General features: G+C 72.7%; 52 protein-coding genes (1 of these 52 cut by a window edge). 25 read left to right on the top strand and 27 right to left on the bottom strand.

Going from position 1 to position 55,690, the window contains the following annotated elements:
• Nucleotides 1-784, top strand: the 3' portion of a protein-coding gene (locus AB0N81_RS03870) for a zf-HC2 domain-containing protein (RefSeq protein ID WP_365355369.1). It extends 530 nt beyond the left edge of the window; the window shows 784 of its 1,314 coding nt (coding positions 531-1,314); its start codon lies off the left edge, out of view; its stop codon occupies nt 782-784.
• A 34-nt stretch (nt 785-818) separates the two neighbouring features.
• Here AB0N81_RS03870 and purU read toward each other — a convergent pair whose 3' ends face one another.
• Together purU and AB0N81_RS03860 are read right to left on the bottom strand one after the other, a co-directional pair.
• Complete coding sequence (gene purU / locus AB0N81_RS03865) at nt 819-1,700, bottom strand: formyltetrahydrofolate deformylase (protein WP_365355367.1); 882 nt, start codon at nt 1,698-1,700, stop codon at nt 819-821.
• A gap of 46 nt (nt 1,701-1,746) precedes the next feature.
• Nucleotides 1,747-2,247, bottom strand: a complete 501-nt coding sequence (locus AB0N81_RS03860) for a hypothetical protein (RefSeq protein ID WP_365355366.1) — start codon at nt 2,245-2,247, stop codon at nt 1,747-1,749.
• Nucleotides 2,248-2,365: 118 nt separating this feature from the next.
• Here AB0N81_RS03860 and AB0N81_RS03855 point away from each other — a divergent pair, with 118 nt between their 5' ends.
• Nucleotides 2,366-3,640, top strand: a complete 1,275-nt coding sequence (locus AB0N81_RS03855) for an ABC transporter substrate-binding protein (protein ID WP_365355365.1) — start codon at nt 2,366-2,368, stop codon at nt 3,638-3,640.
• Nucleotides 3,641-3,668: 28 nt separating this feature from the next.
• Here the strand turns inward: AB0N81_RS03855 and AB0N81_RS03850 are convergent, their stop codons facing one another.
• Both AB0N81_RS03850 and AB0N81_RS03845 read right to left on the bottom strand, forming a co-directional pair.
• A complete protein-coding gene (locus AB0N81_RS03850) occupies nt 3,669-6,338 on the bottom strand; it encodes a hypothetical protein (RefSeq protein WP_365355364.1) in 2,670 nt (889 codons plus the stop codon).
• A gap of 158 nt (nt 6,339-6,496) precedes the next feature.
• Nucleotides 6,497-7,885, bottom strand: coding sequence for a transcriptional regulator (locus AB0N81_RS03845; protein WP_365355363.1), 1,389 nt, complete (start codon nt 7,883-7,885; stop codon nt 6,497-6,499).
• A 368-nt stretch (nt 7,886-8,253) separates the two neighbouring features.
• Between AB0N81_RS03845 and AB0N81_RS03840 the strand changes: the two genes are divergently transcribed.
• The 4 genes from AB0N81_RS03840 to AB0N81_RS03825 all read left to right on the top strand — a co-directional run bounded on the left by AB0N81_RS03840 (nt 8,254) and on the right by AB0N81_RS03825 (nt 13,137).
• Complete coding sequence (locus AB0N81_RS03840; protein ID WP_365355361.1) at nt 8,254-8,913, top strand: bifunctional DNA primase/polymerase; 660 nt, start codon at nt 8,254-8,256, stop codon at nt 8,911-8,913.
• 72 nt (nt 8,914-8,985) lie between these two features.
• Nucleotides 8,986-9,762: an ABC transporter ATP-binding protein gene (locus AB0N81_RS03835; RefSeq protein WP_365355360.1), complete on the top strand. Its 777-nt coding sequence runs from the start codon at nt 8,986-8,988 to the stop codon at nt 9,760-9,762.
• Nucleotides 9,759-11,369 (top strand): transporter, encoded by a 1,611-nt coding sequence (locus AB0N81_RS03830; RefSeq protein ID WP_365355359.1) that lies wholly within the window; start codon nt 9,759-9,761, stop codon nt 11,367-11,369. The genes AB0N81_RS03835 and AB0N81_RS03830 overlap by 4 nt, the downstream gene beginning before the upstream one ends.
• A 391-nt stretch (nt 11,370-11,760) precedes the next feature.
• Complete coding sequence (locus AB0N81_RS03825) at nt 11,761-13,137, top strand: PAS domain-containing protein (RefSeq protein ID WP_365355357.1); 1,377 nt, start codon at nt 11,761-11,763, stop codon at nt 13,135-13,137.
• Between the two features lie 32 nt (nt 13,138-13,169).
• On the opposite strand, the gene AB0N81_RS03820 is transcribed toward AB0N81_RS03825, so the two are convergent.
• The 4 genes from AB0N81_RS03820 to AB0N81_RS03805 are packed head-to-tail and all read right to left on the bottom strand — an operon-like array spanning nt 13,170 to nt 16,724.
• A complete protein-coding gene (locus AB0N81_RS03820) occupies nt 13,170-14,396 on the bottom strand; it encodes an ABC transporter permease (RefSeq protein WP_365355355.1) in 1,227 nt (408 codons plus the stop codon).
• The gene (locus AB0N81_RS03815) at nt 14,393-15,148 is read right to left on the bottom strand and encodes an ABC transporter ATP-binding protein (RefSeq protein ID WP_365355353.1); all 756 of its coding nucleotides are present in this window, start codon (nt 15,146-15,148) and stop codon (nt 14,393-14,395) included. Before AB0N81_RS03815 ends, AB0N81_RS03820 begins: the two co-directional genes overlap by 4 nt.
• Nucleotides 15,145-16,215, bottom strand: coding sequence for a peptidoglycan-binding protein (locus AB0N81_RS03810; protein ID WP_365355351.1), 1,071 nt, complete (start codon nt 16,213-16,215; stop codon nt 15,145-15,147). The genes AB0N81_RS03815 and AB0N81_RS03810 overlap by 4 nt, the downstream gene beginning before the upstream one ends.
• Nucleotides 16,212-16,724, bottom strand: a complete 513-nt coding sequence (locus tag AB0N81_RS03805; protein WP_365355350.1) for a hypothetical protein — start codon at nt 16,722-16,724, stop codon at nt 16,212-16,214. Before AB0N81_RS03805 ends, AB0N81_RS03810 begins: the two co-directional genes overlap by 4 nt.
• A gap of 121 nt (nt 16,725-16,845) precedes the next feature.
• Between AB0N81_RS03805 and AB0N81_RS03800 the strand changes: the two genes are divergently transcribed.
• Both AB0N81_RS03800 and AB0N81_RS03795 read left to right on the top strand, forming a co-directional pair.
• Entirely contained in the window at nt 16,846-17,514 is a 669-nt protein-coding gene (locus AB0N81_RS03800) for a response regulator transcription factor (RefSeq protein WP_365355348.1), read from the top strand.
• On the top strand, nt 17,511-18,737 hold the full coding sequence (locus AB0N81_RS03795) for an ATP-binding protein (RefSeq protein ID WP_365355347.1): 1,227 nt from the start codon (nt 17,511-17,513) through the stop codon (nt 18,735-18,737). Before AB0N81_RS03800 ends, AB0N81_RS03795 begins: the two co-directional genes overlap by 4 nt.
• On the opposite strand, the gene AB0N81_RS03790 is transcribed toward AB0N81_RS03795, so the two are convergent.
• On the bottom strand, nt 18,725-19,489 hold the full coding sequence (locus AB0N81_RS03790) for an SIS domain-containing protein (RefSeq protein WP_365355346.1): 765 nt from the start codon (nt 19,487-19,489) through the stop codon (nt 18,725-18,727). The two genes, AB0N81_RS03795 and AB0N81_RS03790, sit on opposite strands and share 13 nt — an antisense overlap.
• Nucleotides 19,490-19,639: 150 nt before the next feature.
• On the opposite strand from AB0N81_RS03790, the gene AB0N81_RS03785 reads away from it, so the two are divergent.
• The gene (locus AB0N81_RS03785) at nt 19,640-20,332 is read left to right on the top strand and encodes a metal-dependent transcriptional regulator (RefSeq protein ID WP_365355345.1); all 693 of its coding nucleotides are present in this window, start codon (nt 19,640-19,642) and stop codon (nt 20,330-20,332) included.
• Nucleotides 20,333-20,854: 522 nt separating this feature from the next.
• Nucleotides 20,855-21,718, top strand: coding sequence for an alpha/beta hydrolase (locus tag AB0N81_RS03780; RefSeq protein WP_365355343.1), 864 nt, complete (start codon nt 20,855-20,857; stop codon nt 21,716-21,718).
• A gap of 106 nt (nt 21,719-21,824) precedes the next feature.
• On the opposite strand, the gene pdxH is transcribed toward AB0N81_RS03780, so the two are convergent.
• Complete coding sequence (gene pdxH, locus AB0N81_RS03775) at nt 21,825-22,460, bottom strand: pyridoxamine 5'-phosphate oxidase (protein ID WP_365355670.1); 636 nt, start codon at nt 22,458-22,460, stop codon at nt 21,825-21,827.
• Between the two features lie 350 nt (nt 22,461-22,810).
• Here pdxH and AB0N81_RS03770 point away from each other — a divergent pair, with 350 nt between their 5' ends.
• Nucleotides 22,811-23,911 carry a citrate synthase 2 gene (locus tag AB0N81_RS03770; protein WP_365355342.1) on the top strand — a complete coding sequence of 367 codons (1,101 nt, stop codon included), beginning with the start codon at nt 22,811-22,813 and terminating at the stop codon, nt 23,909-23,911.
• Between the two features lie 52 nt (nt 23,912-23,963).
• Here AB0N81_RS03770 and AB0N81_RS03765 read toward each other — a convergent pair whose 3' ends face one another.
• From AB0N81_RS03765 to AB0N81_RS03725, 9 genes are all read right to left on the bottom strand, one after another.
• Nucleotides 23,964-24,557, bottom strand: a complete 594-nt coding sequence (locus AB0N81_RS03765; protein ID WP_365355341.1) for a TetR/AcrR family transcriptional regulator — start codon at nt 24,555-24,557, stop codon at nt 23,964-23,966.
• Nucleotides 24,545-25,279 carry an enoyl-CoA hydratase family protein gene (locus AB0N81_RS03760; protein WP_365355340.1) on the bottom strand — a complete coding sequence of 245 codons (735 nt, stop codon included), beginning with the start codon at nt 25,277-25,279 and terminating at the stop codon, nt 24,545-24,547. Before AB0N81_RS03760 ends, AB0N81_RS03765 begins: the two co-directional genes overlap by 13 nt.
• Before the next feature lie 12 nt (nt 25,280-25,291).
• Nucleotides 25,292-26,482: an acyl-CoA dehydrogenase family protein gene (locus tag AB0N81_RS03755; protein ID WP_365355338.1), complete on the bottom strand. Its 1,191-nt coding sequence runs from the start codon at nt 26,480-26,482 to the stop codon at nt 25,292-25,294.
• Entirely contained in the window at nt 26,479-28,359 is a 1,881-nt protein-coding gene (locus AB0N81_RS03750) for a biotin carboxylase N-terminal domain-containing protein (protein WP_365355336.1), read from the bottom strand. The genes AB0N81_RS03755 and AB0N81_RS03750 overlap by 4 nt, the downstream gene beginning before the upstream one ends.
• A gap of 32 nt (nt 28,360-28,391) precedes the next feature.
• Nucleotides 28,392-29,996, bottom strand: coding sequence for a carboxyl transferase domain-containing protein (locus AB0N81_RS03745; protein ID WP_365355334.1), 1,605 nt, complete (start codon nt 29,994-29,996; stop codon nt 28,392-28,394).
• A complete protein-coding gene (locus AB0N81_RS03740) occupies nt 29,993-31,702 on the bottom strand; it encodes an acyclic terpene utilization AtuA family protein (protein ID WP_365355333.1) in 1,710 nt (569 codons plus the stop codon). Before AB0N81_RS03740 ends, AB0N81_RS03745 begins: the two co-directional genes overlap by 4 nt.
• Nucleotides 31,699-31,821, bottom strand: a complete 123-nt coding sequence (locus AB0N81_RS03735; RefSeq protein WP_365355331.1) for a hypothetical protein — start codon at nt 31,819-31,821, stop codon at nt 31,699-31,701. The genes AB0N81_RS03740 and AB0N81_RS03735 overlap by 4 nt, the downstream gene beginning before the upstream one ends.
• Nucleotides 31,818-32,615 (bottom strand): TIGR03084 family metal-binding protein, encoded by a 798-nt coding sequence (locus AB0N81_RS03730; RefSeq protein ID WP_365355330.1) that lies wholly within the window; start codon nt 32,613-32,615, stop codon nt 31,818-31,820. Before AB0N81_RS03730 ends, AB0N81_RS03735 begins: the two co-directional genes overlap by 4 nt.
• A gap of 124 nt (nt 32,616-32,739) precedes the next feature.
• Nucleotides 32,740-33,888, bottom strand: coding sequence for an EamA family transporter (locus AB0N81_RS03725; RefSeq protein ID WP_365355328.1), 1,149 nt, complete (start codon nt 33,886-33,888; stop codon nt 32,740-32,742).
• Between the two features lie 154 nt (nt 33,889-34,042).
• On the opposite strand from AB0N81_RS03725, the gene AB0N81_RS03720 reads away from it, so the two are divergent.
• On the top strand, nt 34,043-34,969 hold the full coding sequence (locus AB0N81_RS03720; protein WP_365355327.1) for a LysR family transcriptional regulator: 927 nt from the start codon (nt 34,043-34,045) through the stop codon (nt 34,967-34,969).
• On the opposite strand, the gene AB0N81_RS03715 is transcribed toward AB0N81_RS03720, so the two are convergent.
• Nucleotides 34,948-37,929, bottom strand: a complete 2,982-nt coding sequence (locus AB0N81_RS03715) for an FAD-binding and (Fe-S)-binding domain-containing protein (RefSeq protein WP_365355325.1) — start codon at nt 37,927-37,929, stop codon at nt 34,948-34,950. The genes AB0N81_RS03720 and AB0N81_RS03715 overlap by 22 nt on opposite strands.
• 157 nt (nt 37,930-38,086) lie before the next feature.
• On the opposite strand from AB0N81_RS03715, the gene AB0N81_RS03710 reads away from it, so the two are divergent.
• The 7 genes from AB0N81_RS03710 to serC all read left to right on the top strand — a co-directional run bounded on the left by AB0N81_RS03710 (nt 38,087) and on the right by serC (nt 44,953).
• The gene (locus tag AB0N81_RS03710; RefSeq protein WP_365355324.1) at nt 38,087-39,721 is read left to right on the top strand and encodes an ATP-binding protein; all 1,635 of its coding nucleotides are present in this window, start codon (nt 38,087-38,089) and stop codon (nt 39,719-39,721) included.
• Nucleotides 39,718-40,176, top strand: a complete 459-nt coding sequence (locus tag AB0N81_RS03705; protein WP_365355323.1) for a roadblock/LC7 domain-containing protein — start codon at nt 39,718-39,720, stop codon at nt 40,174-40,176. Before AB0N81_RS03710 ends, AB0N81_RS03705 begins: the two co-directional genes overlap by 4 nt.
• Nucleotides 40,173-40,529: a DUF742 domain-containing protein gene (locus AB0N81_RS03700; protein WP_365355321.1), complete on the top strand. Its 357-nt coding sequence runs from the start codon at nt 40,173-40,175 to the stop codon at nt 40,527-40,529. Before AB0N81_RS03705 ends, AB0N81_RS03700 begins: the two co-directional genes overlap by 4 nt.
• On the top strand, nt 40,510-41,166 hold the full coding sequence (locus tag AB0N81_RS03695; RefSeq protein ID WP_365355319.1) for an ATP/GTP-binding protein: 657 nt from the start codon (nt 40,510-40,512) through the stop codon (nt 41,164-41,166). The genes AB0N81_RS03700 and AB0N81_RS03695 overlap by 20 nt, the downstream gene beginning before the upstream one ends.
• Nucleotides 41,163-42,425, top strand: a complete 1,263-nt coding sequence (locus AB0N81_RS03690; RefSeq protein ID WP_365355317.1) for a cytochrome P450 — start codon at nt 41,163-41,165, stop codon at nt 42,423-42,425. Before AB0N81_RS03695 ends, AB0N81_RS03690 begins: the two co-directional genes overlap by 4 nt.
• Nucleotides 42,422-43,642, top strand: coding sequence for a cytochrome P450 (locus AB0N81_RS03685; protein ID WP_365355316.1), 1,221 nt, complete (start codon nt 42,422-42,424; stop codon nt 43,640-43,642). The genes AB0N81_RS03690 and AB0N81_RS03685 overlap by 4 nt, the downstream gene beginning before the upstream one ends.
• Before the next feature lie 192 nt (nt 43,643-43,834).
• Nucleotides 43,835-44,953 carry a phosphoserine transaminase gene (gene serC, locus AB0N81_RS03680; RefSeq protein ID WP_365355314.1) on the top strand — a complete coding sequence of 373 codons (1,119 nt, stop codon included), beginning with the start codon at nt 43,835-43,837 and terminating at the stop codon, nt 44,951-44,953.
• 59 nt (nt 44,954-45,012) lie between these two features.
• Here serC and AB0N81_RS03675 read toward each other — a convergent pair whose 3' ends face one another.
• Entirely contained in the window at nt 45,013-45,852 is an 840-nt protein-coding gene (locus tag AB0N81_RS03675) for an ABC transporter permease (RefSeq protein ID WP_365355312.1), read from the bottom strand.
• Nucleotides 45,849-46,814: an ATP-binding cassette domain-containing protein gene (locus AB0N81_RS03670; RefSeq protein ID WP_365355310.1), complete on the bottom strand. Its 966-nt coding sequence runs from the start codon at nt 46,812-46,814 to the stop codon at nt 45,849-45,851. The genes AB0N81_RS03675 and AB0N81_RS03670 overlap by 4 nt, the downstream gene beginning before the upstream one ends.
• 173 nt (nt 46,815-46,987) lie before the next feature.
• Between AB0N81_RS03670 and AB0N81_RS03665 the strand changes: the two genes are divergently transcribed.
• Nucleotides 46,988-47,752, top strand: coding sequence for a TetR/AcrR family transcriptional regulator (locus AB0N81_RS03665; RefSeq protein WP_365355308.1), 765 nt, complete (start codon nt 46,988-46,990; stop codon nt 47,750-47,752).
• A 32-nt stretch (nt 47,753-47,784) separates the two neighbouring features.
• Here AB0N81_RS03665 and AB0N81_RS03660 read toward each other — a convergent pair whose 3' ends face one another.
• The gene (locus AB0N81_RS03660; RefSeq protein WP_365355306.1) at nt 47,785-48,795 is read right to left on the bottom strand and encodes a WD40 repeat domain-containing protein; all 1,011 of its coding nucleotides are present in this window, start codon (nt 48,793-48,795) and stop codon (nt 47,785-47,787) included.
• An 85-nt stretch (nt 48,796-48,880) separates the two neighbouring features.
• Between AB0N81_RS03660 and AB0N81_RS03655 the strand changes: the two genes are divergently transcribed.
• Together AB0N81_RS03655 and AB0N81_RS03650 are read left to right on the top strand one after the other, a co-directional pair.
• The gene (locus tag AB0N81_RS03655) at nt 48,881-49,612 is read left to right on the top strand and encodes a GDSL-type esterase/lipase family protein (protein WP_365355304.1); all 732 of its coding nucleotides are present in this window, start codon (nt 48,881-48,883) and stop codon (nt 49,610-49,612) included.
• Nucleotides 49,609-49,866 carry a hypothetical protein gene (locus AB0N81_RS03650; protein WP_365355303.1) on the top strand — a complete coding sequence of 86 codons (258 nt, stop codon included), beginning with the start codon at nt 49,609-49,611 and terminating at the stop codon, nt 49,864-49,866. Before AB0N81_RS03655 ends, AB0N81_RS03650 begins: the two co-directional genes overlap by 4 nt.
• 19 nt (nt 49,867-49,885) lie before the next feature.
• Here the strand turns inward: AB0N81_RS03650 and AB0N81_RS03645 are convergent, their stop codons facing one another.
• Complete coding sequence (locus tag AB0N81_RS03645; RefSeq protein ID WP_365355301.1) at nt 49,886-50,800, bottom strand: hypothetical protein; 915 nt, start codon at nt 50,798-50,800, stop codon at nt 49,886-49,888.
• 106 nt (nt 50,801-50,906) lie between these two features.
• Nucleotides 50,907-51,317 carry a hypothetical protein gene (locus AB0N81_RS03640; protein ID WP_365355299.1) on the bottom strand — a complete coding sequence of 137 codons (411 nt, stop codon included), beginning with the start codon at nt 51,315-51,317 and terminating at the stop codon, nt 50,907-50,909.
• Between the two features lie 119 nt (nt 51,318-51,436).
• On the opposite strand from AB0N81_RS03640, the gene AB0N81_RS03635 reads away from it, so the two are divergent.
• Together AB0N81_RS03635 and AB0N81_RS03630 are read left to right on the top strand one after the other, a co-directional pair.
• Entirely contained in the window at nt 51,437-52,213 is a 777-nt protein-coding gene (locus AB0N81_RS03635) for a helix-turn-helix transcriptional regulator (protein ID WP_365355298.1), read from the top strand.
• Complete coding sequence (locus AB0N81_RS03630; protein WP_365355296.1) at nt 52,210-52,470, top strand: DUF397 domain-containing protein; 261 nt, start codon at nt 52,210-52,212, stop codon at nt 52,468-52,470. The genes AB0N81_RS03635 and AB0N81_RS03630 overlap by 4 nt, the downstream gene beginning before the upstream one ends.
• On the opposite strand, the gene AB0N81_RS03625 is transcribed toward AB0N81_RS03630, so the two are convergent.
• Complete coding sequence (locus AB0N81_RS03625; RefSeq protein WP_365355294.1) at nt 52,433-53,608, bottom strand: hypothetical protein; 1,176 nt, start codon at nt 53,606-53,608, stop codon at nt 52,433-52,435. The two genes, AB0N81_RS03630 and AB0N81_RS03625, sit on opposite strands and share 38 nt — an antisense overlap.
• A 204-nt stretch (nt 53,609-53,812) precedes the next feature.
• Here AB0N81_RS03625 and AB0N81_RS03620 point away from each other — a divergent pair, with 204 nt between their 5' ends.
• Nucleotides 53,813-55,123 carry a DUF418 domain-containing protein gene (locus AB0N81_RS03620; RefSeq protein ID WP_365355293.1) on the top strand — a complete coding sequence of 437 codons (1,311 nt, stop codon included), beginning with the start codon at nt 53,813-53,815 and terminating at the stop codon, nt 55,121-55,123.
• Nucleotides 55,124-55,145: 22 nt separating this feature from the next.
• Here AB0N81_RS03620 and AB0N81_RS03615 read toward each other — a convergent pair whose 3' ends face one another.
• A complete protein-coding gene (locus AB0N81_RS03615) occupies nt 55,146-55,655 on the bottom strand; it encodes a carboxymuconolactone decarboxylase family protein (protein WP_365355291.1) in 510 nt (169 codons plus the stop codon).
• Nucleotides 55,656-55,690: the final 35 nt, after the last annotated feature.

Below are 55,690 nucleotides of genomic sequence, written 5' to 3'. Positions count from 1 at the left end.
CAGGAAGACCACCGTGGCCGGGGTCATCGCGCATCTCCTCGCGGTCGACGGCATGGTCGGGCTCGCCCTCGGCCTCGACGACCCGCTCGGCCCCGGTGCCGGTGCACCGCCGGACCCGACCCACCGCACCGAGGCGTACTGGCGCGCCTCGTACTTCCCGCCCACACGCGCGGTCCGCGCCCCCTGGCGCGACCAGACGCACGAGCTGATCCGGACGGTGTCGTTCGCGGGCGGCGGCTCGGGCCGGCTCCCGGTGCCGTACGGCACGGTGGCTGCCCCTGCGGGAGGCGGCGGCGGTCCCGGGGCCGGGCAGACGGTCGAGCTGCCGCTGCGGGACTCGATGCTGGACCGCGCCTTCGAGTGCTGGATCCACGCGGGAGACATCGCCGACGCCGTCGACTATCCGTACGCGCCGCCCGCGCCCCGGCACCTCCACCGCATGATCGACCTCGCCGCCCGGCTCCTCCCCGGCACGCTCGCCGAGCGCCGCCGCTCCGGGCTCGCGACCCCGCCCCGCGCTCTGGTCGCGGCCGGGTCGCCGGGCCGCAGCCTGCGCCTGGAGATCGAGGGGCTCGGCGGCGGCGAGTGGCTCATCCCGCTCGACTCCCCCGCGGCGGCCGCGTCACGGGAGCACGAGGTGGCCCATGTGGCGCTGGACGGCGTCGAGTTCTGCCGGCTGGCCGCAGGGCACGTCTCACCGGAGGAGGCGGCCGCGGGCCAGGACGGCGACCGCGAGGCGATCCGCGACGTACTGTTCGCGGCCGCCTCGCTGAGCCGGATGTAGCGGGAAAACCGGATGTAGCGGGAAAAGAGGAAAGCTAGGCGAAGACGACCGTGCGGCGGCCGTTCAGCAGAATCCTGCGCTCGGCGTGCCACTTCACGGCCCGCGCCAGCGCCTGGCACTCCACGTCGCGGCCGACGGCGACGAGCTGGTCCGGGGTGACGTCGTGGCCGACGCGCTCGACCTCCTGCTCGATGATCGGCCCCTCGTCGAGGTCGGCCGTCACGTAGTGCGCGGTCGCGCCGATCAGCTTCACGCCGCGGGCGTGCGCCTGGTGGTACGGCTTCGCGCCCTTGAAGCTCGGCAGGAAGGAGTGGTGGATGTTGATGATCCGCCCGCTGAGCTCCTTGCACAGGTCGTCCGAGAGCACCTGCATGTAGCGGGCGAGGACGACCAGCTCCACGTTCTCCGCGCGCACGATCTCGAGGAGCCGCGCCTCGGCCTGCGGCTTGGTGTCCCTGGTCACCGGGATGTGGTGGAAGGGGATGCCGTACGAGGCGACGAGCTCGGCGAAGTCCGTGTGGTTGGAGACGACCGCGGCGATGTCCACGGGCAGCGCGCCGATCCGGGAGCGGAACAGCAGGTCGTTGAGGCAGTGGCCGAACTTCGACACGAGCAGGACGACCCGCATCCTGTCCTCGGCGCGGTGGATCTGCCAGTCCATGTGGAAGGAGTCGCCGATCGCGGCGAAGCTCGCCCGCAGCTTGTCGACGGTCACCGGGGCCTCCGCCGAGAAGTGCACGCGCATGAAGAACAGTCCGGTGTCGTGGTCGCCGAACTGCTGGCTGTCCTCGATGTTGCAGCCGGTCATGAAGAGGTAGCTCGACACGGCGTGCACGATGCCCTGCTTGTCGGGGCAGGAGAGGGTCAGGACGTACTGCTCAGCGGGGGCGGCGGGGGCGGTGGACTGCTCGTTCATGCGGCCAAGGTTCCCACAGCGGAGACCGCCGACGGCAATCGTCCCGTCAGGCGGACCGTGTCAGGATTCGCAGCACCTCGAGTGTCTGCGGCGGTTCGTCCGGGTCCTCGCCGTCTCCGGCGGCCAGCCGCACGTGCGCGTCGCGCGCGGCGCGGACCGCCTCGGGCCACCCGGGGTGTTCCAGGTAGACGGAGACCATCGCGTCGGGCCCGACCTCGTGCATGATCCGCAGGACCCGCAGTACGGCCGTGTCGACGAGGGCCGCCTCCTGCGGGTCGCGGAAGATCGTGCCCACGTACTTCTCCGCGGACCAGTTGTCCAGCCACGTGTCCTCGACGAGCCGGTAGACGGCGTCGGTCACGTCCCCGTACTCGTCACGCCCCGCGAGCCAGCACTCCCGCTGGAAGTCCGGGTCGGAGAGCATGTGCAGCGCCGAGCGCACGTTGCTGCGCCAGCGCCACCACGGCATGTCGTTGGTCGGCATGCCACCCATGGTGCTGGAGCGACGGCCGCGACGGGAAGACTTCTCCGAACCTTGCACGGTCATGGATCGTACGTTCCCACGCTGTGCACGCGAACCGGACCCCGCCCGTTCACCTTCATGTCACTGTCCGTTGAGAACGAGTCACTCCCAGGTTGGCCGCGTAGCGGAATCGTGCAGGGACATGACCGGCTGGCGACGCACCTTCCTCCCCCGCCCCTCCCGAACCGCAGCACTCTCGGCGGCCGCCGTGGCGGCGTGTACGTCGCTGATAGCCGGTTGCGGGGTCATCCCTGGAACCACGGGGGGTTCCGGGGACGACCCCGTCACCGTCATGACGTGGGCCCCCGAGAAGACGAAGGCCACCAACAAACCCGGCGTGCCCGCCATGGCGCAGGCCTACGCTCGCTGGGTCAACGCCCACGGCGGCCTCGGCGGCCGCGAGCTGAAGGTCCTCACCTGCAACGACCACAACGACTCGGTGGGCGCCGCCGAGTGCGCGCGTGAGGCGGTCGACAACGACGTGGTCGCGGTCGTCGGCGCGTACAGCCAGCACGGCCGCTCCTTCCTCGGCCCGCTCGAAGTCGCCGGCATCCCCTACATCGGCGGCTACGGCATCACCGACGACGAGTTCAGCAGCCCGCTCTCCTATCCCGTGAACGGCGGCGAACCGGCACTCCTCGCGGGCAACGGCCGGCAGCTCGCCGCCCGCTGCGAACGCGTCTCCCTCGTCCGCCCCGACACCCTCGCCGGCGACGAGCTGCCCAAGCTCCTCAACCAGGGCCTCGCCGACGGCCACCACAAGCCCGTCTCGGACATCCGCGCCCCCGAGGACGGCACCGACCTCACTCCGCAGGCCGAGCGCGCCCTGAAGGACGCGGGCGCCTCCGACGGCTGTGTGACCGCCGCGCTCGGCGCGCGCACGGACACCTTCTACGACTCGTTCCGGCGCACCAAGGACGACTATCCGCCCGTACGGATCTCCTCGGTGCTCGGCAGCGTCGACCAGTCCCTCATCGACCGCACCGGCGGCGCGAACGGCCCCTACGAAGGGGCGTACGTCACCGGCTGGTACCCGGCGGCGGGCGACGCCCGGTGGGACCCGATGCGGGACGTCATCCGCGAGCAGGCGTTCGGCGACAACCGGGTGGACCCGGCGGACGCGGGCGTCCAGACGACGTGGATCGCGTACACCGTCCTGAAGCAGGCCGTCGAGTCGCTCGACGGCGGCGAGGTGTCGTCCCGCACGCTGCGCCGCGCCCTCGACGGCGGTCTGCGGGTCGGGACGGGCGGCCTCACGCCGCCGCTGAGCTGGCGCTTCGAGGACCTGCTCGCGGCGAGTGAGTTCCCGCGCCTGATCAACTCGGACGTCACGTTCCAGGTGGTGCGGGACGGACGGCTCGTCCCGGCGCGCGAGGGCTTCGTGAACGTCGAGAAGACGCTGGAGCAGACGGCGTAGTACGTACTGCTCCGCGGGCCCCGGCCCGTCAGAGCTGGGTCTTGACGCGCTCGGTCAGGCCGTACTTGCGGGCGATCGCGTTCCAGTGGTTGGCGGCCTGCTCCTTGGCGGTCGTCGCCGCGCCGCTCTGCTTGTTGCCCGCCGCGGTCTGCGAGGTGTTGCGGGCGTGGCCCTTCCTGCACCCCTTCTTGCCCGCGACCTGGTCCGCCCACGCGGCGTAGTGGTTGTCCGCCGCGGCGGACGCCTTCCACGCCTTGTTGAGGGAGGCCGTCAGCTGGTCGTTGGCCGGGAGCTTGTCGACCTTCAGGGCGGCGAGCCGGGTGACGAGTCCGTTGCGCTGTTTGGCCGCGCCGCGCAGGTCCTTCGCCGACTGGCTGAGGTTCTGGCACTTCCCCACGTTGCGTACGGCGGCGATGACCGTGTCACGGCTGTTGTTGCTGTCGGCGAGCAGCTTGTCCAGGGCGACGGCCTGGTCCTTGGCGGGGTCGGCGGTCGGTGAGGGCCGCTCGTCGGGTTCGGCGGAGGCGGAGACGGGCTTGCCGTCGTCGCTCTTCTCGTCGTCCCCGCCACCGGAGCTGAGCAGTGCGCCCGCGCCGACGCCGAGCAGGGCGATGCCGACTCCGACGGCGGCGATCAGCGGCACCTTCGATCCGGTGCGGTTGCGACGACCGCCGCCACCGCCGCCGTGACCGCTGCCCGCGGGCTCGGGGACGGGCGCGGGGCCCGGCGTCTCGACGCGGGGCATCTGCTGCGTGGAAGCGGGGCCCTCGGATTCCGGCTCGGTGCGGAAGAGGCTGTCGAACTCGGCGGGCGGCTGCCGGTCTCCGGGGGCGCCGGGCCGGATGCCGTAGGGGGCGGCGGACGGCTCGGGCGGTGCGCTCTGCCCTGCGGGGGCGGGGCCGTCTGCCGGAACCGGCGCGATGAACTGGGTGGGGGCGTTGTCGGACGCGGGCGCGTTCGCGCGGCCCAGGAACTGCGTGGCGTCGGCGGCGGGAGCCTCGGGCGGCAGGGCACCGGGTCCCACCGGGGGTATGTACTGCGTGGCCCCCTCGTCCGCCACGGGGGCGATGTACTGCGTCGCCTCACTGTCGGAGGGCGCACCCGGCGCGGCGACGGGCGGCAGCGGCATGCTCTGCGGGGCCGGGGCCGGGGCCGGGGCGGCGGGAGGCAGCGGCTGAGCGGTCTGCGGCGCGGCGTGCGCGCCGCGTCTCGGCTGGGCGGACGCCTGCGACTGCGGGCCGGCGTGGCCGCCGTGGGCCGACTGGCCAGAGCCGTGCGGCTGCGGGGCGGCGTGGGCGCCGTGGGCCGGCTGTGAGGCGGAGGGCATCGGCTGCGCGGGCTGCCCGCCCTGAGAGGGCTGTCCCGGCTGCGACGGCGCGGCGTGGGCGCCGTGCGCCTGCTGCGCCCCGTGCGCGCCCTGCCCCGGCGCGCCACCGTACGAGGGCCCACCCTGAGGCTGCCCGCCCTGCCCTTGCTGGGCGGCGTACCCGGACTGGGGGGAGCCTTGCCCATGCTGGGGGTAGCCGTAGCCGGGCTGCTGGGGGTCCTGGTCCTGCTGGGGGTTGCCGTGGCCGGGCTGCGGGGCGCCCGGGCCCTGCTGCGGGTAGCCATATCCGGGCTGCTGGGGGCCTTGGTCCTGCTGGGGGTCGCCGTGGCCGGGCTGCGGGGCGCCCGGGCCCTGCTGCGGGTAGCCGTAACCGGGTGCCTGGGGACCCTGACCCTGCTGGGGGTAGCCGTGGCCGGGCTGCTGGGGACCATGCCCCTGCTGGGGGTTGCCATACCCGGGCTGCGGAGAGCTTTGCCCCTGCTGCGAGGCACCCTGGCCCTGCTCCGGGTTGCCGTACCCAGGCTGCTGAGCCCCCTGCCCCTGCTGCGAGGCACCCTGGCCCTGCTGCGGGTTGCCGTACCCGGGCTGCTGAGCCCCCTGCCCCTGCTGGGGGGCGCCGTGCCCGAGCTGCTGGGAACCCTGCCCCTGCTGGGCGGCGTACCCGGGCTGCGGGGCGCCTTGCCCCTGCTGCGGGTTGCCGTAGCCGGGCTGCGGGGCGCCCTGGCCCTGCTGGGGGTTGCCGTAGCCGGGCTGCGGGGCGCCCTGCCCCTGCTGGGGGTTGCCATACCCGGGCTGCGGGGAGCTTTGCCCCTGCTGGGAGGCGCCCTGGCCCTGCTGCGGGTTGCCGTACTCGGACTGCGGAGCGCCCTGGCCCTGCTGCGGGTACCCGTAGCCCGGCTGCGGGGCACCCTGACCCGGCTGGGGATAGCCGTACCCAGGCTGCGGGGCACCCTGACCCTGCTGCGGGTACCCGTACCCGGGCTGCGGGGACGAGCCGTAGCCCGGCTGATGCTGAGCGTCATAGCCCGGCTGCTGCTGAGCGTCGTAGCCCGGCTGCGGGGAGCCGGGGCCCTGCTGGCGGCCCCCGTACGAGGCGTCGGGGTGGCCGGTGGGGTGGGTGTGGGCGTTGCCCTCCGGGGGGAGGGGCTGGGCGGGCGGGGGCCACTCCTGGTCCTGGGCGGGGGGTGGCGGGCCCGCGGCGTCGGGGCCCCAGGGCTGGTCCCAGGGGCTGCCGCCCGCCGGGGCGCTGTGCCGGCCCGCGGTACCGGGGAACAGCGGCTCGCTGCCGTCCGCGGGCAGCACTACGCCCTCGTGGGCGGGCCGCTGCTGCGGATCGGAAGAAGCAGCGCCCTGACCGCTCTGCTGCGTCACCGGTACTCCTACACCTGGGGGGACCTACGGAACCGTCGGGTCACGCTACCGGGTCGCCACATCCCTCTGCCACGCAGCTCAGAACGCCGCCCTCCGCCGGGCGTCGGCAGTAACAAAACCTCCCTCGCAGACGCTGTTCAGGGGCGCATCGCGCGTTCTCACGCCGCCTGGATGTCGACGCGCGCCCCGAACTCCCGTACCACCGGCTCCTCACGATAGGGCTCGAGCCGGTCCTGGAAGTCCTCCAGGTACTCCGCGCCGCGGTTCGACCGCAGCGTGCCGAGGAGTTCGACGGCCTTCAGGCCCGTGTGGCAGGCCTGTTCCACCTCGCGCCGCTGCACCTGCGCCGTGGCCAGCAGTACGAGGCCGATCGCGCGCCGCCGGGCCCGCGTCTCCGGGTGCCCGTCCAGGGACTCCTGGGCGCTGCGCGCCGCCGCGTCGGCCTGGCCCAAGTCCCGGTGACAATGCGCCATTTCATCGGCCAGATACGCATGGTCGAAGTGTCGGATCCAGACCGGATCGTCGCCGGAGTCGGCCGTGCCGGACGCGCGGTCCATCGCCTCGACCGCCCGCCCCGCCACGACCTGCGTGGCCCGCGCGTCACCGAGGAGCGCGTGCCCGCGCGCCTCGGCCGCGTAGAACATCGCCTCCGCGCGGGGTGTGACCCTTCCGCGCGTCCCCTCCTGTGCGGCCCGCGCCAACTGTGCGATCTCGCGCGGGTTTCCGAGCTGGGCGGCGAGGTGACTCATCGACGCCGCCAGCACGTACCCTCCGTACCCCCGGTCGCCCGCCGCCTGGGCCAGGCGGAGCGCCTGGATGTAGTAGCGCTGGGCGAGACCCGGCTGGCCCGTGTCGACGGCCATGTACCCGGCGAGTTCGGTCAACCGGGCGACCGCGGCGAACAGTTCGCGTCCGACCGCCTCCCGGTAGGAACCCGCGAGCAGTCCGGAGACCACGGAGTTGAGGTAGTGCACGACGACCGGCCGCACGTGACCGCTGCCGAACTGGTGGTCCAGCTGGGTCAGCGCCTCCGTCATCGCCTTGACGGCCGCCACGTCCGCCATGCCGACGCGCGGCCCGGCGGCCCGTCCGACCTGCGAGTCGGGCGACGAGATCAGCCAGTCGCGGCTGGGTTCGACGAGCGCGGACGCGGCCACGGACGACCCGGAGAGGAAGTCCCTGCGGCCCACGTCGCTGCGCCACAGCTCGCAGACCTGCTCGATGGCGCCGAGGACGGTCGGCGAGAACTGCAGTCCCACGCCCGAGGCGAGGTTCTTGCCGTTCGCCATGCCGATCTCGTCGATGGTGACGGTGCGGCCCAGCTTGCGGCCGAGTGCCTCCGCGATGATGCCGGGTGCCCGGCCGCGCGGCTGCTGTCCGCGCAGCCAGCGGGCCACCGACGTCTTGTCGTAGCGGAGGTCGAGACCGTGTTCCGCACCGCACATGTTGACCCTGCGGGCCAGTCCGGCGTTGGAGCAGCCGGCTTCCTGGATGAGCGCCTGCAGCCTTTCATTGGGCTGTCGCGCGACGAGCGGCCTGGCGGCCATGGCGTACCCCCTGTGTGCACCGTGGACCATCGGAACGGACGGCCGTCGTGGGCCGCCTCGGGATGATCAATGCCCTTGAGGCAGGGCTAAGATGCGCCACAAAAGAAGCAATAGAAGCCATTAAGAACTATAAATGCCTATCTGTAAGGCTGTATGGCTTCCGCACGGGCCCTTGTACGGACCTGTCGGTCCCGGGCTTCCTCCGAGGCGTTCTCTGACTGCCCGTGACGTGGCTACCCGCACCCGGGAGCCAATCCCCATGCGCGCCCCCACCCATGCACCCATGCGCCCCACTCGCAGGATCGATGCTCCTCCCCCGCCCTCGCGTGCGCCCGTAACCCCGGGTGGCACCGGGAGTTGAGAACTGCGTGGAAGAGACCATCGGAGTCACGTCAGCCGCGCAGATCCCGAAGCAGCGCGGAGAAGCCTTGCTGGACACGGCCGTGCGGTACGCGGAGGAGCGTCACTGGGACGTGTTCCCCGGGACCTGGCTCGAGTCCGTCGAAGGGGTCGAGCAGTGCTCGTGCGGGGACTCCCCGTGCGACGCGCCCGGCGCACACCCCGCCCGGGAGGACTGGGCGACCCAGGCCACCGGCAGCGCGACGGCCGCCCGACGGCTCTGGCAGAAGCAGCCCAAGGCGTCGATCCTGCTCCCCACGGGGCGCACGTTCGACGCGATCGACGTGCCCGAGACCGCCGGCTTCCTCGCCCTCGCCCGCATGGAGCGCATGGAGCTCACCCTCGGCCCCGTGACCTGCACGCCGGACCGCCGCATGCAGTTCTTCGTGCTGCCCGGCGCCACGGCCAAGGTCCCCGACCTCGTCCGCAAGCTGGGCTGGCCGCCGGCCGCCATCGACCTCGTCCCGCTCGGCGAGGGCACCTACGTCGCCGCTCCCCCGACCCGCTTCGGCTCCTCCGGCGCGGTCCAGTGGGCGTGCCGCCCCACCGCCGCCAACCGCTGGCTGCCGGACGCCGAGGAGATCATCTCCCCGCTGGCGTACGCGTGCGGCAGGGAAGCGCGCCGCTGAGCGGCTGATCAACCCGGGGGGCCGCCGCCGTCGTATCGTGCGGGCACGGCGGAAGCGGCGAAGGGCGGCACGGTGACCGATGCGGCGGCGGTACGGATCCAGGGGCTCTGGAAGCGGTTCGGCGAACAGGTCGCGGTGGCCGGGATCGATCTGAACCTCCCCGCGGGCAAGTTCATCGGTCTGGTCGGCCCCAACGGCGCGGGGAAGACCACCACCCTCTCCATGGCCACCGGCCTCCTCAGGCCGGACCACGGCACCGTCGAGGTCGTCGGGCACGACGTGTGGCGCGACCCCGTCGAGGTCAAGGCCCGCATCGGCGTGCTCCCCGAGGGGCTGCGCCTCTTCGAGCGGCTCTCGGGGCGCGAACTCCTCGCGTACACCGGAAGGCTGCGCGGCCTGCCCGGGGCCGAGGTCGACAAGCGGGCCACCCAGCTCCTCGACGTGCTCGACCTCGCGGGCGCCCAGCACAAACTGGTCGTCGACTACTCGACCGGCATGCGCAAGAAGATCGCCCTCGCCGCGGCGCTCCTCCACAACCCCGAAGTCCTCTTCCTCGACGAGCCGTTCGAGGGAGTCGACCCCGTCTCCGCCCAGACCATCCGGGGCGTCCTGGAGCGCTACACCGCCTCCGGCGCCACCGTCGTCTTCTCCTCGCACGTCATGGAACTCGTCGAGTCGCTCTGCGACTGGGTCGCCGTCATGGCCGCGGGCCGCATCCGCGCACACGGCACCCTCGCGGAGGTGCGGGGCGCGGCGCCGTCGCTGCAGCAGGCGTTCCTCGAACTCGTCGGCGCGAACGGCCGCGACGCGGGCTCAGACCTGGACTGGCTGGGCGGCGGTCTCCGATGAGCGCGGCGGACACCACCGCGCCCCCGGCGATCACCCCCGTCTTCGTACGGCTCAAGCTGTCCCTCCTGCGCAACGGCCTGCGCCAGTCGGCGGGCCGCCGCGCCGCCTACATCGCGTCCGTCGCCGTCTCGCTCCTCTTCGCCGCGCTCCAGCTCCTCGGCCTCGTCGCGCTGCGCGGCAACACGCACGCCGCCACCGTCTGCGTCCTGCTCGTCGGCGTGCTCGCCCTCGGCTGGGCCGTCATGCCGCTCTTCTTCCCCAGCGGCGACGAGACGCTCGACCCGACGCGCCTGGTGATGCTGCCGTTGCGGCCCCGCCCGCTCGTGCGGGCGCTGCTCGTCGCCTCTCTCGTCGGCATCGGGCCGCTGTTCACGCTCTGCCTCGCGGCCGGTGCGGCGGTCGCGCTCGCCCACGGCGCGGCGGCGGCCGTCACCGGTGTCCTCGCGGTCGCCCTCACCCTCCTCGTCTGCGTGGCGCTGGCCCGCGCGGTCGCCGCCGCCAACATCCGCCTTCTCACCAGCCGCAAGGGACGCGACCTCGCGGTCCTCAGCGGCCTCGTCATCGCGGTCGGCGCGCAGGTCGTCAACTTCGGCGCGCAGAAGCTCGGTTCGTCCGGCCTCGGCACGCTCGACCCGGCGGCCGACGTCGTGCGCTGGATTCCGCCGGCCGCGGCGCTCGGCGCGGTCGACTCGGTGAGCGGGGGCGCGTACGCGACGGCGGCGGCCCAACTGGCCCTGACCACCGGCGCGCTGCTGGCCCTGCTCGCCCTCTGGGAGCGCAGCCTCACCCGCCTGATGACGGCGCCGGACGGCTCCACGCTCGCCGCGGCGGAGCCGGACAAGGGCACATCCCGTGCCTCGGGCGTCCTCGGCGGGCTCCTCCCCGCGGGCCGCACCGGCACCGTCATGGAACGCAGCCTGCGCTACGTGTGGCGTGACCCGAAGACCAAGGCGGCCTGGGTGACGTCCCTCGCCATCGGTCTGATCGTGCCGCTCTTCAACGCTCTGCAGGGCACCGGCTCCGTCTACTTCGCGTGCTTCGCGGCGGGGATGCTCGGCATCCTCATGTACAACCAGTTCGGCCAGGACACGTCGGCGTTCTGGATGGTGGCGATGACGATCTCCTCGACGCGCGACGCGTACGTGGAACTGCGCGGCCGGGCCCTCGCGCTGCTGCTCATCACCCTGCCGTACGCCGCGCTTGTCACCGTCCTCACCACCGCGATGCTCGGCGACTGGCCGGCCCTGCCCGAGGTCCTCGGCCTCTCCTGCGCCCTGCTCGGCGCGATGCTGGCCACGGGCGCGTGGTCCTCGGCCCGCTTCCCGTACTCGATCCCGCAGGAGGGGTACAAGAACGTCGCCCCCGGCCAGGCGGGACTCGCGTGGATCTCCATCTTCGGCGGCATGGTCGCGGCGGCCCTGCTGTGCGCCCCCGTCCTGGCCCTCACGATCTGGCTGCACGCCTCGGGCGCGTCCTCCTGGACGTGGGTCCTGCTGCCCCTGGGCGCGGCCTACGGCGCGGTGGTCACGGAGCTGGGCACGCGGCTGGCCGCCCCGCGTCTCGCGCGGCGCCTGCCGGAGATCCTCACGGCGGTCAGCAAGGGCTGAACACCCGTGCGGACGCAGACGACCCGCGAGCCGTGGTTCCTGCCGCCTGGGCGGAGGAAGCCGGCCGGACGTACCGGCGGCTCGCGGGTCGGGTGACTGCTTGGGAATAGGGCCGGCTGCGCACATCGCATGCGCTGGTCCGGCGCCGAATTCGAGTTGCGACGTCGGGCCGCTAGCCCGCAGTCACCTCACGCGTCCGGTTTCGATACATCTGCCGAACCACCTCCCTTCTCGTGTGCACGCCACCCTAGAAACCGTCCCGTGCGCCGCACAACCGAATTTCCGCGCACGATTTTCTGTCCGACTTCCGGGAACTTCCTGTGGGGTGCGTCACGTTCCAGTTGAATGATCTGACATGCGGTACAGGCAGACGGCCTGTAGGGGGTGCCACGTGAGTGCTTCGCGGCAGAGCGGAACCACTGACGAACTGGGTCCTGAAGAGCCCGAGCCCGGCGGAGCCGAGTTGCTCGCGGCACTGCTCGACGGGATGGACGCGGCGCTGTGCGCGTTCGACGCCGACGGTGTGGTGACGCACTGGAACCGCGAGGCCGAGCGCATCCTCGGCTGGACGGCGGCGGAGGCCGTCGGGCGGCGCGGGTTCGCGGGGTGGGCCGTGCGGGCCGCCGACGCCGGGGCCGTCGAGGAGCGGCTGCTGTCCGCGATGGACGCGCCGGGCCGGCAGGTGCACGAGTTCGCGCTGGTGACCAAGGACGGCGGTCGGGTGCTGGTGCGGATGCAGTCCGCGTCCGTGCGGGCCGGGAGCGGGAAGCCCTCCGGGGTGTACTGCGCCTTCAGCGAGGTGCACGCGCAGATCGACCTGGAGCGGTCCATCGCCCTCAGCGAGGCCCTCTTCGAGAGCGCCTCGTGGGGCGTGGTGCTTGTCGACGCGGACCTGCGGCCCGCCGTCGTGAACGAACACGCGGCCCGCGCCTTCGGGGTGGGCCCCGCCGCCGTGCTCGGGCGGCCGCTCGCCGATCTGCTCGGGCAGGGCGTCGAGGAGCTGGAGAGCGCGCTGACCCATGTGCTGGCCGAGGGGACGCCGCCCGCCCCCGCCGAGCTGTGGGTGTCGGTGCGGTCCGGGGCCGGGCGGGAGGACGGGGGTGAGCGGCGGTGCTGGCGCAGCGGCTTCCTGCGGCTGGCCTCGCCGCTCGCGGAGGAGCCCGTGCCGCTCGGTGTCGGCTGGCTCTTCATGGACGTCACGGAGGCCAGGCAGGCCGAGCAGGAGGCCGCGCAGCTGCGGTTCCGCTCGCAGCAGCTGCACCGGGCGGCGCGGGCCACCGCGGAGTGCGAGGACCCGACGGAGGCGGCCACGGTCCAGTTGGACTTCGCCCTCGCCGGGTTCGCCGACCACGCCCTGGTGGACCTGACGGCCGGCGAGGACCCGGTGCGGCTGGTGCGGGTCGCGGCGACGCCCGCGGGGCCGCCGGGCCCCTGTCTGCCGGTCGCCACCGCGGGCATCCCCGTCCGCTACCCCGAGGGGCACCCCGCTCCCCAGTGCGTGGAGCGCACCGGGTCGGTGCGGGCCGACGCGGGCGCGGCGGCCTCTCCGGAACAGGCGCGCGAGTGGGCGTCGACCCGCCAGTGGCCCGAGGACACGGTGCACGCCCTGTGCGCGGTGCTCCGCAGCCGGGGCCGCACGCTGGGCGTGTTGACGTTCCTCCGGGGCCCTGGCCGAGGCCAGTTCGACCGCGGCGACGCGACGTACGCGGAGAGCGTCGCGTCACGGGTGGCGGCCTCCCTGGACCTGGCCCGGTCCCTGGACCCCTGAGAGCCTGTGCCATGACCCCGGCCGGGCGCTCGTCACGCCGCGTGCAGCGCCAGGGTCGGGGAGAGGCGGGCCGCCCGGACCGCCGGGTACAGGCCCGCCACCGTGCCGATGGCCAGGGTCGCCAGGAAGCCGCCCGCCATCGCCCAGGGCGGGACCACCCACGGCAGGCCGCCGGAGACCGCGTACGCCGCCGTCGCCGCGGCGCCGAGCGCGACCCCCGCCGCCCCGCCGAGGCCCGACAGCATCAGGGACTCCGTCACGAACTGGACGCGGATCTGGCCGCGGGTCGCGCCCAGGGAGCGGCGCAGGCCGATCTCGTAGCGCCGCTCCAGGACCGAGATGATCATGGTGTTGGCGACGCCGACCCCGCCCACGAGCAGAGCGATCCCGCCGAGGCCGAGCAGCAGCGTGGAGAACGCGCCCTCCGTCGCCGCCTTCGCCCTGAGCGCCGACGACGGGTCGGTGACCTGGACGTTGCGCGGGTTCTCCGGGTCGATGGACGGGGCGAGCAGCTTGCGGACGGTGGAGACGGAGGCGTCGGTGGAGCGTTCGTACACCGATGTCGGATGCCCGTCGAAGCCGAGGAGCTTCCTCGACGCGTCCCAGCCGGTCAGCGCCGACCGCTCGACGTCGGGTGCGAGCGGCAGGGCGTCGAGGATGCCGATGACGGTGAAGTACCGGTCGTCGATCCAGACCTGCTGCCCGGGTGACGTGATGCCGAGGCGATCGGCCGCCACGTGGCCGAGGACCACGGACGGGTAGCGGCTGTTCGCGGCGTTGAACCAGCTGCCGTGCGCCATGCGTCCGCGCAGCACCTTCAGCAGCCCCTCGGTGGACGCCTTCACGGAGATGCCGCCCGTCTCGTCCTCCGGGATCTTCTCGCTGCGCCGCACGGACCGTTCGAGGTCACCGGTCGCGCCGACGTCCTCGACTCCCTGCACACGCCCCACCCGCCCGGCGGCGTCGCGCGGCAGCTTCACCTCCTCGCCGGAGAACATCGGCTCGCCGGGCGACGCCACCAGCATGTTCGTGCCGAGCGCGTCGAGTTCCCGCATGAGCTGGGCCTTGCTGGAGGACGAGATGCCGACCACCGCGACCATCGTCGCGATGCCGATGGCGATGCCGAGCGCGGACAGGACGACCCGTACGGGCCGGCTGCGCAGGCCCGCGGAGCCGACGTGCAGGACGTCGCGGGGGCCGAGCCTGGCCGCCCTGAGCGCGGCCCCGCGGCGCGTCTTCGTACGCTTCCCGCTTCTCACGCCGCGACCTCCGCCCCGCACGTGTCCGCGACGACCCGGCCGTCCCTGATCCGCACCTGCCGCGGCAGGCGTTCGGCGAGCTCCGTGTCGTGGGTGATGACGGCGATGGTGGCGCCCTCCGCGTTGAGGTCGTGCAGCAGGGCCATGACGGTCTCGCCGGATTCGGAGTCGAGCGCGCCGGTGGGTTCGTCGGCGAGGAGCAGGTCGGGTTCGCCGACGACGGCGCGGGCGATGGCGACGCGCTGTTTCTGACCGCCGGAGAGTTCGTGCGGCCGGTGCTTCATGCGGTCGGCGAGGCCCACGCGTTCCAGGGCGTACGCGGCCCTGCGGCGGCGTTCGCCGCGCGAGAGGCCGGAGTACAGCAGGCCCTCGGCGACGTTGTCGCGGGCGCTGATGCCCGGGACGAGGTGGAACGCCTGGAAGACGAAGCCGATGTGCCGGGCGCGCAGCGCGGAGAGGCTGCGGTCGGTGAGCGCGGCGACGTCGTGCCCCGCGATGGCGACGGAGCCCGCGGTGGGCCTGTCGAGGGTGCCGACGATGTGCAGGAGGGTGGACTTGCCGGAACCGGAGGGGCCGACGATGGCGAGGAGTTCACCGGAGGCGACGGTCAGGTCGACGCCGCGCAGGGCGGCGACCCCGCCGGGGTACTCCTTGGTGACGCCCGCCAGTTCGACGACGGTGGACGGTGGTGCGGGCGGCGGTTCGGACGACGGTGTGGACAGCGGTGCGGACGGCGGTCGGGGCTCGCTCATGCCTTCGGCACCCCGATCTTCGCGCCCTCCCGCAGCCCGCCGCCGCTCACCTCGACCCTGCCCTGCCCGAACATGCCGAGCTCGACCTCGACATCCCGCGTGCGGCCGCCCTCGACGACCTGGACGCCGAAGCCGCCGCCGGGCAGCGCGAGGAGCGCGTTGACGGGGACGGAGAGGACGTTCTCGCGGGTCTCGCCGGTGAGGTTCACGGTGACCGGCGACTGGTCGAAGCCGCCGACCTTGCCGGGGTCGTCGAAGGTGACGGTGACGGGGATCTTGGGGGTCTTGTCGTCGGGGTCGTCGCCGGGCTCGGCGGTCCTGCCGACGGAGGCGACCTTGCCGTGCACCGTGGTGCCGTCCGGGAGCGTCACGGTGACCTTGGTGCCCTTCTTCGCCGAACTCCCTTCCGCCACGTCGAGCCGGACGCGTACGACACGCTGGGAGCCGGTCGTCGAGAGCACCGGCTTGCCCGGGGCGACCTGGTCACCGACGGTCGATCCGGTGGACTTCACGCGGACCGCGGACGGCTGGAAGGCGATCTGGTCGGGTCCGACCCGGCCGGTCTGCTTGCGGTCGTGGGCCTTCTGCCACTGCTTGACGGCGGCGGCGGTGCCGTCGGTGTACGTGGTGTCGACGGCGAGCCCGTTCCCGTACCCGAGCGCCACGAGGTTCTCCTCCAGCTGGCGCACGTCGTCGCCCTTGTCGCCCGGCTTCAGCGTGCGGTACATGGGTTCGGTGCCGTACATGAGGCGGACGGGCGTGCCGTCGACCTCGTAGAGCCGCTCGTCGCGGCCGACGGTGGAGCCTGCCCCCGCGGACCAGGTGAGCGTGCCCGCCGCACCCGCGTTGACCTTGCGTTCCTTGGCGTAGCCGAGGGTGCCGTCGACCTGGGTGCCGCTGCTGAGGTCGCCCCGTTCGACGGACGCGGTGGCCGGCGGCAGGGCCGCGTCACGGTGGGCGGAATCCTGCTTGCCGCCCGTCTCGGCGAGGGCTGTGACGGCTATGCCGCCGCCGGTGACGGCGAGCAGGGCGACGACGGTGGCGACGACGGCGGTGCGGCGCCTCATCCGACGATGCCCTTGCACGCCCCGGCGGCCTTCTCCATCTTCTTGGCCTCGGCGCCCTTGGGCATGGGCTGGGCCTGCATCGCGCCGCCGTCGAACTTCGGGTCGGGCATGTCGAACCCGTTCTTGCGCATGCACTGGGCGTACTCGAGCATCTTGTCCTTGTCGGCCTGTGAGATGCCGCCGCCCTTGGAGCCGCCGCCCATGCCGCACTTCTTCATGGCGGCCTCCATCTTCTCCTTGCTCATGTCGCCGCCGATGGTGATGCCGCGGCTGTCCTGGCCGGACTTGGGCTCGGGCACCTTCAGGCCCTGCTTGCGCAGGCACTCGCGCTCCTTGAACGCCTTGTCCGCGTCGGCGCCCTTGCCGCCGTCGGCGCTGTCCGACGAGCCGGACCCGGAGTCCGGGCCGGAGCCTGTGCCGTTCGAGCAGGCCCCGGCGAACAGGGCGAGTGCGGCGCAGGCCGACGCGACGGCCACTGAGCGGGTGCGGGTCCTACGGACGGTCCTCATTCGGCTTCCCCTTCACATGTGGCGTGGGTGACGCGCACAGGCTGGCGGGGAGCGGGGTTTCGTTTCTCTCACCGGGGACGCTTACACCGGCGAAAGGTCACTCTCCGGTACACAGGGCGGCATGCGCGTACTGCTGGTGGAGGACGAGGAATTCCTGGCGGAGATGATCTCCGAAGGGCTGCGCCGCGACGCGCTCGCCGTCGACGTCGCGGCCGACGGGCTGACCGCACTGCGAAAACTGCAGCTCGGCGAGTACGACGTGCTGGTCCTCGACCGCGACCTGCCGGGCGTGCACGGCGACGAGGTGTGCCGCAGGGTCGTCGAGCAGCGCCTCCTGACCCGGGTCCTCATGCTGACCGCGTCGGGCACGGTGCGTGACCGCGTGGCGGGTCTCGGGCTCGGCGCGGACGACTATCTGACCAAGCCGTTCGCGTACGAGGAACTCCTCGCCCGGGTCCTCGCGCTCGGCCGCCGTGCGCGCCCCGCGCTGCCGCCGGTGATCGAGCGGGCCGGGCTCGTCCTGGACACCGCGCGCCGCCAGGCCGATCGGGACGGGCGTCATCTGGCGCTGTCCCGCAAGGAGTTCGCGGTCCTGGAGGCCCTGCTGCGCGCGGACGGCGCGGTGGTCAGCAACGAGGACCTGATCGAGCAGGTCTGGGAGGAGGACACCAGTTACCGCACCAACGCGGTCCGCGTCACCCTCTCCAAGCTCCGGGCGAAGCTGGGCGAGCCGCCGGTGGTGGAGACGGTGCCGGGGGCCGGGTACCGGATCGTGGGGCGGTCGCTGTGAAGGTGTCGGTCAGCAGCGAGCGGGCCCGGCTGACCGCCCTCTACGGAGGGCTGCTCGTGCTGGCCGGGGCGCTGCTGACCGGGCTCGTGTATCTGCTCGTGCAGCAGGGCCTGTACACGTCGATCAGTACGGCGGTGACCACGGCGGTGCCCCGCGGCTCTGTCCCGCCCTGGAACACCGTCCCGGTGCCCGCGGCCTCCGCGGTGCCCGCCCGGCGGGTGGAGGGCGTCCCGGTCGACCTCGACAAGGGCCTCGCCGTGACGAAGATCAGTGATCTCGCGGGCGAGGCCGCGCTCAACCGGCTCCTGACGGTCTCCGCGATCGTCCTCACCGTCTACGCCGTCCTGTCGATCGCCCTCGCGTGGTGGATGGCGGGCCGGGTGCTGCGCCCGGTGTCGGTGATCGCCGAGACCGCGCGTCGCCTCTCGGGGGCCAATCTGCACGAGCGGATCGCGCTGGACGCGCCGCGGGGCGAGCTGAAGCACCTCGCCGACACGTTCGACGAGATGCTGGACCGGATGGAGCGGCTCGTCGGCGCCCAGCAGCGGTTCGCGGCCGACGCGGCGCACGAGCTGCGCACGCCGCTGGCCGTGCAGCGGGCGGCCGCCGAGATCGGTCTCGCCGGGGAGCCCGACCGGGAACGGGTCGCGAAGATCCGTACGAAGCTCATCTCCGTGGCCGACGACAGCGAGCGCCTCATCGAGGGGCTGCTGCTGCTCGCCGCGTCGGAGCAGGGTCTGGAGCGGCGCGAGCCGGTCTCGGTGGACGTCCTCGCGCACGCGGTCGCTGACGGCCTCGCCGAGGAGGCGGCCGGGCGCGGCGTCGCCGTGTCGGTGCGGGCCGAGCCGCTGACGGTGACGGGTGACGGCGTGCTGCTCGACCGGCTGGTCCACAACCTGGTGGCGAACGCGGTGCGCTACAACGTCCCGGAGGGCCGGGTGAGCGTCCTGGTCGCCCGCGACGGCACGCTGGAGGTCGTCAACACGGGCCCGGAGGTGCCCGCGGACACCGTCCCGCACCTCTTCGAGCCCTTCCGGCGCCTGCACGAGCGCACCCACGCGCGGGGCGAGGGCGCGGGTCTCGGCCTGTCCATCGTGGCGGCGATCGCGCGGGCGCACGGGGCGGAGGTGACGGCCGAGGCGAACAGGACGGGCGGCGGCCTCACGGTGCGGGTGTGCTTCGAAGGGGACGCGCGGCCGGGCGCCGCGGCTCAGCGCCGGTAGAAGATCCGGTCGCCGTACTCCTGGAAGACGCGGCCGTTCCAGTCGTGGCCGCCGTCCACGTTCCCGGAGCGCAGGAGCGGCGGCTGGATGCCCCGCTCGGCGAGCTTCTCGACCGCCGCGGCGGTCATCGCCTGCATCAGCGCGTTGGCGACCACGCTGGAGGCGGGCCCGAACGGAGCATCGACCCCGTCGAGAGAGAGCTCCGCGTCGCCGACCCCGATCTTGGAGTCGATCACCACGTCGCAGTGGTCCTTCAGGAAGGTGCCGGAGACGTGCCGCGAGCGCGTCTCCGTCGCGTACGCCACCGAGGTCACGCCGATGACCTTCAGGCCCAGCGCGCGGGCGTTCATGGCCATCTCCACCGGCAGCGAGTTCCGCCCGGAGAGCGAGACGATCACGACCGCGTCACCGGGGCGGGCCGGCGAGGAGTCGAGGACGGCGCCGGCGAGGCCGTCGACCCGCTCCAGGGCGGAGCCCAGCGTGGCGGGCATGACGTCGACGCCGACGACGCCGGGGGCGGCGAGGAGGTTGATGAGGGCGAGGCCGCCCGCGCGGTAGACGACGTCCTGCGCGGCGAGGGAGGAGTGCCCGGCGCCGAAGGCGAAGAGACGTCCGCCGGACTCGACCGCGTCGGCGAGCAGCGTGCCGGCCTCGGCGACGTTCTCGGACTCCTCGTCGCGGACCCGCTGCAGCAGGCCGATCGCGGCGTCGAAATACTGACCTACCAGCTTGCTCTCGCTCTTCGAGCTCATTCGCATCACGTTGCGGTCTGGACCAGTGCCCTGTCAACACCGTCACAGGCCGGTACTGGGCGGGAATTCCACCGGCGCGGCACGGTTGTCAGTGGTATGCGTCAGAATTGAGGGCAGGGCCAGCGCACGAGCGAATTCTGAGGGGCACCCATGTCGGGGCTGATTGACACCACTGAGATGTATTTGCGCACCATCCTCGAGCTGGAGGAGGAAGGTGTGGTCCCCATGCGCGCCCGGATCGCCGAGCGGCTCGACCAGAGCGGACCGACGGTGAGCCAGACCGTGGCGCGCATGGAGCGCGACGGCCTGGTGGCGGTCGCCAGCGACCGGCACCTGGAGCTCACCGAGGAGGGCCGCCGCCTGGCCACCCGCGTGATGCGCAAGCACCGCCTGGCGGAGTGCCTGCTCGTCGACGTGATCGGGCTGGAGTGGGAGCAGGTGCACGCCGAGGCGTGCCGCTGGGAGCACGTGATGAGCGAGGCGGTGGAGCGCCGCGTCCTGGAGCTGCTGCGCCACCCCACCGAGTCTCCGTACGGCAACCCGATCCCGGGCCTGGAGGAGCTGGGCGAGAAGGACGGCGCGGACCCGTTCCTGGACGAGGGCATGGTCTCCCTGTCGGAGCTCGACCCGGGCGCCGAGGGCAAGACGGTCGTGGTGCGCCGCATCGGCGAGCCGATCCAGACGGACGCACAGCTGATGTACACACTGCGGCGGGCCGGTGTGCAGCCGGGCTCCGTGGTGAGCGTGACGGAGTCGGCGGGCGGCATTCTGGTGGGCAGCAGCGGCGAGGCCGCGGAGCTCACCGCGGAGATCGCGTCGCACGTCTTCGTCGCCAAGCGCTGAGGTCACGGACCCTTTCGCGGCACTGAGGTCAACTCGCGTTGCGCGAGAGGAAGTTGACGGGTCCTCACGATCTCCACGAGATCTTGCGGAATCCAAGATTCAGTGTGCGGAATCGCAGCGCCCACGCGTTTTGCGTGCGAGGCTGTCGCGAGAGGCATATGACCTGAGGGCTCTTGACCGTGTCGGCGCCAGGTCTGGCCGGTCGGCCGGAGAGGGGGCTGGAGGATGTGCCCGTCTGGTGAGGGCCCCGGCGCTGAAGAGCGCCGGGGCCTGTCCTCCCCTGTACTGACCCGGAGCCCCGAGCTCTCAGGGTCATTCCCCTCGGACCGTCATCCCCGAGCGGCCCGCCTCCCGATGGAGATCTCCCCTCGGCCACGCCGGTCAATCCTTGAGCGTGGTCACCCGAACGAGGGGTGTTATCGGCGAACCGGCCGCTTTCGAAAGGGAGTTCGATAGCGTGCGGGGGTGTGAGGCAGGGCCAGGCGTGAAACCCGGGCGGGACCAAGGGGGGTGCCAGGAATCATGGTGCGGCGCATCGATGTGACGGGCACAGGTGGCGTACGCCTCGCCGCCTGGGAGTACGCCGACCCTCCCAAGGTCAGGGAGGCCGACGGGGCGCCCGGTGGGGTGCTGTTGCTGCACGGCCTGATGGGCCGCGCCTCGCACTGGGCGGAAACCGCCCGCTGGCTGTCCGGGCGGCACCGCGCGGTCGCACTCGACCAGCGCGGCCACGGCAGGAGCGACAAGCCCGCCGACGGCCCCTACACCCGCGATGCCTACGTGGACGACGCCGAGGCCGCCCTCGTCCAGCTCGGCCTCGCCCCCGCCGTCCTCATCGGCCACTCCATGGGCGCCCTCACCGCCTGGCAGCTCGCCGCCCGCCGCCCCGACCTCGTCCAGGGCCTCATCGTCTGCGACATGCGGGCCTCCGCGCTCGGGGCCGCCTCCCAGCGCGAGTGGGAGGACTGGTTCAAGTCCTGGCCGGTGCCGTTCGCGACGCTCGCCGACGTACGCAGGTGGTTCGGCGAGGACGACCCTTGGGTGGAGCGGCCCAATCCCGCGCGCGGCGAGTTCTTCGCCGAGGTGATGGCCGAGGGCCCGGACGGCTGGCGGCCCGTCTTCGACCGCGCCCAGATGCTCAGCTCCCGCGAGACGTGGGTGCACGACGCGCACTGGGAGGAGCTCATCCAGGTCCGCTGCCCGGCGCTCGTCGTGCGCGGCCAGGACGGCGAGCTCGGCCGGGCCGAGTCCCAGGAGATGGTCCGCGTACTGCCCCGCGGGGAGTACGCGGAGGTCGCCGACGCGGGCCACCTCGTGCACTACGACCAGCCGGAGGCGTGGCGCGCCGCGGTCGAACCGTTTCTGGACGGGGTCCTGACCGGGTGACGTGGTGCCCCGCGCGGGGGGCGCCGTCGATCGTGGCCTTCGGCCTACTCGTCCTCAATCGCCGGACGGGCTGGAACACCCCGGTCCGCGGCCGGCAGCGCGGGGCTCACGGGCTCAGGCGCTCCACCCGCCAGGTCCCGCCGGCCTCTTCCCGTACGTAGCGCAGGCGGTCGTGGAGCCTGTCCGCTCTGCCCTGCCAGAACTCCACCGCCAGCGGGGTCACCCGGAAGCCGCCCCAGTCCGGAGGGACCGGGACCTGTTCGCCCTCGGGGTAGCGGGACGCCAAGTCGGCGTAGGCGCGGTCGAGTTCGCCGCGTGAGGCGAGCACGGAGGACTGGGCGCTGGCCCAGGCGCCGAGCTGGGAGCCGTGCGGGCGGGTGCGGAAGTAGGCGACCGTCTCCTCGCGCCCGACGCGCTCCGCGGTGCCGGTGACGATCACCTGGCGGGCCACCGCGTGCCAGGGGAACAGCAGCGAGACGTACGGGTTCGCGGCGAGCTCACGGGCCTTGCGGGAACCGTAGTTGGTGTAGAAGACGAAGCCCCGCTCGTCGAAGCCCTTCAGGAGCACCGTGCGGGAGCTGGGGCGGCCCGCCGCGTCGGCCGTGGAGACGACCATCGCGTTCGGCTCGTGGACGGCGTCCCTGTCACGTGCCGCCTCCTTGAACCAGAGGGCGAACTGGTCCATGGGCACGGCCGGCAGCTCGGCCTCGGAGAGCCCGCCGGTGGCGTACTGCTCACGCATGTCAGCCGGTTCCGGGAGCGGGGCGCTGGAGTCGGTCACACGGTCATCTTGCCGTATTTGCCACGGCCACAGGGGGCGGGAAGGGAACGCGCGCGCCACGGAGAGGTGACGTGTGGCACTGAGTGCCGCATTCCGTCGCCAAAGGTGGCACCAAGGGATATCGTCCTGCTGCCGCAACGGTTGGGTGACCACCAGCCTCACGGGGCATCACCGGGAGGACCGTTCCGGACCGCGAGTCGCCGGACCGCCGCGCATCGGCGGGCACGACCGTGGAACCGGACCGGAAACGCCCACCTTTGACACTTGGTCATGAGCTGATCGCTGTCGAACCCATCATGAGGAGCCGCCTGATGTCCGACTTCGTACCTGGTCTTGAGGGAGTCGTCGCGTTCGAGACGGAGATCGCCGAACCGGACAAGGAAGGCGGCGCGCTCCGCTACCGCGGCGTCGACATCGAGGACCTGGTCGGCCACGTCTCCTTCGGGAACGTGTGGGGCCTGCTCGTCGACGGCGCCTTCGACCCCGGACTGCCGCCCGCCGAGCCCTTCCCGATCCCGGTGCACTCCGGCGACATCCGCGTCGACGTCCAGTCCGCCCTGGCGATGCTCGCACCCGTCTGGGGTCTGCGCCCGCTGCTCGACATCAGCGAGGAGCGGGCCCGCGAGGACCTGGCGCGGGCCGCCGTCATGGCCCTCTCGTACGTCGCCCAGTCCGCGCGCGGGCAGGGCCTGCCGATGGTCCCGCAGCAGGAGATCGACAAGGCCGGGACGGTCGTCGAACGGTTCATGAAGCGGTGGCGCGGGGAGCCCGACCCCAAGCACGTCCAGGCCGTCGACGCGTACTGGACGTCGGCCGCCGAGCACGGCATGAACGCGTCCACGTTCACCGCCCGCGTCATCGCCTCCACCGGCGCGGACGTGGCGGCGGCGCTCAGCGGGGCCGTCGGCGCGATGTCCGGGCCGCTGCACGGCGGTGCCCCGTCCCGGGTCCTCGGCATGATCGAGGAGATCGAGCGCACGGGGGACGCGGTCGCGTACGTGAAGCAGGCGCTGGACAAGGGTGAGCGGCTGATGGGCTTCGGGCACCGGGTGTACCGGGCCGAGGACCCGCGGGCGCGGGTGCTGCGGCGCACCGCGCGCGAGCTGGGGGCGCCCCGGTTCGAGGTCGCGGAGGCGCTGGAGAAGGCGGCCCTCGACGAGCTGCACGCCCGCAGGCCCGACCGCGTCCTCGCCACGAACGTGGAGTTCTGGGCGGCGATCGTCCTCGACTTCGCCGAGGTGCCGGCGCACATGTTCACGTCGATGTTCACGTGCGCGCGGACCGCCGGGTGGTCGGCGCACATTCTTGAGCAGAAGCGGACGGGGCGCCTTGTCCGTCCCTCGGCGCGGTACGTGGGGCCGGGCAGCCGCAGCCCTCAGGAGATCGCGGGGTTCGGCGACATCGTTCGCTGACCCCGCTCCTCGATCGCCGGAGGGGCTGAAATCTCCCCCGGCGATTGAGGGATCAGGCCCTCAGCGCCCCCTCCACCAGCACCGTCCACTGCGCCACCACCCGCTCCCTCCTCGCCCCGTCGTCCGTCAGCAGGTTCGCGAGGCCCAGGCCACGCGCCATGTCCAGGAGGCCCTGGATCGTTTCGCGGACGCCGGGGCGGGACTCGTCCGCGTCGAGGAGGGACACCGCGATGCGGTGTGTCTCGCGGCCCACGCGGGATTCGAGTTCCGTGACGCGGGAGCCGAGCGCGGGCTCGTTCGACGCGGCCACCCACAGGTGGAGGGCCGCGCGGAACAGTGGGCCTGTGTAGAGGTCGACGAGGGCCGCGACCACCGAGGCCCTGTCCTGCGCGGGCAGGGAACGCAACGCCGTGGAGCGCTGTTCGGCGACGTACTCCACGGCGGCCGTGAAGAGGTCCTCCCGGGTGGGGAAGTGGTGCTGGGCCGCGCCCCGCGAGACGCCCGCCCGCTCGGCGACCACCGACACCGTCGAGCCGCCCCAGCCGTGCTCGGCGAGGCAGGACACCGCGGCCTCCAGGAGTTTCTGGCGCGTGGCGCGGCTGCGGTCCTGCTTGGGCGCGCGGTCGGCGGCGGTCACAGCACCCATGGGCGCTCCCGTCGTTCGAGGAACGCCGTCATCCCCTCGCGGGCCTCGGCGGAGCCGAAGAGCCGCGCGGACAGGGCCATGAGGGCGTCCGATTGGTCGTCGAATGCGTCGAGCACCCTAGCCGTGAGCAGCTTCTTCGTCTCGGCCAGGGCGCCCGGCGCCGCTGCCCGGAACCCGTCGAGCATGGGTGCGAGGGCGGCGTCGACGTCCGTCGCGTACGCGGTGACCAGGCCGATCCTGGCCGCCTCCGCCGCGTCGAAGCGCTCCCCGGTGAGGCAGTAGCGGGACGCGGCGCTCGGGTCGAGGCGGGGCAGGAGGGGCAGGGAGATCACGGCGGGAGCGACGCCGATGTGGACCTCCGTGAACGCGAAGGAGGCGTCCGGGCCCGCCACCGCCGTGTCGCACGCGCCGAGCAGCCCGAGTCCGCCCGCCCGCACGTGCCCGCTCACGCGCGCCACGACGGGCTTGGGGAGCGCCACGATCTGCCGGAGCAGCCGCACGAAGTCCCGCGGGTCGGGCGGCGCCTTCAGGTCGGCGCCCGAGCAGAACGTCGTCCCGGTGTGGGTGAGCAGGACCGCGCGGGTCCCGGCGTCCTTGCCGAGGTCGTCGAGCGCCTCGGCCAGGGCGCCCAGCAGGTCCGCCGAGAGCGCGTTGCGCCGCTCGGGGCTGTCCAGGGTGACGGTGGTGATGCCGCGCGCCGGTGAAGAGACGGAAAGACTCACGGGAAGCGCTCCTCAGTAGGACTTGGGCAGGCCCAGCGTCTGGTGCGAGACGTAGTTGAGGATCATCTCCCGGCTCACCGGGGCGATCCGTGCCACGCGCGACGCCACGATCAGCGAGGCGAGGCCGAACTCCTTCGTCAGGCCGTTGCCGCCCAGCGTGTGCACGGACTGGTCGACGGCCTTCACGCAGGCGTCGGCGGCGGCGAGCTTCGCCATGTTGGCGGCCTCGCCCGCGCCGACGTCGTCGCCCTCGTCGTAGAGCCGGGCGGCCTTCTGCATCATCAGGCGGGCGAGTTCGATCTCGACGTGGGACTGGGCGAGGGGGTGCGCGATGGCCTGGTGGGCGCCGATCGGGGACTTCCACACGCTGCGTTCCTTGGCGTACTCGACGGCGCGGGACAGCGCGTACCGGCCCATGCCGAGCGCGAACGCGGCCGTCATGATGCGCTCGGGGTTGAGGCCCGCGAAGAGCTGGAGGAGGCCCGCGTCCTCGTCGCCGACGAGCGCGTCGGCGGGCAGCCGCACATCGTCGAGCACGAGTTCGAACTGCTTCTCGGCGGCCTGGAGTTCCATGTCGATCTGCCGCCGCTCGAAGCCCGGGGCGTCGCGCGGGACGATGAACAGGCACGGCTTGAGGTTGCCGGTCCGCGCGTCGGACGTACGGCCGACGATGAGCGTCGCGTCGGCGATGTCGACACCGGAGATGAACACCTTGCGGCCGGTCAGCAGCCAGTCGCCGGAGTCGGGGTCGCGGCGGGCGGTGGTGGTGATGCGGTGGGAGTTGGAGCCCGCGTCGGGTTCGGTGATCCCGAAGGCCATGGTGCGGGAGCCGTCGGCGAGGCCGGGCAGCCAGGCCCGCTTCTGCTCCTCGGTGCCGAACCGGGCGATGACGGTGCCGCAGATCGCGGGCGACACCACCATCATCAGCAGGGGGCAGCCCGCCGCCCCCAACTCCTCCAGGACTATGGACAGTTCGGCGATTCCGCCGCCCCCGCCGCCGTACTCCTCGGGCAGGTTCACGCCCAGGTAGCCGAGCTTCGCGGCGTCCGCCCACAGCTCGTCGGGGTGGCCGCCGGCGCCCGCGACGCGGGTCAGGTAGTCGCGGCCGTACCGGCGCCCGAGTGCGGCGACGGCGGTGCGCAGGGCCTGGTGCTCCTCGGTTTCGAGGACGGTGCTGCGAGCGGTGCTTCGAGCGGTGCTCATGAGACTTCTTCCTCTTGGGCGGCGGCTTGGACGACGGCGAGCAGCGCGCCGACCTCGACCTGGCGGCCGGGCACGGCGTGCAGGGCGGTGAGCGTTCCGGAGGCGGGGGCGCAGATGCGGTGCTCCATCTTCATGGCCTCCAGCCAGACGAGGGGCTGCCCGGCGGTGACCTGCTGCCCCTCGGTGACGCCGTCCGCGACGCGGACGACGGTGCCGGGCATCGGGGCGAGCAGCGAGCCGGGTGCGCGGCGGGCGGTGGGCTCGGGGAGCAGGGGCAGCGGGGTGAGGGCGGTGTCCCCGGTGGGCGTGCCGACGTGGACGCGGTCTCCGTACCGCTCGACCGTGTACGTGCGTCGTACGCCGCCCGCTTCGAGTACGACGAGTCCGCCCGTCACACTGATCACGCTCACCCCGTCGGCGGCGGGGCCCTGCCGGGTGTGGTGGTAGCGCACCTCGTGCTCGGTGCCGTCGGGTTCGCTGCGGTAGCGCTTGAGGTGGGGCTGGGAGCGCAGGTTGCGCCAGCCGCCGAACCGGGAGACTCCGTGCGCGTCGGCGAGCGCGGCGGCCAGCGGGGCGTGCGGGTCGGGGGCGGCGGCCGTGAGGGCGGGCGCGTGCCGGTCGTAGAAGCCGGTGTCCATGCGGGCCCCGGTGAACTCGGGGTGGCGCAGGGAGCGTACGAGCAGGTCGCGGTTGGTGACCGGGCCGTGGACGGCGGCGCGTTCCAGGGCGCCCGCCAGTTTGCGCACGGCCTCGGCGCGCGTCGGCGCGTACGCGACGGCCTTGGCGAGCATCGCGTCGTAGTGCACGCCGATGGTGTCCCCTGCGGTGTACCCGGTGTCGAGGCGCACTCCGCCGGGCACGTCGAGGCGGTGCAGGGTGCCGGTCTGCGGGGCCCATCCGGCGGCCGGGTCCTCGGCGTAGAGGCGGGCCTCGACGGCGTGGCCGTGCGCGGGCGGCGGGTCCTTCTCCAGGGCGAGGCCCTCGGCGATCCGGATCTGCAGCGCCACGAGGTCGAGGCCGAACACGGCCTCGGTGACGGGGTGTTCGACCTGGAGGCGGGTGTTCATCTCCAGGAAGTGCGCCCGGCCTTCGGCCACCAGGAACTCGACGGTGCCCGCGCCGCGGTAGTCGGTGACGCGGGCGGCGCGCACGGCCTGCGCGTACAGCTCGGCGACCAGGTCCGGCGCGAGGCCGGGGGCCGGGGCCTCCTCGATGACCTTCTGGTGTCTGCGCTGGAGGCTGCAGTCGCGGGTGCCGAGGGGCCACACGGTGCCGTGCGCGTCGGCCATGATCTGCACCTCGACGTGCCGGCCGCCCTCGACGTACGGCTCGACGAACACCTCGCCGTCACCGAAGGCACTGGCGGCCTCGGCCTGCGCGGCCGCCAGCTCGCCCGCCAGTTCCGCCATGTCGCGCACGACGCGCATGCCGCGCCCGCCGCCGCCCGCGGACGCCTTCACGAGGACGGGCAGGTCTTCCTCGGTGACGTCCCCGAGCGGCTCGACGCCCATCAGTTCCTTGGCGCGCGTCTTGGACGCCATCGCCTCGATCGCCTCGGGCGGCGGCCCGATCCAGCGGAGGCCCGCGTCCAGGACGGCGCGCGCGAACCCGGCGTTCTCGGAGAGGAAGCCGTAGCCGGGATGGACCGCGTCGGCGCCCGCGGCCTGCGCGGCCTTCACGACGAGGTCGCCGCGCAGATACGTGTCGGAGGGCGCCGCCCCCGGCAGGCGTACCGCGGTGTCGGCCTCGCGCACGTGCAGGGCGTCCGCGTCGGCGTCGGAGTACACGGCGACGGTGGCGATGCCGAGGTCGCGGCAGGTGCGGAAGACGCGGCAGGCGATCTCGCCCCGGTTGGCCACCAACAGGGAAGTAATCATGGGGAGTTCCTCACGTCCATCGGTCAAGGTCCTCACATCCGGAAGACGCCGAAGCCGCCGCGTGCGCCCTCGTAGGGGGCGGTGTGGATCACGGAGAGGCAGAGGCCGAGGACGGTACGGGTGTCGCGCGGGTCGATGACCCCGTCGTCGTAGAGCCGCCCGGACAGGAACATCGGCAGCGACTCGGACTCGATCTGCTGCTCCACCATGGCGCGGAGCCCGGCGTCCGCCTCGTCGTCGTACGGCTGTCCCTTGGCCTGCGCGGAGGCGCGCGCCACGATCGAGAGGACGCCCGCGAGCTGCTGGGGGCCCATGACCGCGGACTTGGCGCTGGGCCAGGCGAAGAGGAAGCGGGGGTCGTAGGCGCGGCCGCACATGCCGTAGTGCCCGGCTCCGTAGCTCGCCCCCATGAGCACCGACAGGTGTGGCACCCGCGAGTTGCTGACCGCGTTGATCATCATCGCGCCGTGTTTGATGATGCCGCCCTGCTCGTACTCCTTGCCGACCATGTAGCCGGTGGTGTTGTGCAGGAAGAGCAGCGGGATGTCGCGCTGGTTGGCCAGCTGGATGAACTGGGCGGCCTTCTGGGACTCCTCGGAGAACAGCACGCCCCGCGCGTTGGCGAGGATGCCGACGGGGTAGCCGTGCAGGGCGGCCCACCCGGTGACGAGTGAACTCCCGTACAGAGGCTTGAACTCGTCGAAGTCGGAGCCGTCGACGATGCGGGCGATGACCTCACGCGGGTCGAACGGCTTCTTCAGGTCGTCGGGGACGATGCCGAGCAGCTCGTCCTCGTCGTACGCGGGCTCCGCGATGTCCGCCGGGTCCGGATCGGCGTACGCCTTGCGCCAGTTGAGCCGCGACACGACCCGGCGGGCCTGGCGCAGCGCGTCGCGCTCGTCCTCGGCGAGATAGTCGGCGAGGCCGGAGGTGCGGGCGTGCATCTCGGCGCCGCCGAGCGACTCGTCGTCGCTCTCCTCTCCGGTCGCCATCTTCACCAGGGGCGGGCCGCCGAGGAAGACCTTCGCCCGCTCCTTGACCATGATCACGTGGTCGCTCATGCCGGGTACGTAGGCGCCGCCGGCGGTGGAGTTCCCGAAGACGACGGCGATGGTCGGAATCCCGGCCGCCGAGGACTGGGTGAGGTGTTTGAAGAGGGCGCCGCCCGGGATGAAGATCTCCTTCTGCGAGGGCAGGTCGGCGCCCCCGGACTCCACGAGGTGGATGGACGGCAGCCGGTTCGCGTGCCCGATCTCGTGCGCCCTGAATGCCTTCTTCAACGTCCAGGGGTTGGAGGCACCGCCCCTGACCGTCGGATCATTGGCGGTGATCAGACACTCGACGCCCTCGACGACGCCGATGCCGGTGACCATGGAGGCGCCGACGGGGTAGTCGCTGCCCCAGCCGGCGAGCGGCGACAGTTCGAGGAACGGGGTGTCCGGGTCGAGGAGCAGCTCGATCCGCTCCCGGGCGAGCAGCTTGCCGCGTTCGCGGTGCCGCTCGACGTACTTCTCCCCTCCCCCTTCGAGCGCCTTGGCCTGTTCGGTGTCGAGCTCGGCGAGCCGGTCCAGCATGACCCGGCGGTGCTCGGCGTACTCGGCGCTCGCGGGGTCGAGCGCGGACGCGAGGACGGTCACAGCAGTACCTCCGGTATGTCCAGGTGGCGGGCGCGCAGCCACTCCCCGAGGCCCTTGGCCTGCGGGTCGAAGCGGGCCTGCGCGGCCACGCCCTCGCCGAGCAGCCCCTCGACGACGAAGTTCAGGGCGCGCAGGTTCGGCAGGTCGTGGCGTACGACGGTCAACTCGGCGGTCTCCGGGAGGAGTTCACGAAGCCGCTCGACGGTCAGCTCGTGGGCGAGCCACCGCCACGCGTCGTCGGACCGCACCCACACGCCGACGTTCGCGTCGCCGCCCTTGTCGCCGCTGCGGGCCCCGGCGACGAGGCCGAGGGGGGCGCGGCGGGTGGGGCCGCCGGGTGGCAGGGGTGCGGGCAGCGGCGCGGGGGGCGGTGTTTCGAGTACGCGGGTGTCGGCGCCGGAGGGGAGGGGGACGCGCTCCCCGCCGGGCAGGACCGCGACATGCTCGACGGTGTCGCGGTCGACGTGGGCCGCCTCGAAGACCCCGTACGGCGAGCCCTTGCCGGGCGGCGCGGTCACGTGGAAGCCGGGGTAGCTGGCGAGGGCCAGCTCGATCGCGGCGCCGCTGAGCGTGCGGCCGACCGTGTCCGCGTCGGCGTCCCGCACGACGAGGCGGAGCAGGGCGCTGGCGCTCTCCTCGGTGGGCGCGTCGGCGCGGTCGGTGCGGGCCAGCTCCCACCGCACGTCGGCGGGACGGGACGTGGCCCGGTCGAGGGCGTCCTCGATCTGGGCGCGGACGACGGCGGCCTTCGCCTCGATGTCGAGGCCGGTGAGAACGAAGACGACTTCGTTGCGGAAGCCTCCGAGGCGGTTGAGGCCCGCCTTGAGAGTGGGGGGCGGCGCCTCACCGCGCACGCCGTCGATCCGGACGCGGTCGGGGCCGGCCTGGGTGAGGGTGACGGTGTCGAGGCGTGCGGTCACATCGGGTCCCGCGTACCGGGCGCCCTGCGTCTCGTACAGGAGCTGCGCGGTGACGGTCCCGACGTCGACGAAGCCGCCGGTGCCGTCGTGCTTGGTGATGACGGACGAGCCGTCCTCGTGGATCTCGGCGAGCGGGAACCCGGGATGGCGCAGGAGCCCCAGCTCCCTCCCTCCCCCGGTGAAGAAGGCGTAGTTGCCGCCGGTGGCCTGCGCGCCGCACTCCAGGACGTGCCCGGCGACGACGGCCCCCGCGAGCCGGTCGTACTCCGTCGGCCCCCATCCGAAGTGGGCGGCGGCGGGCCCGCTGACCAGGGCGGCGTCGGTGACGCGCCCGGTGACGACGATGTCGGCCCCCGCGTCCAGGCAGGCGGCGATGCCGGCGCCGCCGAGGTAGGCGTTGGCGGTGAGGGCGCCGGGGAAGCGGCCGCCGAGGTCGTCGCCCTCGACGTGGGCGACCCGCAGCGCGCCGAGCCCGAGCCGTCCCGCCAGTTCCCGTACGGCGTCGGCGAGCCCGGCAGGGTTGAGCCCGCCCGCGTTGGCGACGATGCGGACGCCCCGCTCGTGGGCGATCCCGAGGCACTCCTCCAACTGCCGGAGAAAGGTCTTCGCATACCCCCGCGAGGGGTCTTTGAGCCGGTCACGGCCGAGGATGAGCATGGTGAGCTCGGCGAGATAATCCCCGGTGAGAACGTCGAGCGTCCCCCCGGTGAGCATCTCGCGCATGGCACCGAACCGGTCCCCGTAGAACCCGGAGGCGTTACCGATCCGCAGGGGACGTGCGGTCACTGCGCGGCTCCTTTCGGGGGGCGGCCGGGGAGGGGCGGCCCGGCGAAGGCCCGGACGAGGGGCGGGTGGTGGGCGGCGTCGGGGCGTTCGGCCCATGCGAGGGAGGCGGTGCGGGTCACTGGGTGGCTCCCTTTGGGGGGCGGCCGGGGCCCGGGGGGCCTGCGAAAGCCTGGGCCAGGGTCAGCCAGTGGGTGGCGTCCGGGCCCTTTGCCTGTAGTGACAGGTCGGCGTGGTGGGCGCGTTGGGTGACGAGGAGGCAGAAGTCGAGTGCCGGTCCGGTCACCCGCTGGGCGGCGTCCTCGGGGCCGTACGCCCACACCTCCCCCGTCACGGGCGAGGTCAGCTCGACCCGGAACTCCTCGCCGGGGGCGCGCAGTCCGCGTACGGCGAAGGCGAAGTCCCGCGCCCGCACGCCGATCCGCGCGACGTGCCGCAGCCGGTCGGTCGCGGCCCGCGTCACACCGAGCGCGTCCGCGACGTCCTGGCCGTGCGCCCAGGTCTCCATGAGCCGCGCCGACGCCATGGAAGGCACGGCCATGGGCGGCCCGTACCAGGGCAGCCGCGTCCCGGCGGGAGCCTCGCTCAGGACCCGCCACAGCTCGTCGCGCCCGGCCCGCCAGCGGGCGAGCAGTTCGGCGGGCGGCAGCGCGGCACCCTCCTCGGCCCCCTCGTCCACGAACGAGTCCGGTGCCGCCGCGGCCTTCTCGACCTCGGCGGCGAAGGCCTCGGGGTCGGTGGCGGCGAGCAGCGCGGCCCGGTCCGTCCAGGTGAGGTGCGCGATCTGGTGGGCGACGGTCCAGCCGGGCGCGGGCGTCGCGAGGGACCATCGCTCCTCGCCCGCCCCGGCCACGAGACGGTCGAGTTCCTCGCTCTCGCTGCGCAGGTCGTCGAGCACGGGCAGGGCATCGGACACGAAACGCTCCCCTCGGGGCACGAACGGGGTCTCCCCTGCCCCTACGTACGAAGCCGAGGGCTCGGGAAGTGCCAAGTGCCTGGGAGCATGGCAGCGCTCAGAGAAACAAGCAAGCGTGCTTGCATTACTTTTCGGACGGCGGCCCGACCGGTGCGGGGGTGCTGTCGACGGCCGCACCGGGGGCGGGCTCGGCCTCCGCACCGGGGGCGGGCTCGGCCGCCTCGTCGACCACGGAACCCGCCGCCGGACCGGCCGCCGGATCAGCCGCCGGACCGGTCGGCGGACCGGTCGGCGAACCCGCCACCGGCCCCTCCGCCGCCCGTACCCCACGCCGCCCCACCTGCGTCCGCACCGCACCCATGCTCGCCGCGATGACCAGCGCGATCGCGAGCGCCTCGACGGCGGAGAGCGTCTGGTTCAGGACGAGGAAGCCTGCGACGGACGCGATGGCCGGTTCCAGGCTCATCAGGACCGCGAAGGTGTGCGCGGGCAGCCGCCGCAGCGCGAGGAGTTCGAGCGTGTACGGCAGCACGGACGACATCACCGCGACGGCCGCGCCGAGCGCCAGCGTGCCCGGCTGCACCAGCTTCGACCCGGCGTCGGCGATCCCGATCGGCAGGAAGAGCACGGCCGCGACGACCATCGCGAGGGCCAGCCCGTCGGCCTGCGGGAAGCGCCGCCCGGTGCGCGCGCTGAAGAGGATGTACACCGCCCACATCGCGCCGGCGCCGAGGGCGTAGGCGACCCCGACCGGGTCGAGCCCGTCGAACCCGCCCCCGCCACCGAGCAGGAAGACACCGCAGAGGGCGAGTCCCGCCCAGACCAGGTTCATGGCGCGGCGCGAGGCGAGCACGGAGAGCGCGAGCGGGCCGAGGACCTCCAGGGTGACGGCGGGGCCGATGGGGATGCGGGCGACGGACTGGTAGAAGAGGCCGTTCATCCCGGCCATCGCCACGCCGAACGCGACGACCGTGCCCCAGTCGGCCCGCGCGTACCCCCGCACCTTCGGCCGGCACACGGCGAGCAGCACGAGCGCGGCGAGGACGAGCCGCAGCGTCACGATGCCGACCGCCCCCACCCTCGGCATCACGCTCACGGCGACCGCGGCGCCGAACTGCACGGAGATCCCGCCCGCGAGCACGAGTCCGACGGGGCCGAGGGCTCCGACGCGGCCGCGGATGCCCTGCGGGGTCGTCGTGGATGCCGCCTGATCGCTGCGGGAGACGTTCACGGGCGAGCCTTTCCCGAGGTTCAGTGTCATGTACTTCGCCATGCAATGTAGTGCACTACGCCAGCATTGTGGTGCGGTTTTACTGCTGTACGCAAGCCGCGTCCGGCCCCGTCCCGGGCACGCCCCCACACCGAAGCTACGACTCTCCGGCACGGCTTGTGAAATGCCGATTGCGCTCCCGTTATGCTCCGCGGACATGACCGAGCCGACCAGGGCCCGCGCCCTCGAACTGCGCCACCTGCGCTGTTTCCTCGCGGTCGCCGAGGAGGGCAGCGTCACCCGCGCCGCCGCCCGCCTCCGCATCACGCAGCCCGCCGCGTCCCGCACGCTCGCCGCGCTGGAGGACGCACTCGGCGCACGGCTCGTGGACCGTTCGACGCACCACCTCACGCTCACCGCCGCCGGGCACGCCTTCCGCGACCGGGCGGCGGTCGCCGTCGCCGCGTTCGAGGACGCGCTGGACGCGGGCCGCTCGATGCGCAGGCCGCTGCGGCTCGGACACGCGTGGTCGGCGGCGGGCCCCTACACCACTCCTCTCCTACGCCGGTGGCGCGCGGCGCACCCCGATGTCCCGCTGGAACTCCTGCGCATCGACGACCGCACGGCGGGGCTCACCCGCGGCGCGGTCGACGTCGCGCTGCTGCGGGGCCCGGTCGACGCCCCCGGCCTGGTCACCGAGCTCCTTCATACGGAGCGCCGGGTGGCCGCCGTGCCCGCCGACAGCCCCCTCGCGGACCGTGCCGGGCTGACCCTCGCGGACCTGGCACGCCACCCGATCGCCCTCAACTCCGTCTCCGGCACCACGACACTCGACCTGTGGCCCGCCGACGGCCGCCCCACCTCCACGATCACCGTCGCCAACACCGACGACTGGCTGGCCGCGATCGCCGCCGACCGCGCGGTGGGCGTCACGACCACCGCCACCCCCGACATGCACCCGCACCCCGCGGTCGCCTACGTCCCCCTCACGGACGCCCCACCGCTCCCCGTCTCCCTGACCTGGCGGGACGGCCCGACCCCACACCCGTACGTACGCGAACTGGTCGAACTGGCCAGGGAAATCACGCGCGGGCAGGCGACGCGTGGTCAGGACATGCCCGGTTACCCGTCCCCGGAGCTCTGATCCCGGCCTGTCGCCTCCCGGCCCGTCGTCCCCCGGCCCGTGACCGACCGGCTTCCCCCCTCTCCCCCGATGCCCTCCGCCAGCACCTCCGCCAGGTGGCGACCCCGCACCCCCGCCAGCTGCGTCAGCTGGGTCCGGCAGGAGAAGCCGTCGGCCAGGATCACCGGGGCGACGTCACCTTCCGCGCCCGTATCTGCTGCCGCCTTCGCCTCGGTCACCGACGGCAGCAGTTGTTCCTCGGCGCAGGCCTTGGAGACGTCGTAATGGCCACGCTCGAAACCGAAGTTCCCGGCGAGGCCGCAGCAGCCGCCGCTCAACTCGCCCGTCAGGCCCGCCTTCGCGCGAAGGCGCCGCTCCGCCGCGTCGCCCAGGACCGCGTGCTGGTGGCAGTGGGTCTGGCCGGCCACGGGGCGGCCGACGTGCGGCGGCCGCCACTGCGGGGCCAGTTCCTCGACGGCCTGCGCGAACGTGCGGACCGCCGCTGCGAGCCGGTGGGCGCGCGGGTCGTCGCCGAGCAGTTCGGCCAGGTCGGAGGTGAGCGCGGCCGCGCAGGACGGCTCCAGGACGACGACCGGTGTCCCCGCGTCCAGGGCGGGCTCCATCCGGTCGAGGGTGGCGCGCAGGACGGTACGGGCGCGGTCGAGCTGCCCCGTGGAGACGTACGTCAGACCGCAGCACACGCCGCGCGGCGGCACCGCGACGGTGAGTCCCGCGTCCTCCAGGACCGCCACCGCGGCTTGCCCCACGGACGGCGAGAGGTGGTCGGTGAAGGTGTCGGGCCACAGCACGACATCGGCCAGGACCCCGGCCCGGCGCCCCCCACCGCCTCCGCCCCTGCCGCCGTACCTGCCTCCGCCCCTGCCTCCGTTCCTGCCGTGCCACCACTGCCGGAACGTCCGCGGTGCCACCTCAGGGACCGCCCGCTCGGGGGCGATCCCGCCGAGCCGCTTGGCGAGTGCGGCCAGTGGGCCGACACGGGCCAGCGCGTTGACGACCCGGGCCGTGCGCGTCGCCGAGACGGCCCGCAGCCAGCGCGGCAGCCACCCCATCGCGTAGTGGGCGGCGGGCCTGCGGCGGCCCTTGTAGTGGTGGTGCAGGAACTCCGCCTTGTACGTGGCCATGTCGACGCCCACCGGGCAGTCGGAGCGGCAGCCCTTGCAGGAGAGGCAGAGGTCGAGCGCGTCCCTGACCTCCGTGGAGCGCCAGCCGTCCGTCACCACCTCGCCGGCGAGCATCTCGTGCAGCAGGTGGGCGCGGCCGCGTGTGGAGTGCTCCTCTTCGCCCGTGACACGGAAGGACGGGCACATGACGCCGGTGGGGGAAGCCGGTGTCCCGGTGCGGCACTTGGCCACGCCGACGCACCGCCTGACGGCCGCGGAGAAGTCGCCGCCGTCCTGCGGGTAGCCGAAGACGACGTCGACGGGCTCGCGGGGCAGGGGGGCGAACCGCAGGTCGGCGTCGAGGGGCGCGGGCCGTACCAGCATGCCGGGGTTGAGCAGGCCCGACGGGTCCCACAGGTCCTTCACGCGTTCGAAGACGCCGATGAGCTCGGGCCCGTACATCTTCGGGAGGAGTTCCGCGCGTGCCTGTCCGTCGCCGTGTTCTCCGGAGAGGGACCCTCCGTGTGCGACGACGAGGTCGGCGACGTCTTCGGAGAAGTGCCGGAAGCGGGCGACGCCTTCGGGGCTCATCAGGTCGAAGTCGATGCGTACGTGGATGCAGCCGTCTCCGAAGTGGCCGTACGGGGTGCCGCGCAGGCCGTGTTCGCCGAGCAGGGCCCTGAAGTCGCTCAGGTAGGCGCCGAGTCGGGCGGGCGGCACCGCGCAGTCCTCCCAGCCGGGCCAGGCCTCGGACCCGTCGGGCATGCGGGTGGCCGTCCCGCTGGCGTCCTCGCGCACCCGCCACAGCGCCCGCTGCCCGGCCTGGTCGTCGACGACCAGGGCGCCCATGGTGTCCCCGGAGGCGGCCCGCACGATCGTGTCGGCACGCGCGCGTGCCTCGGCCGGGGTGTCGCCGCCGGTCTCCACGAAGAGCCAGGCGCCGCCCTTGGGCAGGCCGTTCTCCTGGGAGGTGCCGCGCACGAGGTCGGCGGCCATGCCCTCGACGGTCAGCGGCCCGTGCGGCAGGAGCCCTGCCGCGGCTTCGGCGGCGGCGCTCTCGTCGGCGTATCCGAGTACGGCCAGCGCACGCGCGCGGGGTGCCTCGACGAGGCGTACGACCGCTTCGGTGAGGACGCCGAGCGTGCCCTCTGAGCCGCAGAAGGCGCGCGCGAGATCCGTGCCGCGTTCGGGGAGCAGCGCGTCCAGGGCGTATCCGGAGATGCGGCGCGGCAGGTCGGGGAAGCCGGTGCGCAGGAGCGCGAGGTCGCCGTCCACGAGCGCCCGCAGTCCCGCGGGGGCTCCGTCCCAGCCCTTGGCGAGGTGGCGGGACGCGCCCGTGCCGTCGACTACGGAGAGGGCGGATACGTTGTCGGCGGTCGTGCCCCAGGCCACCGAGTGCGACCCGCAGGAGTTGTTGCCGATCATTCCACCGAGGGTGCAGCGGCTGTGCGTGGAGGGGTCGGGGCCGAAGGTGAGGCCGTGCGGGGCGGCGGCGGTGCGCAGGTCGTCCAGGACGACGCCCGGCTGCACCACGGCGGTGCGCTCCGCGGGGTCGATGGACACGATGCGGTTCATGTGGCGGGTGAAGTCGAGGACGACGCCGACTCCGGTGGCCTGTCCGGCGATCGAGGTGCCCGCGCCGCGCGGGACGGCCGGCACGTTCCGCTCCCGGCAGACCGCGAGCGCGGCCGCGACGTCGTCGGCGTCGCGCGGGGCCACCACCGCCACGGGCACCCGGCGGTAGTTGGAGGCATCCATGGTGTGCAGGGCGCGTGCGGTGACGGAGAGGTCCACGTCGCCGCGCACGGCGGCGCGCAGGTCCTGTGCGAGGCCGCCGGCATCTGCGTCGAGATCGCTCATGCCGTCCAGGATGCCCCCGCACGGGCCCCTCCCGGCCACCCCGCCTCACCCGTTTTCACACGATCCGGACGGGAAGATTCCCAACCCGGTCGATAACTCTCCTATAGTGATCTCGACTTGAGCAGAGTGTGTCGCTTCCGATCGAGGACCCCGATTGATGACCGCGCCAACCCCCCTAGCGCGCAACGGGACGGAGCGCCCTCCGCTGCGCCCGACCGCGCTCGTCCTACTGGCCGGCGCCCTGGCCACAGCGGCCGTCGCCGGAGCCGCGGTGGGCCTCGCGCCCGCCTCCGTGCGCACCCCCCTGGCCTGGGGCTCCGGTGCCGCGGCCCTCGCACTCAGCGTCGCCGTGGCGCTCGCGTTCCACTTCTTCCGCGCCAACGCCCTGCTGCGCGCCCGCGTGGACGCCGTACGGCTGGACGCCGACCGGCTCGTCCATGAACAGGCCGCGCGGACAGCGGAGTTCACCCGCGAGCGGACCGCGCTCACCGAGTACTTCGCCCGTGAGCGCACCGAACTGACCGTGCGAGCCCGCACCGCCGAGTCCGAGCGGGCCGCCGCCCTCGCCGCGTGCGCCAACGCGGCGGGACGCATGCAGGCCCTGGCCACCGGCATGCTCGCCGACCTGCGCGAGATGGAGGGCAGGCACGCCGACGAGGACGTGCTCACCGACCTCCTGCACCTGGACCACAGGACGGCGCAGGCGGGCCGCATCGCCGACTCGGTGGCGGTGCTCACCGGCGCCCGCTCCGGCCGGCGCTGGTCCCGGCCCATCGTCATGGAGTCGATCCTGCGCGGCGCGATGGGCCGCATCGGCGGCTACCAGCGCGTGCGCGTCCACTCGGCCAGCGAGGTCGCGGTCGCGGGCCACGCCGCCGAGGGCGTCATGCACGCCCTCGCCGAGATCCTCGACAACGCGGCGAACTTCTCGCCGCCCACCTCCGAAGTGCACGTCTACATCGAGGAGGTCGCGGCCGGCGTCATCATCTCCGTCGAGGACAGCGGCCTGGTGATGGGCGCCGTGCAGCAGCGCCGCGCCGAGCGTGCCGTGTCGGGCGAGGCGACGGGGCTCACCGGCCTCTCCGGCACCCGGCTCGGCCTCGCGGTGGTCGGCAGGCTGGCCCGCAAGCACGGACTGACGGTGTCGTTCCGGCCGTCGGCGCGGGGCGGCACGGGCGTACTCCTGCTGATACCCCAGGAGCTGCTCTCCCGGCCCTCGGAGATGACCCCGGCCCCGGTCCCGGCATCGCTGACGGCCGCGTCGTCCACGACCACGGCAGCCCTCCCCGCCCCCTCCCCCGCACGCACACCGGCCGAGCTCCCGGCCCTTGCGAAGGAGGAGACCACCACCGGCTCCCCGGCACCCGCGAGCGCGCCGGAGGGCACGTGGGGGGATGTGCGCACGGAGCACCGGGCCGACCGTGACGTCCAGGAACTCCCGACGCGGCGCAGGGATGGCGAGTACGCACCTCCCCCCGCGGCCCCGCACCCGCAGACGGACCCCGGACACCCGGCACAGTCCGTCCCCGACGCGCCCCTCCCCAAGCGCCCCCGCGGCCGCACCCTCGCCGCCGCCGAGCGGGCCCGTGCCGACAGTGACACGGGGGAGACCCGCAGGCCCCGCGCCCCCGGCGCCGCGAGCACCGCGGCCCGCTTCAGCAGCTTCCGCCAGGCCGTCCGCACCACGCCCACGGACCCCCGGGACCCCTCGGACCCCTCGGACCCGTCCGAGGGCGTGCACAAGGACGCCACCGCAACTCCCCCGCACCCGGAAGGCGACACCCCCCGATGACCACCGGCACCACCCCCGGCCCCAACCCCGGCAGCACCACCGACGCCAAGCTCACCTGGCTGCTCGAAGGCCTCCTGGAGCGCACGCCCGGCGCCCGCCACGCCCTCGTGCTCTCGCGTGACGGACTGAAGCTGTGCCGCACGCCCGAGCTCTCCGTCGACCAGGCCGACCAGCTGGCCGCGATAGCCGCCGGCATCCAGTCCCTCTCGCACGGCGCGTCCGCCGAGTTCGGCGACGGCAGCGGCGGCGTCCGCTCGGCGATGGCCGAGTTCTACGGCGGCATCCTCTTCATCGTCGAGGCGGGCGAGGGCGCCCACCTCGCGGTCATCGCCGCCGAGGACGCCGACGCGGGCCTCGTCGGCCACACCATGAGCGAACTGGTCGAGCAGCTCGGCGAGCACCTGCGCGCCGCGCCCCGCGCGGACGACGCCCCCCGCACCCCGCCCGCCTCATGAGCCGCCCCGGCCGGGACGACTCCCCCGACCGGCTGTACACCCTCACCGGGGGTCGCAGCCGGTCGGCGCCCGACGCGCCCTTCGACCTGGTGACGCTCGTCGTCGCCGAGTGCGCTCCGGTCCCCGGCATGCAGTCCGAGCACGCCGCGATCCTGCGGCTGTGCGGCCTGCCCACGGCGGTCGTGGAGATCGCCGCGGAGCTGCGCCTACCGGTGAGCATCACCCGCATCCTGCTGTCCGACCTGCTCGACGCGGGCCGGATCAGCGCCCGCCACCCGCGTTCGGGCCCCACCCACAGCCTTCCCGATTCCGATCTCCTGGAGCAGGTGCTCGTTGGACTCCGCAATCTCTGAACGCAGCTCTGAACGCAGCGCCACCGGCCCCGCCCGAACAGAGCTGACCGCCACCGCCGACAACGGTCTGAAGATCGTCGTGGTCGGCGGCTTCGGCGTCGGCAAGACGACACTGGTCCGTTCCGTCAGCGAGATCCGGCCCCTCAACACCGAGGAGACGATGACGCAGGCCGGCCGGGGCATCGACGAGACGGGCGGCCTCGACGGCCTGCGCGGCAAGACGTCCACGACCGTCGCCTTCGACTTCGGCCGCATCACGCTCGACGCGCACAACGTCCTCTACCTCTTCGGCGCACCCGGCCAGGAACGCTTCTGGTTCCTGTGGGACCGCCTGTTCTCCGGCACGCTCGGCGCGGTCGTCCTCGTCGACACCCGCCGCCTGGAGGACTCCTGGTACGCGATCGACCGCCTGGAGCACCACGGCACGCCGTTCATCGTGGCCCGCAACGACTTCGGCGGTCCCGCGCACACCGCCGAGCAGCTGCGCGAGGCGCTCGACCTCGACCCCGGGGTGCCGCTCATCGACTGCGACGCGCGCTCCCGCGAGTCCAGCAAGAACGTACTGATCACTCTCGTCGAACACCTCCAGTCGCTGTACGCGCACCAGCTGACCGCCGCCCAGGAGACCACCCCGTGACCTGCCCCGTAACCGGCGCCGCGCCCGGTCCCGTACCGCTCTCAGGACCGCGGTTCGCCACCGAACCCGCCCAGCTGTACCGGGAGATGCGGCGCGACCACGGCCCCGTCGCCCCCGTGCTCCTCGACGGCGACGTACCGGCCTGGCTGGTGCTCGGCTACCGCGAACTCCACCAGGTCACCGGCGACCCGCTCCTGTACAGCCGCGACTCCGAGCTGTGGAACCAGTGGCCGAACATCCCCGCCGACTGGCCGCTGCTCCCCATGATCGGCCACAAGCAGCCGTCGATCCTCTACACCGTCGGCGAGCGGCACACCCGGCGCGCCGCGATGATCGCGCACGCCCTCGAAGCGGTCGACCCCTTCGAACTCAAGGCGCACGCCGAGCAGTTCGCGGACGAGCTGGTCGACCGCTTCTGCGGCAAGGGCGCCACGGAGATCATCTCCGAGTACGCGATGCTGCTCCCGGTCCGCGTCCTCGCCCGCATCTACGGCTTCTCCGACGAGCAGGGCCCCGGCCTCGTCACCGCCATGAACGACATGATCGACGGCCGCGAACGTGCCCTTGCGGGACAGCAGCACCTCGCGTCGTCGATGGCCCGCCTCATCGCCGACAAGCACGCGGAGCCGGGCACCGACGTCGCCTCGTACATGCTGGAGACGCAGCTCGCGAAGGACGGCTCCGGCTTCACCGACGAGGAGATCGCACAGGACCTGATGGTGATGATGGCCGCGGGCCACCAGCCGTCCGCCGACTGGATCGGCAACTCGCTGCGCCTGATGCTCACCGACGACCGCTTCGCCGCGTCCCTGTTCGGCGGCCGGCACAGCGTCGCGGAGGCCATGAACGAGGTCCTGTGGGAGGACACGCCGACGCAGAACGTCGCCGGGCGCTGGGCCTCGCGCGACACCCAGCTCGGCGGCCGCCGCATCAACGCCGGTGACCTGCTCCTCCTCGGCCTTGCCGCCGCCAACTCCGACCCGCAGGTCCGCACCGACGGCTCCGCCCTGACCGGTGGCAACAGCGCCCACTTCTCCTTCGGCCACGGCGAGCACCGCTGCCCCTTCCCGGCCCAGGAGGTCGCCGAGGTCATCGCGCGGACGGGCATCGAGGTGCTCCTCGACCGCCTGCCCGACCTCGACCTGGCGGTCCCCGCCGACTCCCTGACCCGCCGCCCGTCGCCGTGGCTGCGCGGCCTGACCGAACTGCCGGTGAGCTTCACCCCGACCCCGACCTCAGCGTTTGGAGACTCCAGATGACGCGCATCGCCCTGGACCCGTTCGTCACCGATCTCGACGGGGAGAGCGCACGGCTGCGCGCGGCGGGCCCGCTCGCCGAGGCGGAGCTGCCGGGCGGCGTCCCGGTGTGGGCGGTCACGCACCACGCCGAGGCGCGCCGGCTCCTCACCGACAAGCGCCTGGTGAAGGACATCGAGGTCTGGGGCGCGTGGCGGCGCGGCGAGATCCCCGCCGACTGGCCGCTGATCGGCCTCGCCAACCCCGGCCGCTCCATGCTGACGGTGGACGGCGAGGAGCACCGCAGGATGCGCGCGCTGGTCGCGCAGGCGCTGACGCCGCGACGGGTGGAACGGATGCGGGCCCGCATCGCGGAACTGACGGAGGGCCTCCTGGACGCCCTCCCCACGGTCCCCCAGGTCATCGACCTGAAGGCGGAGTTCGCCTACCCGCTCCCCATGTACGTCATCAGCGACCTGATGGGCGTCGACGAGGCGGACCACCCGCGCCTGAAGGTCCTCTTCGACAAGTTCTTCTCCACGCAGACGCCCCCGGAGGAGGTCGTGGCGACGCTAGGCGAGCTCGCCGAGATGATGGGCAAGGTCGTCGCGGCCCGCCGCGCGGAGCCCGGCGACGACCTGACGAGCGCGCTGATCCAGGCCTCCGAGAACGGCGACCACCTCACGGACGAGGAGATCGTCTCCACGCTGCAGCTGATGGTCGCGGCGGGCCACGAGACGACCATCTCCCTCATCGTCAACGCGGTCGTCAACCTCTCCACCCACCCCGACCAGCTCGCCCTCGTCCGCTCCGGAGAGGCCGGCTGGGACGCGGTGATCGAGGAGACCCTGCGCTACTCCACGCCGACCTCGCACGTCCTGATCCGCTTCGCCGCGGAGGACGTCCCCGTCGGGGACAAGGTCATCCGGCAGGGTGACGCGCTGATCGTCTCCTACGGCGCGATAGGCCGCGACGAGCACGCGCACGGTCCGACGGCGGGCGTCTTCGACATCACCCGCACGTCCCCCACCCGCCACATCTCGTTCGGCCACGGCCCGCACGTGTGCCCCGGCGCGGCGCTCTCCCGCCTGGAGGCGGGCGTGGCTCTCCCGTCCCTGTACGCCCGCTTCCCGGACCTGACCCTGGCGGTCCCGCCCTCGGCTCTCCGCAACAAGCCGGTGGTGACGCAGAACGACCTGTACGAGCTGCCGGTGATTTTGCGGCCGGCCGCAGGTATTTGAGCCTGTCCGGCGATTGAGGACGAGCGCGGAGCGCGAGGAATCAGCCTCTCCGGCGTTTGAGGAATCAGCCTCTCCGGCGTTTGAGGAGCGGGGTCCGGGGCGGAGCCCCGAGGCGTCCGCCCCCGGTGGGGTCGCGATCTCAGCCGACGGACACGAACAAGACGGGGCGCCCTGAGCCGATAGGCTCCCTCCGTGGCTGAGATCCAGATTCCCGCTGACATGAAGCCCGCCGACGGCCGTTTCGGCGCGGGCCCCTCCAAGGTGCGTACGGAGGCGCTGGACGCCCTGGCCGCCACCGGCACCTCCCTCCTCGGTACGTCCCACCGCCAGGCCCCGGTCAAGAACCTGGTGGGCCGGGTGCGTGAGGGCATCGCCGACCTCTTCTCCCTCCCTGAGGGTTACGAGGTGATCCTCGGCAACGGCGGCTCCACCGCGTTCTGGGACGTGGCGACGCACGGCCTGATCGAGAACAAGTCGCAGCACCTCAACTTCGGCGAGTTCTCCTCCAAGTTCGCGAAGGCGTCGAAGCTCGCCCCGTGGCTGGCCGAGCCGACCGTGATCGCGAGCGACCCGGGCACGCACCCGGACCCGAAGGCGGAGGCGGGCGTCGACGTCTACGCCTTCACGCACAACGAGACCTCGACCGGCGTCGCGGCGCCCGTCAAGCGCGTCGAGGGTGCCGACTCCGGCTCCCTCGTCCTCGTGGACGCCACGTCCGGCGCGGGCGGCCTCCCGGTCGACATCGCCGAGTCGGACGTCTACTACTTCGCCCCGCAGAAGTCCTTCGCGTCCGACGGCGGCCTGTGGATCGGCGTCTTCTCCCCGGCGGCGATCGAGCGCGCCGAGCGCGTCCACGCGTCGGGCCGGCACATCCCGGAGTTCTTCTCGCTCCCCACGGCGATCGACAACTCCCGCAAGAACCAGACGTACAACACCCCGGCGCTCGCCACGCTGTTCCTGCTCGCCGAGCAGCTGGACTGGATGAACTCGCAGGGCGGCCTGGAGTTCACGACGGGCCGCACGGCCGCGTCCTCGCGCACGCTGTACGGGTGGGCGGAGGAGTCCAAGTACGCGACGCCGTTCGTCACGGACCCGGCGAAGCGCTCGCAGGTCATCGGCACGATCGACTTCGCGGACGAGATCGACGCGGGTGCTGTCGCGAAGACGTTGCGGGCCAACGGGGTCGTCGACACGGAGCCTTACCGCAAGCTCGGTCGCAACCAGCTGCGGGTCGCGATGTTCCCGGCGATCGACCCGGCGGATGTCGAGGCGCTGACCAAGTGCATCGACTACGTGATCGAGAAGCTCTAGCCGTACGCATGTGAAGGGCGCCGGCACGCTGACGTGCCGGCGCCCTTCCGCGTGTCACCTCAGCGACTCAGCTGCTTGAACTTCCTCACCGCCAGCGGCAGGAACACCAGCGAGATCACGATCGGCCAGACCACGGCCATCAGGACCGCGTTCTGCTCGACCCAACTGGAACCGCCCGCGCCGGGGTTGCCGAAGAGCTCACGGGTGGCCGTACCCGTCGAGGAGACGGGGTTCCACGCGGCGACCGGCGCCAGCCAATCCGGCATCAGGGACGGCGCCACGAAGACGCTGGAGATCATCGTGAGCGGGAAGGCCACCGCGTACAGGCCGCCCGCCGCCTCCGGGGTCGGCACGACGAGGCCGAGGAAGACGCCCACCCAGATCAGGCTGAACCGCAGGAACAGCAGCAGCCCGAAGGCGAGCAGCGTGTCGACGACGCCCGCGCTGGAGCGCCAGCCGATGGCGAGTGCGGTCAGCGCGAGGATGGTCAGCTCGGCGCAGGCCACGATGAGGTCGGCGAGGCCGCGCCCCGACGCCACCGCAGAGGGGGCCATCGGCATCGAGCGGAAGCGGTCGATGACGCCCTTCGTGGAGTCCGTGACGACGCCCATCGCGGTGTTCATGAACCCGAAGGCCATGGTCATCACGAACATGCCGGGCATCAGGAACTGCTTGTAGTCGCCGTCCTCGCCGCCGCCGGGCACCTTCATCGCCTCGCCGAAGACGAAGCCGTACAGCAGCACGCTGATGATGGGGAAGCCCAGCTGCCAGGCGATGGTGACGGGCTGGCGCAGGAAGTGGGTGAGGTAGCGGCGGGTGACGTTCCAACAGTCGGAGAGGGCCCAGAACAGGCGCCCGTGCGCCGCCTGCGGGGTCTCGGGGGTGAGGGCGACGCTCATGCGGCGGTCTCCGTTCCGTGGGTCGCGCCGGTCAGGCGCAGGAACACGTCGTCGAGGCTGGGCCTGCGCAGGCCGATGTCCTCGACGTCGATGCCCTCGTCCCGCAGGTTCCGCGCCACCTCGGTCAGGGCGCCGACCCGGTCGGTCACGGCGGCCTGCACGCGGCGCTCCACGTCGATGGTGAGCGGCTCGCCGTCGCAGACGCGGGCGACGGCCTTCACGGCGGCGGGCAGGTCGGCGGAGTCGCGCACCACGACGTCGAGGTGGCTGCCGCCCACCGTGTTCTTCAGGCCGTCGGGGGTGTCGTCGGCGATGGCCCGGCCACGGTCGATGACGGTGATGCGGGAGGCGAGCCGGTCGGCCTCTTCGAGGTACTGGGTGGTGAGCAGCACGGTCGTGCCACGCGCCACCAACTCCCGCACGGTGTCCCAGACTTCGAGGCGGCTGCGCGGGTCGAGGCCGGTGGTCGGCTCGTCCAGGAAGAGGACGGCGGGCGCGAGGATCATGGAGGCGGCGAGGTCGAGCCTGCGCCGCATGCCGCCGCTGTACTGACCGGCCCCCTTCTCCGCCGCGTCCTGGAGGTGGAACTGTTCCAGGAGTTCGTCGGCGCGCTGCCGGGCCCGCCTGCCGCCCAGGTGGAAGAGGCGGCCGAACATCTCCAGGTTCTGGCGGCCGGTGAGGATTTCGTCGACCGCCGCGTACTGACCGGTGAGGCCGATGCGGCTGCGGACGAGGCCGGACTCGCGGACCACGTCGGCGCCGGCGACCTCGGCGCGGCCGCCGTCGAGCCGGACGAGTGTGGAGAGTATCCGTACGGCGGTGGTCTTGCCCGCGCCGTTGGGCCCGAGGAGTCCGTGCACCGTGCCCTGTTCGACGTACAGGTCGAAGCCGTCCAGGGCGCGCTTCTCCCCGTACCGCTTCTCAAGCCCTTCGGCCCGTACCGCGAAGCCGTTCCCGTTCATCGACCGCCTGCTCATCGACCGCCCGTTCATCGACCGCCCCTTCTCACGCACTGCTCTCTGGCACACCGGACGACACCCTTCTGGGTACGCCGTACTCAATAGAGAGTACACCGTACTCAGTTTCGATGGGTACACCGTACTCAATTTCTGGGCCTGCGATTAGGGTGAGAGCCATGACGAGCACGAACGGCGGCGACGACCAGCGCACCGGCAGCGACATCACCCGCAGCCTGGAGCTGCTCTGGGGCGAGGGGGGCCGTCCGGCCCGGGGCCCCAAGCCGGGGCTCACGCTGGACCGGATCGTCACCGAGGCGGTGCGGCTCGCGGACGCCGAGGGCCTCTCGGCGGTGTCGATGCGGCGCCTCTCCACGGAGCTCGGCACCGGCACGATGTCCCTGTACCGGTACGTTCCCGGCAAGAGCGACCTCGTCGACCTGATGCTGGACCGCGTCCACACGCCCCCGGACGAGGACGAGCCCTTCACCGGCGGCTGGCGCGAGGGCATCGAGGCGTACGCGCGGGAGACCCTCGTCCTCTACCGGCGCCACCCCTGGCTGCTCCACGTCAACCAGGCCCGCCCGGTGCTCGGCCCCGGCGCGATCAGCGGCCTCGACCGCGTACTGTCCCGCATCAAGCCGATGGGTCTGAGCGACCCCGAACTGATCGGGGTGATCGTCATGACGGAGGGGTACGTCACCGGGATCGCCCGCACCCAGGTGCACGAAACGGAGGCCGTGACCAGGAGCGGCCTGTCCGAGCAGGACTTCTGGGAAGCGCAGGCCCCGACCCTCGAACGCGTCATGAAGAGCGGCCGCTATCCGACCCTCGCCGGCCTCACCGACGACTCGTTCGGGCCGGACTTCGACCACTTCGAGTTCGGCCTGCAGCGCCTCCTGGACGGCCTGGACGCCCTGGTGGCCCGGCGCGCCGAGAGGTGAGCCCCGGGCCGGTCGCCGGTCCGGCGTGCGGCTTACCTGCGAGCGCCGCCGCGCCGCCCAAGACGCTTCAGACCGAACACGGCCAGCAGAACCGCCCCGAGCACGACGGCCCCGGTCTTCACGCTGCCCCCGATCCCGGAGTCCCCGTCCCCACTCCCGTCACCGGAACCCGACCCGCCATCCGACGAGCCGGAGCCGTCCCCCGCCCCGCCCGGCGCCTCGACGGGCTTGACCTCGCTCTGCGCGCCCTCGGTGCCGTACATCAGCGTGGTCCCGTCGAGCGTGTACGTCACGGATTCCCCCTGCCGCTGGAGCGGCACGCTCAGTCGCCCCTTGCGCTGCGGCTTCTTCCCGTCCCCCTGCCACGCGTACCAGATGCCGCCGAAGTACCCGCGCAGCGCGAGCTGCTTGCCGTCGGGCGAGAAGGCGCCGTCGGTCACCCAGAGATCGATCTCGGACACGCGCTTGAAGACATTCGTGCCCGAGGCGGACATCCGCTCCGGGCTCTCGTACAGCCCGCCGCCGTCCTCGTTCTTGCTCACGATGTAGATCCGCCCGGTCTTCGGGTGCACCATCAGCGCCTCCGCGTCCCGTGCGCCGTCGGCGTACTTCACGACGTACTGCGTGGCGCGGACGGTCTGGTCCTTCAGCTGCTTCGGCTCGGGCAGCTTGTAGACCCAGACGTTCGACCAGGTGCCGTTGAGGTTGTCGCCGATGTCGCCGACGTAGATGTTCCCGTCACTGCCGACCGAGATCGCCTCGACATCACGCGGGGCGCCCACACCCGTCATGGTCACGGTGGCGACGGTCTCCCCCGTCTTCGAGTCGACGGCGTACAGGAAGGCGCCCTTGTCCTGGTCGTTGTGCGTCCAGTAGACGCCCGGGTGGGCGCGGGAGGCGGCGAGGCCGCTGGACTCGACGATCCGCGGGTCCTTGATGTCGAACCCGTCGTGGTCGTCGGCGGCGGCGGGCACGGCGGTGGCGAAGACCAGCACGGCACCGGCGACGAGGACGGATGGCGGAACAGCCCGAAGCGAACGCATGGGCCCAAGCGTGCCATTCGCGCTCCGCGGCGGAGTGCGCAGCCTCACATCGCAGGCGGCCGCCCCCATCCGGGATGATGTCCGGATGCTCAGGTTCATGTTCGTCGGCGACTCGATGACCATCGGAAGCGCCGGGGAACGCACCTGGCGCTACTGGATGTGGCAGCACCTGCGCGACACCCTCGGCCCCGAGGGCGTCGCCGTGGTCGGCCCGCGCACGGCGCTCCACGACAAGGCGACGGGAGAGCCCCTCTCCCAGGACTACGCCGACGTGCCCCCGGAGTTCCCCCGCCACCACCTCGCGGGCTGGGGCGAGGGCTGGCTGCACATGGCCCCCCAGATAGCCGGCGCCCTGCACCGCGACCCCGCCGACGTCCTCCTCATCTCCCTGGGCCTGATCGACCTGGGCTTCTACACGAACGCAGACCAGACGACAGCGAACGTCCGCGCCTTCATCACGGCGGCCCGCTCGGCGAACCCCGGAATCCGGATGGTCCTGCTCCCCGTCATCCCGAACATCCGCGCGACATCGGACGCCCCGTTCGCGACGGAGGTGACCCGCTTCAACGAACTCCTCGCGAAGACGGTGGCGGACCTGGACACGTCGGCTTCCCCCCTGCTCCTGGCGTCCCCGCCGCTGTCGTACGACATCCACGTGGACACGTACGACGGCACACACCCGAACGCGTCCGGCGAGCACAAACTGGCGTCGGCGTTCGCGGAGGCGCTGTCCCAGGGGTGGGGTATCGGCGGCCCCTGCACCACCCTCACGGGCGATGGCGCCCCGCCTCCCCTCGAAGTAGCTTCCAACCCATGAACCACGGCCCCGGCCACGGCAGCATGGAACCGTTCCTCGACCTACTGCCGGAGGCCTTCCCCTGGGTCCGCTCCCTCCCCGAGGCAGACGTCCACGCCTTCGCCGTCGAACTGAACGACGCGATGCGCGCCGTCGAGTCGCTCTCCGACAGCGCGGCCGTGGCCCAACTCCTCACCGCCTGGCGGCATACGGCGGAGGCTCACGCGGACCCGGTCCTGCTGGCGGCGCTGACCCGCGACCACGGCGTGACCTGACGGGGGCACGCGTCGGCCGTCAGGCGCCCGCGCCTGCCAGGCGGTCGCGCCACGGCAGGGGTTGTGGGTGGCGGTCGTTCGCCGTGGTAGAGGTAGCCCCCTCCGCTCGGCACCGGCCGCATCGGGTTTCCTCGGCCAGCGGCCGGAAGACGTGCTCCGCCCCCGGCCCCGCGCACGTCACGAGGCCGGGCCTCGCCGCAGCCACCTCCGCCAGAGACGGCGTCGGCCCCGCGCGGTCCGGGAGCTTCTGCACCAGCCGGTGCCGTACGAATCCCACCGCCGACCGGACCCCGCCCGAAGGCAGCCCCGCCGTCAGCGCCTTGCGGAGGTCACCCGCCGAGATGCCCCGTCGCAGCCACTCCGCCGCCGTCCCCGCCAGGACCCTCGCCTCTCGTACGCCGAGCAGCAGGTCCCGGTTCACGTGGCGGAGTGACAGCAACACCCGCTCGGCCTCGGCCAGTTCCGTGTCGGCTGCGGGCTCCGGGTCTTCGGGCGGGGGGTGGGGGAGATTCTTCTCCCGTTGTTCTTCGGGGTAAGAGCCACCGGGTTCCCGCGTCCCCGGCCCTCCGACCGTCGGCGTATGCGTAGTCGGCGGCGGGCCGTCCCCGACCCTGGCCCGGCCCGCCTCCTCACCCGTCAGGGTGACGTTCGCCAAGAGCTGCTCCGTGACCCAGCGGCCCCGCTCCCCCTGCCACCGCCACGCATGCAAGTAGCCGGATTCCGTGAGGAGTTGCTTGGCCCGCTGGTAGGCGCGGCCCTTGATACCGAGCCGCGCCGCGTGTTCGCCGAGCGAGCGGGCGGTCACGTCCGCCTCGGAGAGCCCCTGCACGTACAGGAGCAGGATCTTCGCGTCGCTGTTCAGGCACTGATGCCGTACGACGTCGTGCGAAGCCTTCGTGTAGCGCCGGGTGGGCGCGATAGCATGCCGAAGCATCCCGGTGGACCTCTGATCCATTCGGTGGTGAAGGTCCTCGGGCGGTGTTGTCAGCACCTCCGGGGACCGCCCCATGTCCAGGTGGGCACAGAGCGTGATTGCGCGGTCACCGTACCGCACGTTTAGTCGTCTCGTGCAACAAATCACCCTCCACGAACGGGACTTCACTCGTCGGGCGCGACCTCCAGTCCAGCGGCCACGTGTAGCCGTCCAGCGCGGGCACGCCCACGTACGCGAGGTTTCCCGCACGCCGGCCCAGCGCACGCGCGCCGATCGGCCAGGTGTACGAGTCCGCTGCCTGCGGGGGCAACAGGAAGTAGAGGTAGCGCCCGCCCGTCGCCTCGCGGACGATCGGGCCCGCGCGGAAGTCCGTGAACTGCATCAGGTCGTACGCGACCTGCTCGCCCAGCGCGCCCTCGATCCGTACCGCGTCGAAGTGAATGCCCGCGTGCCGCAGGGCGTGGCCCGTCGCCGGAATCCAGTCGTGGACCCTGAGTGATGAGGTTTCCGAGTTCATGCAGCAGATGCTGTCGGGCGCTCACATACTGTGACCAGAGCTGCGCTTTGGCCGTGCGGCGTTGTGCACTTGGGGAGGTCGCTGTGCACTCCGGTGGACAGAACTCAGGGAACCTGGAGATGTTCGGCTCGTTGCTGCGGTTCTTCCGCGAACGGGCCGGGATGACGCAGGAGAAGCTGGGCGGATACGTCGGGTACTCCAAGTCGCAAGTGGCAATGGTGGAGCGGGGCGAGCGGCCCCCGAAGGGCAAGCTGGTCGAGATCGCGGACGAAGCACTCGGTGCACAAGGTGCACTTCTTGCAGCAGGCGAGAAACTTCAGGTCAGCCGATTCCCGTCGTGGTTCGAGGACTACGCCGAGCTTGAGGCGGAGGCCGTCGCCATCTACATGTACGCGAACCACGTGATCCCCGGCATGCTCCAGACCGAGTCGTATGCGCGGGCGATCTTCAACTGCCATTGCCCACCCCTGGAGGACGAGGAGGTCGAGTCGCGCGTAACAGCTCGGCTCGACCGACAGCAGGTGCTTCAACGCAAGCCCGCACCCCTCGTCGGCTTCGTGCTGGAGGAGCACACATTGACTCGCCCACTTGGCAGCCGCCAGGCGCTCAGGGAGCAGTTGGACCACGTTCTCGACGTGGGGCAGCGGCGCAACGTCGAGCTCCAAGTGATGCCGCACAACCGACAGACGCACGCCGGGCTGAACGGCCCGATGATTCTGCTGGAGACGGCCGACCGAGACCGTGTCGCTTACGTCGAGGGGCCGAGCGGCGGCTACTACGTACGCCAACACTCGGACTTGGTGGACCTGTTCGCGCGGTATGGCATTCTGCGGGCTCAGGCTCTCAACCCCGAAGAGTCCGCGAAATGGATCGGGCAGGTGGCGCAGACGCAATGAACACCGAGCTGATGTGGTTCAAGTCCAGCTACAGCGGCGACCAGGGCGGCGAATGCGTAGAGGTGGCCCTCGCCTGGACCAAGTCCAGCTACAGCGGCAGCCAGGGCGGCGAATGCCTGGAGGTCGCCGCCACCCCCGCCACCATCCACATCCGCGACTCAAAGCTGAACCCCGCCGGGCCCACCCTCCAGATATCCCCCGCCACCTGGACCGCCTTCCTCAGCGCGCCTGCGCGGCCCGCGCCCGGTCGGACATGAGCTGCGTGGCGAACTGGAGGTCGTCGCTGCCGTAGCTGCGGCTCTCCGTGTCCTTGCCGCCCACGACCGTGAGTACCGTCCCCGTGCGTACCAGCGTGTAGTCGGTGGTCTTGGAGACGTACCCGTCGCCCTGGCTCTCCGCCTGGGAGAACGCGATGAGTTCGTCGCCGATGGCCGGCATGCTCAGCCGCTGCGCGCCCTCCCCCGCCGCCTCTCGGCTCTTCTCCGTGAAGGCGGCCTTCGCCTTCTTCTCGCTCGGGTACGCGAAGACGAGGAACTGGGTGTCCATGCCGTAGCTCGGGTAGTACACGGCCGAGCCTTCGAAGGTCGAGCCGTCGTCCTGCGAGGCGACGTCGGCGGTGGGCGGGCTGCTCTGGGTCCAGCCGGAGGTCAGGCTGGTCGTGTCGGGCAGGACGCTCAGGACCGCGTCGGCGTCGGCCAGCGGCACCGGCTTCTCGGCCCCGCCCGCCTTGTCCGCCCCGTCCGTCCCGTCCACACCGGTTCCGGCACCGGTTCCCGTCCCGGGGCCCGCGTCGCTTCCGCCGCCGGTCGCCGCACCGTCCGACTGGGAACGGGCGCCGGGGACGGATGCCCGGTCGGAGCCCGGCGAGTCCTCGCCGCTGAACGCCTGCGTGCCGCCGTAGACCGCGAAGACCACGAGGACGAGGAGTACGGCCAGCGACGCCACCAGCGCCGTACGTCCCGCGGGGGTGTTGTTGAAGGTCACGGGGCCCAGCGACAGGGTGCTGCCCCGCACCTTCGCGCCGCCGTCGATCACGATGCTGCCCGTGTACTCCCGAGGGGGCTCGGCCGGCGGCGGATCAGCCGCAGGAGGGCCCGCCGTGGGAGGACCGGCCGGAGGCGGACCCGCGAGCGCCTCCGCGAGCCGGGCGGCGAACTCCGGGTCCGCGGCGACCCGCTCCCGCACCGCTTCCCGCAGCGCGGCCAGCGCCTCCGGGTCCTGCGGCCTCTCCTCCACGACGTCCAGCACCGCCCGCCCGGAGGGACTCCCGCCGATGCGCTGTCGTACGAGATCGGAGACGGTCTGCCCCACCTCCGCCCCGACCGCGCCCGCCGCGCCACCGGCGAACCCCGTCATCACGCGCACCGCTTCCGCGACCACGTCCACGGACCCCACGCCACCACCCCCGAGTCATGGGCATGCCATCAGACTCATGCCGAGCTTCCCATTGTCGGCCAACGCTCCGTGTTTGTAAGGGCGTTGGACGGTCCGGCCCCGGCATTCCGGCGCCCGCATCCGCTTTCGCCGCATCCCTTGGTCGCCCACCCCTGGCCGAAAGACGGACGCCCTCCCCCGGCCCGCCTTCCTACCGTCCAGTGCATGACGGTCGAAATCACGAAGACAGAGCCGGCAGCGGCGGAGCGGGCCCTCGCCCCAGACCTGGCGCGAGGGCTGATGCTCCTGCTCATCGTGCTGTCCAACACCGCCTTTCACCTCTGGAAGGCGGAGCACGGGCCCTCCGGGTGGCAGCCCGTGGACGGTGGGGTGGTCGATCACGCCGTGCAGTTCGCGATGATCGTCACCCTCGACATGCGGGTGTACCCGCTGTTCGCCTTCCTCTTCGGCTACGGCATGACGCAGCTCTACCTCCGCCAGACCTGCACGGGGACCTCGGCGCGCGGCGCCGTGCGCATCCTTCGGCGGCGGAGTCTGCTGCTGATCGTCATCGGGCTCGCGCACTCCACGCTCCTCATGGCCGGCGACATCGTCGGCTATTACGGGCTGCTGAGCCTCGCCCTCGGTCTGCTCTTCCTGCGGCGCGGCGACCGCGCGCTGAAGTGGTGGATCGGGATCGGTGCCGCGCTGCTGCTCTTCGGGGCGCTGGAGCCCGTCGTATCGGCGTGGGCGCGGGGCGAGTTGGGGTCGCTCGGCGACGCGGGCGCCGAGCCCGGTGCGGCCGCCTACGCCGCGGACGACCCGAGCTGGTTCGGCGCCGCCGGAACCCGGCTGGAGAGCGGGCTCTTCGTCACCTTCGTCGCCGCGCCGCTCTCCCTCGTCGGCGGCGGCTTCACCGTGTTCCTGCTCGGCTTCTGGGCCGCACGCCGCCGGATACTCGAAGCGCCCGGCCGCCACCTCCCCCTCCTGCGCCGCACGGCGGTGCTCGGCATCGCAGTCGGCTGGCTCGGCGCGCTGCCCGCGGCCCTCGCCCACATCGGCGTACTCGACGTACCGGACGACGCGCAGAGCGAGTCGGGGGCGCTGAGCCTGCTGCGCGACATCACCGGGAACGCCGCCGGTCTCGGCTACGTCGCCGCCCTCGCCCTCTTCGCCCATTGGTGGACCCGGCGCGCGGCGGGGCGCGGCGCAGGGACGGGGCGCGGCGCAGGGGCGGGCGTCGCGACGTCGGTGGGCATCGCGACGTCGGTGGGCATCGCGGCCACAACAGTCACCGCGGTCTCCGCCGTCGGCAAGCGTTCCCTCTCCTGCTACCTCGCGCACTCCCTCCTCTTCACCCCGCTCCTCGCCGCGTGGGGCCTCGGCCTCGGCGCGCACCTGACCAGCGCGACGATGGCGCTGGTCGCGGTCGGGGTGTGGCTGGTGACCGTGGTCGGCGCGTACGCCCTGGAGCGGGCCGGGCGGCGCGGGCCGGTCGAGGTGGTGCTGCGTCGCCTGATGTACCGGAGTCGGTGAACCGGAGTCGGTGAACCGGCGCTCAGGCCGTCGCCCGCGTCAGCCGGTTCGCCAGTGTCGACATCGTGTACGTGCCGATGCCGAGGACCACTTCGAGGGCGTTGCGCTCGGTGTAGCCGTGGGCGAGGAACGCCTTCAGCGCGGCGTCGTCGACCCCGCCCGCCGTGGCCAGGACGGTGAGCGTGAACTGGCGGACGGCTTCCAGGGGTTCGTCGGGCAGAGCCCGCCCCTCACGGAGGGCCGCGATCAGTTCGGTCGACACGCCCAGCTTGCGCAGCTTGCCCGTGTGCATCGTCACGCAGATGTGGCAGTCGTTGCGCGTCGCGACCGTCATGATGACGACCTCGCGGGCGACGGGGTCGAGGGTCGTCCGGTCGAAGGCCGCCGTCATCTCCAGGAAGCCGTTGAGGAGTTCGGGCGACTCGGCGAGGCGGGCGACCGCGTTCGGCACCTGCCCGAAGGCGGCGGCGGTGCGCTCCATCGCGGCGCGCGAGTCGGACGGTGCGGTTTCCAGTGTGTGCGCGGTGAACATCCCGTACCCCCTGCGGGCCTTCCCGGCCCCTAAAA

The sequence above is a fragment of the Streptomyces sp. NPDC093510 genome, from assembly GCF_040683555.1.
Lineage (GTDB): Bacteria > Actinomycetota > Actinomycetes > Streptomycetales > Streptomycetaceae > Streptomyces.
This window is presented reverse-complemented; position numbering and strand designations above follow the sequence as displayed.

Bases quoted from the DNA above. Each gene is read 5' to 3' on its own strand.
- purU (WP_365355367.1), bottom strand. From the start codon at position 1,700: ATGAACGAGCAGTCCACCGCCCCCGCCGCCCCCGCTGAGCAGTACGTC.
- AB0N81_RS03860 (WP_365355366.1), bottom strand. From the start codon at position 2,247: ATGACCGTGCAAGGTTCGGAGAAGTCTTCCCGTCGCGGCCGTCGCTCC.
- AB0N81_RS03855 (WP_365355365.1), top strand. From the start codon at position 2,366: ATGACCGGCTGGCGACGCACCTTCCTCCCCCGCCCCTCCCGAACCGCA.
- AB0N81_RS03845 (WP_365355363.1), bottom strand. From the start codon at position 7,885: ATGGCCGCCAGGCCGCTCGTCGCGCGACAGCCCAATGAAAGGCTGCAG.
- AB0N81_RS03830 (WP_365355359.1), top strand. From the start codon at position 9,759: ATGAGCGCGGCGGACACCACCGCGCCCCCGGCGATCACCCCCGTCTTC.
- AB0N81_RS03815 (WP_365355353.1), bottom strand. From the start codon at position 15,148: ATGAGCGAGCCCCGACCGCCGTCCGCACCGCTGTCCACACCGTCGTCC.
- AB0N81_RS03810 (WP_365355351.1), bottom strand. From the start codon at position 16,215: ATGAGGCGCCGCACCGCCGTCGTCGCCACCGTCGTCGCCCTGCTCGCC.
- AB0N81_RS03805 (WP_365355350.1), bottom strand. From the start codon at position 16,724: ATGAGGACCGTCCGTAGGACCCGCACCCGCTCAGTGGCCGTCGCGTCG.
- AB0N81_RS03800 (WP_365355348.1), top strand. From the start codon at position 16,846: ATGCGCGTACTGCTGGTGGAGGACGAGGAATTCCTGGCGGAGATGATC.
- AB0N81_RS03790 (WP_365355346.1), bottom strand. From the start codon at position 19,489: ATGAGCTCGAAGAGCGAGAGCAAGCTGGTAGGTCAGTATTTCGACGCC.
- AB0N81_RS03785 (WP_365355345.1), top strand. From the start codon at position 19,640: ATGTCGGGGCTGATTGACACCACTGAGATGTATTTGCGCACCATCCTC.
- AB0N81_RS03780 (WP_365355343.1), top strand. From the start codon at position 20,855: ATGGTGCGGCGCATCGATGTGACGGGCACAGGTGGCGTACGCCTCGCC.
- pdxH (WP_365355670.1), bottom strand. From the start codon at position 22,460: ATGCGTGAGCAGTACGCCACCGGCGGGCTCTCCGAGGCCGAGCTGCCG.
- AB0N81_RS03770 (WP_365355342.1), top strand. From the start codon at position 22,811: ATGTCCGACTTCGTACCTGGTCTTGAGGGAGTCGTCGCGTTCGAGACG.
- AB0N81_RS03765 (WP_365355341.1), bottom strand. From the start codon at position 24,557: ATGGGTGCTGTGACCGCCGCCGACCGCGCGCCCAAGCAGGACCGCAGC.
- AB0N81_RS03755 (WP_365355338.1), bottom strand. From the start codon at position 26,482: ATGAGCACCGCTCGAAGCACCGCTCGCAGCACCGTCCTCGAAACCGAG.
- AB0N81_RS03750 (WP_365355336.1), bottom strand. From the start codon at position 28,359: ATGATTACTTCCCTGTTGGTGGCCAACCGGGGCGAGATCGCCTGCCGC.
- AB0N81_RS03725 (WP_365355328.1), bottom strand. From the start codon at position 33,888: ATGGCGAAGTACATGACACTGAACCTCGGGAAAGGCTCGCCCGTGAAC.
- AB0N81_RS03720 (WP_365355327.1), top strand. From the start codon at position 34,043: ATGACCGAGCCGACCAGGGCCCGCGCCCTCGAACTGCGCCACCTGCGC.
- AB0N81_RS03715 (WP_365355325.1), bottom strand. From the start codon at position 37,929: ATGAGCGATCTCGACGCAGATGCCGGCGGCCTCGCACAGGACCTGCGC.
- AB0N81_RS03710 (WP_365355324.1), top strand. From the start codon at position 38,087: ATGACCGCGCCAACCCCCCTAGCGCGCAACGGGACGGAGCGCCCTCCG.
- AB0N81_RS03705 (WP_365355323.1), top strand. From the start codon at position 39,718: ATGACCACCGGCACCACCCCCGGCCCCAACCCCGGCAGCACCACCGAC.
- AB0N81_RS03700 (WP_365355321.1), top strand. From the start codon at position 40,173: ATGAGCCGCCCCGGCCGGGACGACTCCCCCGACCGGCTGTACACCCTC.
- AB0N81_RS03685 (WP_365355316.1), top strand. From the start codon at position 42,422: ATGACGCGCATCGCCCTGGACCCGTTCGTCACCGATCTCGACGGGGAG.
- AB0N81_RS03675 (WP_365355312.1), bottom strand. From the start codon at position 45,852: ATGAGCGTCGCCCTCACCCCCGAGACCCCGCAGGCGGCGCACGGGCGC.
- AB0N81_RS03670 (WP_365355310.1), bottom strand. From the start codon at position 46,814: ATGAACGGGAACGGCTTCGCGGTACGGGCCGAAGGGCTTGAGAAGCGG.
- AB0N81_RS03665 (WP_365355308.1), top strand. From the start codon at position 46,988: ATGACGAGCACGAACGGCGGCGACGACCAGCGCACCGGCAGCGACATC.
- AB0N81_RS03660 (WP_365355306.1), bottom strand. From the start codon at position 48,795: ATGCGTTCGCTTCGGGCTGTTCCGCCATCCGTCCTCGTCGCCGGTGCC.
- AB0N81_RS03655 (WP_365355304.1), top strand. From the start codon at position 48,881: ATGCTCAGGTTCATGTTCGTCGGCGACTCGATGACCATCGGAAGCGCC.
- AB0N81_RS03650 (WP_365355303.1), top strand. From the start codon at position 49,609: ATGAACCACGGCCCCGGCCACGGCAGCATGGAACCGTTCCTCGACCTA.
- AB0N81_RS03645 (WP_365355301.1), bottom strand. From the start codon at position 50,800: ATGCTTCGGCATGCTATCGCGCCCACCCGGCGCTACACGAAGGCTTCG.
- AB0N81_RS03640 (WP_365355299.1), bottom strand. From the start codon at position 51,317: ATGAACTCGGAAACCTCATCACTCAGGGTCCACGACTGGATTCCGGCG.
- AB0N81_RS03635 (WP_365355298.1), top strand. From the start codon at position 51,437: ATGTTCGGCTCGTTGCTGCGGTTCTTCCGCGAACGGGCCGGGATGACG.
- AB0N81_RS03630 (WP_365355296.1), top strand. From the start codon at position 52,210: ATGAACACCGAGCTGATGTGGTTCAAGTCCAGCTACAGCGGCGACCAG.
- AB0N81_RS03620 (WP_365355293.1), top strand. From the start codon at position 53,813: ATGACGGTCGAAATCACGAAGACAGAGCCGGCAGCGGCGGAGCGGGCC.
- AB0N81_RS03615 (WP_365355291.1), bottom strand. From the start codon at position 55,655: ATGTTCACCGCGCACACACTGGAAACCGCACCGTCCGACTCGCGCGCC.